This is a genomic window from Streptomyces sp. NPDC107517, from assembly GCF_055582645.1.
Window position 1 is genome coordinate 1 of record NZ_JBVJPM010000019.1, and the last position, 56,104, is coordinate 56,104.

The following is a 56,104-nucleotide window of genomic DNA, read 5'->3' on the forward strand; positions in this document are numbered from 1 at the left end:
GTCGGGGCGGCTGACCTGGCCGGAAAGCCTTTCCTGTACGTAGTCCCGCAACCGGTCGTGAGCCGCCAGTTTCGCGGTCTTCGGGCGCCGGGCCACCAGATCGGCCTTCCACTGGGCAACCGAAGCCCGGTAGTCCAGTCGGCCGCCACGAGTCGCGGCGTTGCGCCGCAGTTCCCGGGACACCGTCGAAGGATCACGGCCTAGACGACGCGCGGTCTCCCGGACCCCGATGCCCTGCGCTTTGAGGATCGCGATCTCTTCACGCTCGTGAAAGGACAGGTACCGGCCGGACTGCGGGCCAAGATCCATGGGTGGCATGCCGCCACCGTGGCGGAACCATCTTCCCCCCGCCGCTTGGGATACGCCGACCGAAGCTGCCGCCTCCTCCGGGAGCAGTCCGTTCGCGATCTCCCGCCAGAACTGACGTTCCACTTCCCGCCGTAGCGCCGGCGCACCTGGCGACTTCATCGGCGAACGCCCGGTCAACGCCGCCATCCACCCTGCTGGCCTGCCCATCAACACCTCCGAGGACGAGGTGTTGCAACGACCGGTTGAATCCGCCGTTACTTCCACGATCCGAGTGGAATATCGCGTCGGCCGAGAGGTTCTTGTTCCGAGCCGCGTTACGGATTGCCCTGGATATCAGTGAGGTTTGGTAGTGGTCGTCCATCGCGTAACCGATGACTTCCTTCGTACAGCAGTCGATGACCGTTGCGAGGTACAGCCAGCCTTCCCCGGTCGCGATATAGGTAATGTCACCGACAAGCTTCTTGCCAGGTGCATCCGCGGTGAAGTCGCGGCCGACGAGGTCCGGTACCTGGCCGGCCGCAGCCTGAGTGAGGCTGAACCTCTTCGGCCGTGGCAGGCAGGGCACCAGGCCCAGTTCGCGCATGAGGCGGCGGACCAACTCCACGCCCGCGGCGACGCCCCAGCGGTGCAGCTGGGCCTGGATGCGCCGGTGCCCGTAGGTGCTGTCGGACATGTCGAACGCTTTTTTGATGAGCAATTTCAGTTCTTCGCGCCGCTGAGCTGTCGCGGATTCCGGGCGGGATCGCCAGTCGTAGTAGCCGGATCTGGAGACGCCGAGTCGGCCGCACATGAACTCGACGCTGTACGCGTACTTCTCGTTGTCGAGCCGCATCTCGTCGATGAACTCGTACTTGCTTGCTACCGAGTATCCTTCGCGAAGTACGCTGCGGCTTTTTTCAGGAAGGTGACTTCCATCTCCAGCTCGCGATTGCGTCGTTCGAGTTCCTTCAGGCGCGCCCGCTCGTTCACCGTCAGTTCCGCATCGAGGGCTGGTTCCTGCTGCTTCTGGTACTTCTTCACCCAGCCGCGTAGCGTCTCCGAGTTCAGCTCAAGCTCCCGGGCGACTTCGGAGATCGTCTTGCTTGACCTCAACGCGAGCTGGACGGCTTCCTCGCGGAACTCCGGCGAGTACTTACTGGGTGGCGCCACTTCTTCCTCGTTTCCTTGTTCAGGACAACCCTATTGGGTGCCTGTCCGGAAACTTCGTGGCCCCTCAGGTGCCGGGGTATCTTCCGGGCCTTGAGGATCCTGAGCGACACAGTCCGAGATCCTTTCCGGCGCGCGTTACTGAAGCCGGCTATGGCGCAATACCCAAGATGGACACCCTCCCGGACCGTCAAACCTTCGGCAGCATCGATTGCTGGGAACGAGTCTGGCGCGGCGAGAGCCTCTACTCGCATGTCCGTCGCACGGGAACAGCAACCCCGCCTCGGGCGCTGCTCGTCACAGCCGCGTCGGCGCGAGCGATCGAGCCGGTTGGCCGGGCTGCGACGGCGATGACCGTCGCCGCAATCGTGAACGACCACAATATGCAACCGGACTGATCGACGATCAGCCCGGCCATCGCACCGCCGGCCGAGTTGGCCGCCATCGGAAGGGTCACCAGCAAGGTACCGGCCTCGTTTCGCATACCGGCCGGCACGATACGCCCGACGATGGCGGTGTAGACGGTCAGCGTCGGGGCTACGGTGATGCCGCCGACCGCGAGCGCAATGCCCAGCGCCAGTGGGCCCGGCATGACCGCCAGTACCGCCGTACTCAAGCAGACGGCGCCGAGCAACCATGTGAACTGCCGCGGCAGCGGGACGTGCGGCCGTGCAAGGCCATACCCGAAACCGCCCAGTGCAGAACCCAGTCCCCATACCGCGAGCAGGACACCGGCCAGCTGATCGGCGCCGGTCCCCGCGTGGTGGGACGTGAACGCCGGCACGGTCACGCTGATCGCGCCGAAAGCCATCCCGAGACTGCCCACGCAGACCAGCACCACTGCGAAGCCGGGCACCACAAGTGGACCCAGCCCACGAGTTCTGTCGTCCGGCGAGGCCGGACGCTGGTCGCATACGACCGGGCTGCGGGCCAGCAGCAGCGTGCCGACCAGCGTCGCGACCGCCGATCCCGCGATCGCCGCAGCCGGGGAGGCGATCAGCACCGCGACGGCCACCAGCAGCGGGCCTGCCACGAACACCAGCTCGAACAGCGAGGTCTCCACGGCCAGCGCCGCGCCACGCAGGTGATGCCCGGCAGTACCGTCCTCGGTAAGACCGATCCACGCGCTGCGGATCGCCGAGGTCAGCGGTGGATAGGTCGCGCCTGCGGACACAGTAGCCGCGCAGATCAGTGGCAGCGCCCCGCCGCGGACGGCGAACAGGAACGCGACCAGGCCGAGCGGATGGGCGACCGCGGACACACGCAGCACCCGTGTCGCGCCCAGCCGATCCGCAAGCCGTCCGGCGATCGGGCTGACAACCGCGCCCGACAGTGCGTAGCTGCCGGCGGCGACGCCTGCTGATGCGTAACGACCGGTCGCCGCTGCGACCGACAGCAGCAGGGCCAAGGGCGTCACCCCTGTGCCCAGACGGGCGACCACACCGGCCACGAGCAGCAACGGCGCACCCGGCATCCGCCACACCGCAACGTAGTGTCGCAAGAGTCATCCTTCCGACTCCGGTGGGTGAGGTGCCCTGCTGAGCACGAGCGGTTTCCCGGGCGAACGCATCCGCGTTGTCCAGCGTGATGTTGTGTCCGCAGCTTCGGGATGTGCATGAGAGCGACCCTGCGTCGACGAGCTACGTCTCTGCGGCGAACGGCTCGTCGTCGTCTTCGGATCGCATGCAGGTCCGGGGAATCGTCACGTTCCGCAGCAGCTCACGGATGGTGGGCTCGGTGCCAGGGGCGAGGTGTACCCCGCTGCGACGGAGCGCCTCAAACCCGGCAAGCCGCATCGTGAACCACCAGTGCGCTCCGGCGGCTTCGCGGACCTCCTCCATCCTCCGTCGAGGAACACTTCTTCGGTGTAGGCGGCGATGCCACGTGAGCCCGTCATTCCGCGTGCGGGGACATTGGGGTCGAGATTGGGGTCGACGTGGACCAGGCCGGAGAGCAGGTTGGGGGTGGCGATGGGCCAGCAGGACGGTAACCGGCCCGCCCATGCTGTGCCCAACGACTTCAGCTCCATGGACGCCCGCCGCATCAAGGGCCGTAGCGAGAGTGTCGGCGTCGTCTTCCAGGGCGTAGCCGTAGTTCGTCGGGCGGTCGCTGATGCCGAAGCCGGGCATGTCGATCAGGAGAGAGCGAGCGGCGACAGTGGGGTGGACGGCGACGGCCGCGAAGTACGGACTGGAGCAGGCGCCGAACCCGTGCAGGTGGACCCGGGGTCGCTGGAGTCCACCCCGTATCTCCACCCAAGGGAGTTGTGCCCCACCGGGTGTCACCTGGGCACTGCGCATATTCCCTTCCTCGCTCCATTCGATATACCGCAGCGCTATACATCGCTGGCGGTTTTTGGCGAAGCGGCCGCAGTCGCCGCAGTCAGTCGATCGGCGATCTTCTCGGCGGTCAGCACGAGCGCGAAACCCTTGCGCAGTACGGCGAGTTCCGGTTCCTGCCGGGACTGGTCGTCGGTGGCCGTGACGTCGGATCCGAAGACGACCTTGTAGCCGCGCTCGTATGCCTGCCGGGCCGTGGTCCCACAGCAGTAGTTGGTGAGGGTTCCCGTGACGATGACCGTGTCCCGGCCGAGGTTGCGCAGCATCGTGTCGAGAGGTGTGTCGTAGAACGCCCCGTAGGACGGCTTGCGGATCAGGATCTCGTCGGGACGGTGGCCCATCGGGCCCCACACCGCGGCAGGGCCCGGTCGGCGCCAGTCGCTCTCCGCGTGCGGCAGGAAACGCAGGGCGTGCGGCCGGTCCAGTCCCAGATGGGTGTCGTCGAAGATGGTCCAGATCACCGGGACCGAGGCGCTTCGGCAGTGTTCGACCAACTCCCGCAGCCGGGGCGCCATCCGGGTCGCCGCGGGCACCCAGTAGGGGCTCGAACCGGGCTCGACGAATTCGTCCTGCATGTCGATGACCAGGAGTGCTGTCCGTTCGGGCCGTATGTCGAACGATGCCTGGCCGCTCTCATAGGCGTCGCGCGCCCGTGACGTCACCCAATCCTCGCTGTACGTCATCCCATCTGCTCCCTCGTTCCGACGTACCTCGTTCCGACATCCCTCGATCCGAAATACCTCGATTCGATGTGCGAGAGTAGCAGCATGCTCGAACTCGCGATACTGGGATTTCTGGCCGAAGGGCCGCTGCACGGCTACCAACTGCGCCACCGGATAGCTCACCTGTCCGGCCATGCCAGGCCGGTCAGCGACGGCAGCCTCTACCCCGCGATCAACCGGATGGTCAAGGCCGAACTGCTCGACCGGCGGACCGAACCGGGCGACTCTGCCGCTCAGCGGCACGTCCTGAGCCTGACCGACGCCGGCCACCGTGAGCTACTGCGCAGACTGCGGGATGCCGACGGCGTGGAAATCACGGACAGCACCCGGTTCTTCACGGTTCTGGCCTTCCTCTCCCACCTGCCCGACACTGCTGACCAGCACGCGGTACTGCGCCGCCGGCTGGACTTCCTGGAGCAGCCCGCGAGCTTCTTCCACGACGATGACCGCATGCAAAGGGCCGAGGACACAGACGACCCCTACCGGCGAGGCATGCTCACCATCGCCCGCGCGACCAGCCGCGCGGAAAGGTCCTGGCTTCGGGAGATACTGGCCTGACGCGGCACACCGAGCACATCGCCGCGCAGAACGCCCCGCGGAGTACAGCGGCCAAGCGCGACGCGCGGGTTCCCTGCCGAGGAAGTCGACAACCAGAGCAACCAGTTCGCCTTAGCGCTCGACGCGGGTGACATGCCCGCAGCCCAGCTCGGCGAACTCGCTGCCAGGGAGCGCCGCGTGGACGCCGCGGGCGTTTACGACCGGGATCAGCGCGTCGTCCGTGCAGCCGATCACCAGCGTCGGCGCCCGGATCACCGGGCGCCGGTCGTGCACGTACACCCGCCGGGTCAGGTCGAACTGGCGGATCCTGGCGACCGTCGGCGACAACGCCGAGTGCCTGCGGTCCGAGACACCTTCGCCCACGTGTGCGGCGCCGCGCCTCTGCCCGCCTCCTCCGGCCGAGGCGACCGCCACCTCCTCATGAGGTTGTCAAGCCGCCGCAGTGACTGGGAGATCCTGGTGGTAGCACCGTCCGTCACGAATCAAGGCCCACAGAACGCTGACCCTTCGTCGGGCCAGCGCAAAGACGGGCTGGCTGTGTCGCTTGCCTTCGGCGCGCTTGCGTTCGTAGAAGCGCCGCGATGCGTCGCAACTGCGGATGCTGATCAGCGCGGAGGTGTAGAAGACGCGTTGCAGGTCATGGTGGTAGCGCCGGGGCCGGTGCAAGTTGCCGCTGACGTTGCCGGAGTCGCGTGGACCAGCCATCGTCGTCCCGGTTGCGGTCCTACTCTCGGCGTTCAGTCAGCAGATCCCAGACCTGCTCCAGGGCTTGGTCGGCGGTGTCAGGCAGTCTGCCTCCGCTTCCGAGTCGCTGTGCGACGGCACGGGCAAGTCTCGTGCGGTGCGGTGCCGTTGACTCCATTGCTCGAACCAGGGTGCCGTTCGTATTCAGGCACGGGAGTACCGCGAGCCACTCGCCGAGTGGTCCGGTCAGCGGGCCTGTGACTTCCGGCCATCGACGCCGCACCTCGTCGTTGTGCTGGCGCAACTGCTCGATCCCTTGCCAGGTCGGGTCGAACGCGCCGAAATGAAGCCGGCCGACGCGTGCCACGATGATGGCGCCGAGGCACATGGGACACGGATGCAAGGTCGTGTAGAGCACGCTGCCGCGTGCACGGTCCTTCTGTGCTGGAACGACGCTTAACGCCTCCATCTCCGCATGAGCGAGAAGGCCACGCGGTGACTTCGTCCCGAAGCGCTGGTTGCGTCCGCGACCGACAATGTTCTCCGTTCCGTCAGTCAGAACGGCACCGACGGCGATGCCGCCTTGGCGGTAGGAATCCCAGGCCATCTCCATGGCTGCCCGCCACGGCACGTCGAGCATCGACCACGACTCGTCAGCTGATTTCTGTATCGGCATGCAGCGATTCTTTCGCGTCACCGCCGCCGAAGGTGAGGCTGTGCACGATGGCCCTGCAGAGCCGGGGATCGGTCGGGCTGCAGGATCGGCTTCTTGAGCGCCGCCGTGGCCGGCGGCCGTCCTGTGAGGGTGCGCCGGACGTCGTAGTCCCACCTGCCCAGGAGCACTGCATTCTCACGGCGGAGATCAAGCAACTCGGGGTCCTGGTGCTGTCGCGGCGCAACAAAACCGGGAGACGGACAGTAGCCCGCGGGCGACATTCTTCCGCCGCTGTAGCTGTGCGGGAAGTGCGAGCCACACGGGGGCATCTCCTGTTCGCGCGCGGACCCCATCGGTCCGGGTGCGAGTACAAATCAGTCCGAGGAGTCGACCACTGTCGGGGGTCGAGATGCGTGGGCGGCGGTCTGGCGACCGGTTCGGTAGCGGCCCGGGGTCGTTCCGATGATGTTGGTGAACGCTGCGATGAAGCTGCTGGGGTTGGCCCATCCGCAGGCGAAGGCGGTTTGGGTGGTGTCGTGGCCGTCAGCGAGGAGCACGAGCGCGTGGTAGACGCGTAGTTGCGTGCGCCACTCGTAGAAGGTCATGCCGAGTTCGTCGCGGAACAGTCGGCTGAGGGTGCGGGTGCTGGCTCCGATCGTCTTCCCGAGTTCGACCAGCGTGGTGCTGTCTGCCGGCGTCTCGTACAGCATCCGGGCAATGGCTTGCAGCCGGTCGTCCTGTGGCTCCGGCAGATGCAGTGGCCGTTCGCGTGCTTCGCGGAGTTCATCGACGAGTACTCGAAGGAGACGAGACCGCGCGGAGCGGCTGTAACCAGGCGCGGTGTCATCGTAGTTGCGGGCGCCCGTCACGGCGAGCAGGACCTCGCGGGCGAGGTCGGAGGCCAGGAACACCGCGGGGCGGTCCGGCATGAGCCGGGCGAGAGACGGCACGAGAAAGACGATCCGCATGTCGGTGTCGCCGTGAGCGCGGTGGTAGTGCGTGAACAGGGCGGGGGTCCAGGCGACCCGGTTGGCGGGAACGATCGACGTGCCGCGCTCGGTATGAACTGCCAGGACGCCGCTGGCCGCGTAGACCAGGTGTCCCCGTGCGTGCGACTGCACCGTGCTCGTTTCGCCGGATGGCCACAGGTGGCGCCCGCCGGACGGCCACATATGTGAGGTCACACCGGTGGTCTGGCGAGGTTGGCGGCGAGCAGGCATCAGTTGGCAGCGTAGCGGTAGCAAGCCACACCGTGAACTGGCGAGACTTCCTCCATGTGGACTGGTCTTCGGTCGCGCGGAGTGCCCGGCCGAACCACATGTCGTCGAGGCAGCGTGCCTCGATGCCGCGGCTTGAGGGAGAAGGAGAAGCGCATGGCGACGTTCGTCCTCGTACCTGGCGGTTGGAAGGGCTCCTGGTCGTACGAGGCGGTGATTCCGCTGCTGGAGCGTGCCGGTCATGCCGTTCACGCCCTGACTTTGACCGGCCTGCGGCCGGACGACGACGAGGCGACGGTCGCGACCGCCAACCTCGACACGCACGCCGACGACGTAATACGGCACCTCGACCGCAACCACATCACCAGCGCGACGCTGGTCGGCCACAGCTACGCCGGGATGGTGATCGCCGCCGCCGCCGATCGCGCAGACGGCCGGATCTCACGACTGGTGCATCTCGACGCCTTCGTACCGCGCAACGGCGAGTCGTGGTGGTCGTCAACAAACGAGTACTTCCGGGAACTGGCTGCTGCTGGCGCTGCGGCCACCGGCTACGCCATCCGACCACCGGACGGCGGCGATCCGCGCCGCCGCCCCCATCCCCTCGCCTCGTTCCTGCAAACGATCCGGCTCACCGGCACGCTCGCCCAGGTCCCTCGCCGGGAGTTCATCTACTGCTCGGGGTGGGAGGACCGGACGCCGTTCGCCGAACTCCGCACCCGCCTCCAAGCCGATCCCGAGTGGCAGGTCCACGACCTCCCAACCGGCCACGACGCCATGCACGAGGCACCCGAGGCGGTCGCCACGCTACTGCTCGGCGCATGAACCGCGGATGCATCGACAGTCGCCAGGGTCTGTCATGGGGACGGGAAGACGACGAGCAGGACTGCGTCCGAGGCCTGCTGGGGCCTGTGGCTCGGGAGAACAGCCGGCTGTGCCGCGAGGCGCCATGTGACCGAGTGGATGTGGCGGGCGGCGTCGACGCGGTTGTTGATGGCGGAGTCGGCTCTGACGCGACGGTGACCGACTGGGTGGGGTGATACGTCGCTATGAACTCGCCGATCAGGAGTGGGAGTTACTCGCTCCACTCATACCGCATGCCGCGACGGGTCGGCCGTGTGTGGAGGATCGGCAGGTCGTCAACGGGGTGGCCTACAAGATCCGGACCGGGATCTCCTGGCGTGACCTGCCAGATCGCTACGAACCGTGGAAGACGGTCTCACCGCTTCCGCCGCTATGCGCTGGACGGCGTGTTCACACGGGCTCTCCAGCAGATCCAGGCTCATGCGGACGCGGTCAGCGACATCGACTGGCTCGTCCAGATCGACTCCACCATCGTCCGCGCCCACCAGCACGCTGCCGCCACCGGCCGAAGAGGGGGATCCACCGGCCGGACGAACCAGGCGATCGCGCCCTCGGCCGATCCCGAGGAGGCCTGACCACCAAAATCCATCTCGCCTGCGACGGCATGGGACGCCCGCTCGCGATCCTGCTGACACCCGGCCAACGCCACGGCAGTATCTGCGCGCGTGATGCCGCCAGGCTCGAACCGGCCGACGGGCCCGGACAGCCGCCGAGAGCGGCCCGAGCACGAGACCCTCACTTGCCGATCGCGGCCACCCCGGCCTGAGGCTGCTGGCGGTTCGGCCTCGCGAACGCCTACCGTGGAGGCATGAGCGAGATCGTCGTTGTCTACGAACTCGACCAGCCGGTGGCCACGCGCTCCTCCCCGGATGCACCGAGCGGTGAGGACCGGCACATCCGCAAGGTGCACGCGGCGCCCGCCACGCCAGGGGCGCCCATCCCGGTGGGACCGAGGACCTTGTGCGGCAAGGACACCTTCGCGATGGAGGCGAGCCGGAAGCCCTCCGAGCACCCTGGAGCGCCCTGGTATCCCGCGGAATACGCATCCGTGGTCTGCCCCGACTGCGATGCCGTGATCGAGACCTGACCGGCACACCGACTGCCTGAACGTCGCCGCACCCACCGCTTTCCTGCCCTCTCACCGCGCTTGTGCCACGTACTGGCAGGGCCCCTGTCAACAGTCAGTTCGTTCTACTCGTTCTACTGGCCGCTGTCCGGCGTCGCGGTGGGTGCGGGGCAGGCAGCCCGGCCTCAGGGGACCTGGCGGGACGCCGACGAATGCCTCGAGCTGCGGGCAGTGGGCGAGGGTGGTGCGGGCGTGGTTGAGAAAGGTGTGCGGTGCCCTCGGGTGCTGCCGGGTCGGGTGGGGACCCGGCAGATCACGCTGGTGGGCGGATCGGTCCACGACAGGGACGCAATGACACGACCGCATCGCGCCGCGGCCAGCTTCTCCGGGGGCGTGACGGCTACGGATCGATACCGGGGCGGCTGCCCTCACCGCCGCCGGGAGGTGCAGCTCGGCCCTGCCCCTCCGGATTCCGCTGGTAGAGCCGTTGTATGTCGTGCGCGGTGACGATACCGCCGAGGCGGCCGCCGTCCATGACCAGGATGGGCAGTCCGCCACCGGAACCGAGGCGCTCCAGGACGGCTGTCAGCAACTCGTCCGATGCGGCGACCGTGCACTTGGACAGCGGGATCGCCAGGTCTCGTACCCGCAGCGCCTGCTGCCGCCCGGAGGGCACGGCGGTCAGCCTGCGTAGCTGCACGACCCCGCTGGGGTGGCCCTCGAAGTCCACCAGCGCCAACACCGAATGTCGCGTCTGAGCCGCCACGTCGGCTAGGAAGCGGTCCACGGTCAGCCACTCGGGACCGGTGACCACCGGGCTGGTCATCGCCTGAGTCACCCGCAGGCCGCGCACGGCCATGGACAGCTGGGCCCACCGCCGTTCGGCCGTGGCGGTGACCGCCACGAACACGCCGATGACTATCAGCCACAGTCCGCCCGACGCCCCGCGTACGAACGCCAACCAGCCCAGCACGGCCAGCGTCATGCCGATGACCTGTCCGCTGCGCCCCGCCGCCAGCTGCGCCCGCTCCCGGTCCCGCGTACGCCACCACAACACGGCCTGGAGCACCCGGCCCCCGTCCAGGGGCGTGGCGGGCAAGAGGTTGAAGACGCCCAGCAGCACGTTCATGCCTCCCAGCCAGCCCAGCAGGGCGACCGGCATCCGCCAGCCCAGCACCGCATGTACCCCCACCGCGCCTGCGATGGCGGCCCCGCCGAGCACGAGGCTGGCCAGCGGACCGCTGACGGCGACTGTGAACGCCGCCCGCGCCGTCGTCGGCCGGTCCATCCGGGTCATTCCACCGAGTGCCCACAGCGTCACGTCCCGCACCGATATCCCGGCTCGGCGGGCCGTCAGCGCATGCGCCGCCTCATGCACGACCAGACTCGCCAGCAACAGCAGAGCCCCGACCACTCCGGCGACCGCGTACGCCACCGGCGCCCAGCCCGGCGCGTACGCGGGCAGGGTCCGGCCGGCCAGACCGTACGCGAAGAGCAGCATGATCAACGGCACGCTCCAGTGCGCCCGCAGCGCCACTCCCCGCACGCTCCCGATCCGGAACAAACCCTTCATCGCCATCACCCCCGACAGGAGACAGGTGGCGCGCCCGACCGCAGTCCGGGCTCCCTTCTATGGTCCGTCTGGCACCTCGCGGCCGGAAGCCTGCCGGCGATCACTCGTTCCGTGATCGCTCTCAGAACTGACGAATCACCCTGCAACCAGATCAGTTGCCCTTTGAGGGAGTCGCCCTTCGTGGGCGTGATCGTGGCCCGTGGGTCGGACTGGGCGCGTGACGTGGGTAACGTCGGCGGGCCTGGGGCTGTGAGGCGGCCCATAGGGGCCAGATCACATACTAGGGGCGGTAGTGGTCCGCGGGGTCGTCTGGCGGCTCAAGGAAGCCACCCTAAGCCACTCTATTCGGTCATTTCGGACATTTCTCCGATGTGGGGTAGTACGTCACATCCTTGCGCCCCCGTTCCGCCGTCGCTAACTATGGCTGTCGTCCCGGTGAGCGGGTCGGAGCACGAGCCAGACGCTCGCTTCGAACCCCCCAGGGACAGGGCGCGGAACTCGATTCCGCTCCCAGCGCCACCGCACCGGCCGGCGCCGCACGATGTCCCCGAGCATGAAGAGGTAATCCCGTATGACCTTCTCCGCCCCGATCACCGCTGCTGCCCGCCCCACCGTCTTCAAGCGCGCCACCGTCACGGTCCTGGCCGCCGCCGGTCTCGCGGGCGCTGCGCTGACGTTCGCCGGGTCGCCGGCGCAGGCCGCCGAGCCGACCGCGGCGGTGAAGGCCGCTTCTTCGGTCTCCACGAAGAAGGCCACGGACGGGAACAACGTGGATGCCTGGATCAATGAGGCGCTCAAGGTCATGAAGGCCAAGGGCATCCCCGGCTCCTACGAGGGTCTGCACCGCAACATCATGCGTGAGTCCTCCGGTAACCCGAACGCGGTGAACGGCTATGACGTGAACGCGGCCAAGGGCACCCCGTCCAAGGGCCTGCTGCAGGTGATCCAGCCGACCTTCGACGCCTACCACGTCGACGGCACCTCCAAGAGCCTGACGGACCCGGTCGCCAACATCACCGCGGCCGCGAACTACGCCGCCGACCGCTACGGCTCGATCGACAACGTCAACTCCGCGTACTGAGACGCCGTCACCACACGCCATCACTGCTCCACGGCACGCCGTACCCAGCGAACGGAGGGCAGTCCTTGATGTCGCACCACAGTGCAGACGACGGGCGCGCGTCCTCGGCAGACGCCCTTGACCAGATCGGCTACGGGTGGGCGAGCCTGCACGGCTCGCGCGGCAGGTCCCGCACGAAGCGACTGCGCGTGATCACTTTCACCGCGCTCGGCGCCGTCCTCGTCGGCGCCGGTGGTGTCGCCTGTGCGTGGTCGCACCTGAACGGGAACCTCAAGGGCACGGACATCAACGCCGTGCTGGGCAGCGACCGCCCGGCCGCGGGCCACGACGGGGCGATGAACATCCTGCTCCTGGGCTCCGACTCGCGCGCCGGCACACACGGCGCCTACGGCACGGGTGTCACCGGCGCCCGCTCGGACACCGCCATGGTGCTGCACGTCGACAAGAGCCACACCATGGCCTCCGTCGTGAGCATCCCCCGCGACACGCTGGTCGACCGGCCGCAGTGCGCGAAGCCGTCGGGCGGCACGACGCCGGGCGAGCGGCAGTCGATGTTCAACGCCGCCTACCAGGTGGGCGGTCCGGCCTGCGCCGTGAAGACGGTGGAGAAGATGTCGGGTGTGCGCATGGACCACTATCTCGAGGTCGACTTCACGGGCTTTGAGAAGTTCGTCGACGAGCTCGGTGGTGTCGACATCCACACCCAGCGGGCCATCAAGGACCCCGGCAGCCACCTGTCGCTGAGCGCCGGGAAGCACACCCTCAAGGGTGAACAGGCCCTCGCGCTCGTGCGGACCCGGCACGCCGTCGGTGACGGCAGCGACCTGGGGCGCATCCAGCTCCAGCAGACGTTCATCAAGGCACTGATCCACCGCGCCGAATCGATCGACGTGCTGTCCCACCCCGCCCGGGCCTATGTGCTCGCCGACACCGCGACCAAGACCGTGAGCGCCGACACCGCTCTGGCCTCCGCGGACAAACTCCTCGGCCTGGCCAAGGACCTCAAGGGCATCAGCCCCGACCACATGAACATGATCACCCTGCCCGTCCGCTACGACGCCCGAGACGCCGGCCGCGTCCTGCCACTGCCCACAGCAGCCCACCAGGTCTGGCAGGCCCTGCACGACGACCGCCCCATCCCCACATCCGCGACCCACGACTCGGTCGCCACACGAACCGACTCACCGGTCTCCGCCGACACCTAAGGGGCGTCGGGCCGCAGCCAGTTGCTCGCATCGACCGCGAGGACGAATCGCCCGCCGGTGGCTCTCGGCAGCAGGGTGGAGGCAAGCAGCCACCGCAGACGGCGCCGGCCCCAACCAGCCAAGGTTGACCGCGTCGTACATCGCTCTGTGCCCGCGCCGGTGCTCGGCCGTCAGCGTTGGCTCGGCCGGCGACCTGACTGCACCGTGCGGGGCTCAGAAGGCCGTCGCTGCAGGTCAAGCGGCATGGCAGTTTTAGCGGTACTCGTTAATGACGCTGTCAGGGACGCGGGCGCGCAGGAGGCTGCGGCCTTCGAGTGCGTGCACGGCGATGGGCTGTTGGTCGGCGCCCGCGGTAGTGGTGCGCAGCAGGGGCACGGCGAGCGGTCAGGTAGGCGGGCACGGAGCAGTACGAGTGACCATCCCGCCGCGCCGTGCGATGGACGCCATGACTACGGTGACCTGCTCGGGCGTAATCATCGGCACACACAACGCTTTGAAGCCCGTTGGCACGATGCGGTGGCGCGCGCGGCCTGACCGGATGTGCTTGGTGGGAGCACCACGAAGGCGGCTGACACCCGAGGCAGGTAGCTGTCTGAGGTGAGCCGGTGGGGCGACCACGACCGGTAACACAAGGGATGGGGCGCGTTTCGGGTTCACCACGGCGGACAACACTGGCTGTGGAATTCAGTGACGTCGATGACCTTGACTTCGACTACGTCTGCCCGGAATACCGGCCGCCGCCGCTGTCGCAGGAATCCAGGAGCCCGCCGTTGCACCTTGGTTCGGTGCAACGGCGGGCTGCGTCGGCGGGGTGTTACTACACCTCACGCTCGATCTGGTTCTCGCTTACCTTGTCCTCGCGCAGCGTCGCCTCGTTCTGGACGGCGTAGCGCGCCTGCGCCCCGCTGCCCTCGGTGCTGCGGATCTCGCCCCGCTGAAGCTCGTCCTGCTGGTCGCGGTACTCAACGTGCTGTCCCTTGCGGTAAGGCATGGGGATCTCCAAATCTCGTGTGGTCGATGAGGGCTGGCCCCGGCCGTTCGGCAGCGGGCGCCCCGCCCTCTTGGCGCCAGCGACTGTCGCCCGGCGCACTCACAGCTCACCCCGAACTCCGTCCAACGGCAATCACTGCGGGCCGAATGGATGACGCCTCGCCCGCCCCCGCGCCAACGTCCCCTGTGACGGACGGTGCCACGGGCCGTGTGGGGTTCCAGAACGCGGCCACTGGCGATGACCTGCATCTTTACGTCGCTCCTTCGTACTCGTTGGCGAGGCTTCCGAGGATCGGCCGGCGCTTGATCCGCTCGTGAGAGAGGTCGGCGATGGGGCGGTCGATCGGCGGACGGCCCGTCCGGTTCGGGTACGTCCACTTCTTCGTCACCAGCCGGCGGCACCGCGAATTCGTGTCGGGCGTGACGAGACGGTGCCGTCGCAGTTGCCGGGGCAGCTGTCGGATCTGTACGCCAACCAGGCGGATCCCGGCGGGAGTTCGGCGACTGCGTCGACGTGCCGCTCGATGGCGGGAACCGCCGCGCCGAGCCCGTACAGCAGCGGATCGTCGGCGGCTGCTGCACGTGGCCACAGCCGACCACCTCCTCGACGTGCTCGTCCCGTGCGCGACCTCGGGCGGCGCCCCATATCGGCTGCCGGGACGCTCAGCAGCAGGTCGGGGGTGGTGTCCGATGGCCTTGAGAGGTAAGCGCGTTCGTTCCTGATCGCGGCCTGCCGGATCGCCGGGGCACAGGGCGCGGCGCCACAGGGAGTGATCGAGCGGTACGTCGACGGGCTCACGGCCGGCGCGGAATCCGCGAGCCCAGACGCGTGGCCCGCCGTTACGGTCCTGTCCCATCTCATGGTCGATGCCGCCTCGATCGCCATCGGGTTGCATGAGACGTGCAGTTGGCTGTGGGGCAGGCTGGACTCCCGTGTCCAGGAGCGGGTGGTGGACTGGTTCTCTGGCTTTGTCGGGGCCCAATCCCCTGACAGCAACTGAAAGTTGTTCCAGGTGGTGTCTGGACCGTCCTCGCCTCAGTGGGCGGCCCGTTCTCCCAGGACGATAACGACTCCCCTGGAGCGGATCGAGGACTGGTGGGTCGGTGACGGCTGGTACGCCGACGGCCGGTGCACCGACGGCGACGGCAAGAACTTCGACTATTGCTGCGGTTGGACGATGCAGGTGCGTCCTCTGCTGTGGGCGCGGATGGCCGAGACCACGCCCGGCGCGGACTCTTCCGCCCGCGCCGACGTCTACCGGGAGCGTCTGCGCCAGTACCTGACGACGTATCCGCAGTTCTTCGGCGGCGATGGCGCACCGATGCATCAACGGCGGTCGCCGACCTGCCGGTTCGCCTGCCTCGCCCCGGTCTGGATGGGTGAACTGGCTGACTGCTCGCCGCTGCCGCCGGGGCAGGCGCGGCGGTTTGCCTCGCCGACAAGTCCCTCGCCTCGGCACTCACGCCGGGAGACCTGATGGCCCGCGCCGGCCTGGATGTCCTGGTGCTGCTGGCGCTGGTCGGCTGGCTGTACCGGCGCCGCCGGTCCGTGCCGGAGATGCCGCTGGCCCTGGCCGCGCTCAACCTCGGTCTGTTCGCCGCGACGACCGCGATCAGCGCGGGCAAGTTCCCCTCCGGTGTCGGGTTCGGTCTGTTCGGCATCCTCTTCTCTGGTCCGGCTGCGCAGCGCCGCCTTCGCGGTCCGCGACGTCGCGTACGCGTTCATCGCGCTGGTGATTGCGCTGAGCAACGGGCTGCCGCAGCGCGAGACCTGGATGATCACCGGCATCGGGTTCCCCTGATCATCGCGGTCCTGGTGATCGACGCCCCGGCCTCGTATCAGCCCACTCGCGTCAACGGACGGCCGCGGCGCCACCGTCAAGCACGCGCACACCGTCGAAGCGGACGCCTACGGGCGCCTGGAGGCCGGCACCGAGGCCGCCGCCTTCGTCGACCGTGTCCTCGGCGACAGCGGGATAGAGGTCACCGCCGCCGAACTCGCCCCGGCCGGAGAGATCCGCTATCTCCGCGCCGCCTTCGCCGACCTCGAAGCCGGCACCCGTCTCACCCTGGACGGCGCTCTCTCCTGCCACCGCGATGGCCGCAGCGCCGAGCTGGACCCCGGCTACTTCCTTGTCGAGACCAAGGGCACGGCCCGGCCTGCCGCCGCCGACCGGCTCCTGCTCGGCCTGGGCGCCAGGCCGGTGTCCATCAGCAAGTACATCGTCGGCTTGTCTCTGCTCGCACCGGGACTGCCCGACAACAACGTCCGTCGCCTCGCCCGCGCCCGCTTCCACACCGTCCCGCGCACCAAAGCGCCCCGCGCCGGAAGGAACACCCCCGCATGAACAGCCCCCGCCGCCTGCAGTGGCAGTACCCCCTGACCGCCGTCGTCGCCGCCGACGCCGCCACCTTCGGTCTGGCCCACACCACCGACGCCTCCCCGGCCGCTTCCTCCGCCTCGGCGAAGAAGAAGCCCGGCGCGACCGACCAGATCAAGCCGACCCGCCGCCCGTGCTCTTCACCGACGCCCAGGTCGCCGACGTCGCCGAGCAGCAGGGGGGGCGCAGAAGCACACCGCGGACGCCCTGTTCGCCAAGTGGAAGGCCGCGCACGGCTCCACCCGCGACGACAAGGCCTTCCTGACCTGGGCCGCGCAGCAGGTCCCGGCCCCGCCGAGCAAGGTCGCCCGCACCGTCGAACTGCACCAGGTGCAGAGCCTCGCCAAGACCCGCACCGCCGCCGGGAAGAAGGCCGCCACCTGGCTCGAAGCCCACGGTAAGAGCGACATCTGGAAGCTCTACGGCCACGACCAGCGCGAACTCCTCCCCAAGGAGCAAGGGGCCGTGGAGAAGACGGAGCTGAAGACAGCTCTCAAGCTCGCCAAGGCGATCACCGAGAAGGTCGCCGCCCGCGACCAGCAGCCCGCGCCATACGTCCTCGACCCGTCCCTGCGCCCCGAAAAGCACGTCACGCCCGGGCAGAAGGGCCCCTACTCCTACCCCTCGCGGCACGCCGCCAAGTCCGCCGCCGTCACCCTCCTTGGCGGCTGGGCCCCGCACCGCGCCGAGGACTACAAGGAGATGGCCGCCCAGGTCCTCTACTCCCGCCTCTACATGGCCGGTCACGTGAACAGCGACATCACCGCCGGCACCCTGGTCGGCGACCTCGTCGGCGACTACTTCGAGAACGCCGCCACGTCCGCCGCCGGGAAGTAGCCCCCGCCGTCCACCCGCCGCCCTGGCCGCCTCATGTGAGCCCGAAACTTCGGTGGCGCGTACGGTAGTTGAGGGCACGCCTACTGGGCGCAGGGGTGCGACTGCCCGGGTCGCCTGCCCTCGTGCCACCGGGGCCCGGGCCTGACCGTTGTCGAGCACGTCACGTGTGAGGTCGGCCCGGATGCTGCACGGCCGCGGACTGCCCCCCGGCGCGATCGCATGGTGGTCAACACTGCGAGCACGCTCCTGCAGCCCAGCCCAGCCCAGCCCAGCCCAGCCCAGCCCAGCCCAGCCCAGCCCAGTCCAGCCCCGCCCGGACCAGTCCAGCCCCGCCCGGCCCGTCCCAGAACGCGGAGCGCAGCGGTGGCGGGCAACGCGACCTGCTGCCCTACGCTCCCCACCCCTCATCGGCGCAATGACTCGGCGCTCGGGTGCGGGGCCGGACTCAGGCGGCGAGGCGGTTTCGTCGTGCTGGGCTTCCGACCGCGTAGTGAACGTATTCGCGTACCAGACGGAAGCCGGCTGTCCAGGCCAGGAGACGGCTGGCGCGGTTGAGGACGGAGCAGTTCCAGGCGGGGGTGTGGCCGCGTGCGGTGATGTCCGTGACGAGGGCGGTGACGCAGGCCAGGGCGAGGCGGTGGCGACGGTGGTCAGGGGCGGTGAAGACCGCTACGTCCTCGTAGTGGGTGCCGCGGAAGTACGTGCAGGCGATGGCCAGTACCTGTCCGCCACGGTCCACGGCGGCCCAGCCGTGACCGGAGCCGGCGAGGCCTTCGGCGCCACCCCAACTGGCGTGAATCCAGGCCGAGTCGGCACCAAGGGTATGCAGGGTGTCGGTGTCGGCGGGTTCGAGGCGGCGGACGTTCACGCCGCGCGGAGTCGGGCAGGGTTGCGGCTCGGCCTGCAGGGTCCACACCATGCGTTCCCACGGGGTGAGGCGGTCAAAGGCCGCGCCGAGGGCCGGCAGGAAACGGGCGGGCGCGTCGATGCGGCTGCCCGCCAGGGATGCCAGGTCCTCGGGTGTGCCGGGGGAGCCGCGCAGCAGGACATGGTCGGCACAGGAAACGGCGATGATGCGCGGCTGGTCCGCTCGGTCCGCCCACCAGCGGCCGACGCCGGTGGTGAGGACGTGTTCGCCGATCGTGGCCGGCCCGGGGGCGCCGGCCGGGAACCAGCGGGTGAGTGGCGGCAGTTGGCGGGGTTCGAGTTCGATCACCGACTTTCTCCGTGGGGCAGTGAGGGGGAGGGGCGGGCGGGGCGAAGGGCGGCGCGTGTCACCGGTCCGGTCGCCCCGCCCGCCCCTCCGGTCGGGTCAGCGCTGGCCGGCCTTGCGGCCGTGGTTCGCCTTCTTCTTGCGGCGCGCCTTCTTCTTGCGGGATCGCTTCGACATGGGTGGTGACTCCGTTATGGGGTGGGCGTGTTCAAGCGGTGCGGCCGACGAGGAGGTCGGCCAGTTTGTTGAGGCGCTTGACCGTGCGGTCCTCGGTGGCGGCGGGCGCCGGGTCGACGCGCTCGGAGCGGTCGTAGTAGGCGCCGTTGACGATCTCGACCGACGGGTCGCAGAGGCGGACCACGTGCGCGGCACCCTCGGTGGGTGTGACGCCGTCGTGGGCGTAGAGGGGGAGCAGCGCGGTGTCGCACACACCCGGGTGGACCGATACCGCGGTGACGCGCGGATCCGCAGCGAAGACGGTCAGCGCCAGCTGCGACTGGGCGTAGGCGGCGAGCCGGGAGTAGCGGCGGGCGCGGTTGGGATCGTTCCACTGGATGGAGCCGGTGCGGTGCAGGGAGGAGGAGACGTTCACGACGCGACCGCCCGGATTGCTGGTGAGAGCCGGTTCCAGCAGGCAGGTCAGCAGGTAGTGGGCGAGGAAGTTGACCTGGAAGGCGATCTCGTTGCCGTCGGCGGTGATGGTGTGCCGTTCGGGCGCCGCCATGCCCGCGTTGTTGACCAGGACGTCCAGGTGCGGGTGCTCGGCGACGACACGGGCCGCCATGGTCTCGACCTGGTCCAGGCGGGTGAAGTCGGCGCCCACGGTGCACAGTCGGTCGGCGTCGATGCCGGCCGTCGTGATCAGGCGGTCGGCGGCGGCGCGCGCTTCCTCGGCTGTGCGGCCGTGCAGCAGCACGGTGGCGCCGCGTTCCGCGAGCCGCCGGGCGGTCTCCAGGCCGATGCCGGAAGTGGCGCCCGTGACGAGGACGGTACGGGACGAAAGGGTGGTGTCAGACATGATCCATCCGGGGTTGCGCGTACGGCTTCGCGTACGGCTCGGGCCTGCGTACGACGGTTGCGTACGGGCAAGGGAAAGGGGCGCCGGACACGGGTCGCGGCGCCCCTGGGGCAGCGGAAGACGCGTCAGCGGACGACGGACGCGGGCGTTTCCGCACAGCGGGGCACACGGCGGGACGCCTGATGAGGCGGCCGGTCGATGAGGAGCCACTCGCTGTTCACGGTGTCCATGGAAGCCGGGGGAGACCTCCCGTACAAGGTCCGGCCCCACTCCCTGACGACCCTTTGACGTGCTGGGACGCCTTCTTGACGCGGGCCGTCCACCCGAGCCCCGGCACCGCCGGGATCAGCAGGTCGATGGCCCAGTACCCGTGGCCCGTCCCTGTCGTGCACGGCAACCAGGAGCGGCGTGCCCCGGAGGCCGCGACCGATTCGGCGAACCAACGCGCCTCGGCGGGGATCTGGCCCTCGTACATCTGCACCCACTCGATCACCTGCTGAGCAGTGCCCTCGCGGATCGCGCACAGCGCGCCGCTGTCCCAGCGCAGATCGACACCGCTCATGCAGGTCTGCGCGGTGAACCTCACCCACCGTGCTCAGCTCAACTCGCCCTCGGTGGGAGCCCGTAGCCCGTACCGGTACTGGTCGCGCCAGTCGCCCGCTCATTCGTCCCATTGGCCGAGGAGGATGTCGGCCAGGTCGGTGCCGGGTTCTGCGGCTCCGTCGTGCAGGGCTTGTTCTGCCCAGATGATCTTGCCGTGGGCGGTGTACCGGGTGCCCCAGCGCCCAGCCAACTGGGCGATCAGGAACAGCCCTCGGCCGCCTTCGTCGGTGGCCGCCGCCCGGCGCAGATGCGGCGAGGTGCTGGAGTCGTCGGCGACCTCGCAGATCAGATTGCTGCTGTCGTACAGCAGGCGCAGTCGTATGGGCTGGGCGCCGTACCGGATGGCGTTCGTGACCAGCTCGCTGACGATCAGTTCGAAGGTGAACGCCAGCTGGTCCAGGCCCCAGGTCTCCAGCTGATGGGTGACACCGGCGCGGACGCGCGAGACGGCCTCTGGATCGGAGGGTATGTCCCAGTCGGCGACTTGGTCGGGGTTCAGCAGCCGGGTGCGGGCGATGAGCAGGACGACGTCGTCGCGGGGGCGCTCGGGCAGCAGTGCGTCGATGACTGCCTGGCAGGTCTGTTCCAGGGTGCGGTCGTGAGGGGACAGGGCGCCCCGCAGGAGGTCCAGGCCGGTGTCCAGATCGCGGTCGTGGTCCTCGAGCAGCCCGTCGGTGAACAGGGCCAGTCGGCTGCCCTCGGGCAGCCGCAGTGCGGCGGTTTCGAACGGGAGAGCGCCACCGAGGCCGAGGGGTGGTGCGACGGGGGTGTCGGGGAAGGTGACGGTGCCGTCGGGCTGGACCAGGGCGGGACCGAAGTGGCCGGCGCGCGCGATGGTGCACATACCCGAGACCGGGTCGTAGATCGCGTACAGGCAGGTGGCACCGGTGATCTGCTGCCCCTTCTCCTCGGCGGCCTCGTCGGCGTCGATTCGGGCGACCAGCTCGTCCAGGTGGGCCAGCAGTTCGTCAGGGGCCATGTCCAGGGCGGAGAAGTTGTGCACGGCGGTGCGCAGGCGGCCCATGGTGGCCACCGCGTGCACTCCGTGACCGACGACGTCGCCGACGACCAGGGCCACCCGGGCGCCGGGCAGCGGGATGACGTCGAACCAATCCCCGCCCACCCCCGCCTGCGCGGGCAGATAGCGATGGGAGACCTCCAGGGCGCTCAGATCCGGCAGCCTCCGCGGCAGCAGGCTGCGCTGCAGAGCGACGGCCATGGTGCGCTCGCGGGTGTAGCGACGGGCGTTGTCGATGGCCACCGCCGCCCGGGCGGCCAGCTCCTCGGCAAAGGAACGGTCCTCCTCCCCGAAGGCCTCGAGGGTCTCGGCGCGCCAGAAGTCGGCCACCCCCAGGACCATGCCGCGGGCCCGCAGCGGCACGCTGATCAGCGAGTGGGCGCCATAGTCCAGGATCTGCCGGGCCTGTTCGGGATGCTGGGTCCGCCAACGGTCCGCCGTGCGCAAGTCGGCCTCGAGGACTGCCTGGCCGCTCGCCACGTCCGACGCCATCGGAGCGATGAGCGCGAGTGTGATGAGTTCGCCCACCGGGTGGAACGGCGAGTTCTGCCGGACGCCACTGACGGCTGCGCGCCGCATGGCGGTGCTCCCCTCGGGGGGCTCGTCGCCCCGCAGAACCGGCTCCAGCAGCTCGACGGTGACGACGTCGGCGAAGCGCGGGACCGCCACCTCGGCGAGCTCCTGGGCGGTGCGCGCCACATCCAGTGTGGTGCCTATCCGCACGCCCGCGTCGTAGAGCAGTTTCAAACGCTCCCGCGCCGCCTCCGCCTTGCCCGCAAGCGCCCGCAGCTCGGTGGTGTCCCGCAGTGTTACCGCGCTCCCGGCGATCCCTCCGTAGGGGCCGGTCGGCCGCACATTCACCGCCAGCAGACGGTCGCCCGCCAGATGCACTTCATCGGTCGCCCCTCGCCCGGAGACCAGCAATTCGGCCATCGGCGACTCCAGACCGAGGGCCGTGACATGGTGCCCCTCCGCGTCCGCGGGCAGGTCGAGCAGTCGCCGTGCCTCGTCGTTGGCCAGCAGCAGCTGCCCGTCGCCACCGATGATCAGCACGCCCTCCCGCACCGAGTGCAGTACCGCGTCGTTGTGCTCGTACATGCGTGTGATCTCGGCCGGGCCGAGGCCGCGGGTCTGACGCAGCAGCCGTCGACTGAGAACCGCCGCTCCGCCCGTGGTGACGGCCACCGCGCCGGCCGCAGCGCCCACCACGGCCGGCAACTGCTCTGTGACCCTGTTGCCGACATGCTCGAGCGTGATCCCGGCGCCGACCGCGCCGACCACCGACCCAGACGGATCTTTGACGGGGATGAAGACCCGAACCTGAGGGCCGAGAGAGCCAACGCCTTGCTCGCGTACGGTTCGGCCGGCCAACAAAGGAGCCATGTCGGTAGCGGTGTGGCGGCCGGGGCGACCCGTACGGGAGGAAAGGGCGTAGTAGATCCCGTCCCGGTTCACAACGCCCAGAAAGTCCACGCCGGAGCCCTTCCAGGCATCCTCGACCCGTGGCTTCAGCACTGCGGTGGGGTCGGGCGATTTCAGGGCTTCCAGGAGCCCCGGAGAGCTGGCAAAGCCCTGCGCGACAGCGAGTGATTGATTGCCGGCCGCGTGGGTGCTCTCGCGCTGGGCCGTCACTGTGAGCATCACGACGGCTCCGACGGCAAGTAGCAGCACGACCGCCACTTGCAGCACGAACATCTGGCCGACGACGCTGCGGACACTCAGCACCGAAGGCGGCCCCTTCCGCCGGCTGCTGGTGCCACTGCCCGTGATTCGAGCGTCCGGGGCAGAACCGGGGCGGATGCGGAATCCGCGCATACGTCAATTGTGCGCTTGCCTTCAATTTCCTGGAGTGCTCGCATGCGCACGGTCACAGACCGATGCAGGAAGTGAGATACGGGAGCGGGGCCCGGGTGGTACGGCAGTGTGTGCCTTGCCTGCCTTCCACTGGTGTCCGCGGTGACCGACTCGGTTGACCGGCGGGAGGGAGGTCTGCTGCAGCAGCTCACGAAGCGGCTTCTGGAGTCGGCTCGGACGCCGGTCTGTGCGACCTCGATACCTTTCCCGGTCCCGGATCGTGAACTTCACCTTGGTGCCCGGGCCCTGAAGGTCCATGACCGCGGCTCGGGCGAGTTGCGTCCCCCTGGCCGCGTTCGGGTGCGCGTTCGCGCCGAGGATTCGCACGCGCCGGGTGGCGTGCTCGATCACCGCGAGGACGTACAGGGGCGTTCCGGCCAGGGGCATGGTCTGGAAGAAGTTGCGGCGAGCATTGCCTGTGCTTGAGAACGCAGGAATGCCGCTGAGGTCGTGCTCTTACGCTCGGGCGCGGGGGCGATGCCGTGTTCTTTGGCGATGTTCCACACAGTGGAGGCGGCCATCTTGATGCCGAGAGCGGCGAGTTCGCCGGGGATGCTCCGGTACCTCCAGATCGAGTTCTCCCTTGCGAGCCGGAGCACCAAGACGCGGAGAACGCACGGTCCGCGGTCGACCGGGATGCTTGGGGCGTGAGGCCATGGCGTGGCGGCGGCGCAGCACGTCGCGGTGCCAACACAGCAGCGTGTCGGGGGAGACGCACCGACCTGGTGTCAGTCGGTCACCCCTGGGGCCGACCCAGACAGGGCCTGTTCGGCCCAGATGGTCTTGCCGCGGTGGCCGGGGCGGGCGCCCCAGCGGTCGGTGAGTTGCGCCGTGATGTACAGGCCGCGTCCGCCCTCGTCGGTGTCCAGGGCACGGCGCAGGTGCGGGGCCGTGCTGCTGTCGTCGGTGACCTCGCAGGTCAGTGCCCGGTCGCGGATGAGTCTCAGTTCGATGGGGCCGTCGGCATACCGCACGGCGTTGGTGACGAGCTCGCTGACGATCAGTGAGGTGGTGTCCTCCAGCTCGGCCAGGCCCCACCGCCCGAGCTGGGCGGCGGTGAGTTTCCGGGCCTCGGCGACGATTTCGGGGGTGTTGGCCAGCGACCAGGAGGCGGTGTGTCCGGAGTCGAGTGCGCGGGTGCGGGCCAGCAGGAGGAGGGCGTCCTGCTGAGGGTGTCCCGCGGACACCGCGTCGAAGATCGATTCGCACGTCTTCTGGAGCGACTGCGAGGGTGTCGCGGAACGGAGGGCGTGGCGGACGGGTTCCAGTGGCAGGTGGGCGTGTTCCTGGCCGGCCGGGAGCATGGCGGCGTTGTGGACGATCAGGATGCTGCCTTCCGGGAGCGTGTGCTCCGCGACGGCGTACTCGGCGAGCCCCTGGCCCAGGGGCGGACCTTCGGGTGTGTCGGCGAGTACCTTCACGTCGCCGTCGGGGCGGAGGACCGCCGGTGGCGGATGTCCGGCGCGGGCCACCGTGCAACGACGGGTCGCGGGATCGTAGATCGCGTACAGGCAGCTGACGTTCCGGACCCGCGCGTCGAAATCCGGGTGGGGAGCGTCCCGCGGTTCCCGCGTCGGCCTGCTCGCCAGGTCGTGCAGCCGCCGCAGTAGCTCGTCCGGCGGCAGGTCCAGGTCGGACAGAGCGGTGATCACGGCGCGGAGCTCTGACATCGCCGCGACGGCCGCGATGCTGTGGTCGGCGGTGTCGCCCGCGGCCAGTGCGACGCGGGCTCCGGACAGCGGGATCACATCGGCCCAACTGGTGCCCGCCCCGGCAGGCAGGGAGTTCTGCGCCGTCTCCACAGCGGTGTACGCCCGGGGCTCGGACGGCCGCTGACCTCGTTGGAGGAACCCCGCGACCGAGCGTTCACGGCCGTAGAGGCGGGCGTTGTCCAGGCGCAGAGCGGTGTCGGCGGCCAGCTGCCGTGCGAGCGACAGGTCCTGCTCGTCGAACGGGGTCGTGTTGCGCCATCGGTAGAAGCAGGCGAGCCCGAGCACCAGCCCGCGGGCGCACATCGGCACCACCATCATCGAGTGGGCCTGCGCCGAGAGCAGGCGAGCGTCGCGGTCGCACGCCGGATCGAGCCATTTCGCCTCGTCCTCCAGACGGCGGACCAACTGCGGCTCCAGATTCGACAAGGCGTCGCGGAACGGGCTGCCGGAGGAGTAGGCGCTCACTTCACCGACCCGGGGGACTCCGTGCCGGACGCCGGCGGCGCTGGAGCGGAATCCCGCCCGTCGCAGAGTGAAATTCCCTGACGCCGTTTCGAGAGTCGGGGCCTGGCCGTGCAGCACGGAGTCCAGCACGTCCACGGCCACCGTGTCGGCCAGCTCCGGCACGGTCACCTTGCACAGTTCCGTCGCGGTGCGGAAGACGTCCAAGCTGGTCCCGACCGAGGCGCGGGCTCGGTTCAGGAGCCGCAGCCGTTCTTCGGCCCTGGTCCGCTCGGTGATGTCGCTGACGGCGCTGGCCAGACCGAGCACGGTTCCGTCGGCGCCCTGGAGGCGGAAACAGTCCGCGGAGACCACGTGCTCGACCGACGGGTCCATGGGGTTGCGCACGCCGTACCGCACATCGAGCACGGGCTTCCCGGTTTCGAGCACGCTGCGGGCCAGGCTCTCAAGGTGCTGGGGGCGCTCGACGCCGAAGGCGCGCAGCACATCCAGCAGCGGCCGGCCGAGCATCCGCTCGAGGGGGAATTGCCTGATGAACCGTGCGGCGGAATTGACCCGCACCAGCCGCAGTTCCGTGTCCATGACCTGCAGGCCGATCGGCGACTGTGAGAACAACGCCGCCAGCACGGCGTCGTCCAGGCGCGGCCCCGTGAGGCCGGATGGGTGTTGCGGAGTGCTCACGAGGTAAGCCTGCTCTCCGTACGGATGCCGGAATCCGTCTCGATCACCACGAGCAAACCATCCTGTGCAGGTCAACCGCCACCGGCGTCGACCGTCAGGATGAGCCCCAGCCAGACCGCGAGCCGCGAGTCGGGCACGGCGTCCTGCGCGAGGGCGAGTGCTCCACTGCTGAGAGGACCGCCGGTTCCGTCGGGACGCGATCGTTCATGGCATCGCGCATGACGGCCCGACCGTGGTCATGGCCTCACCCGAGTGGCCCATCGCAGCGCGTGTGCGAGTGCGTCCGCACCTGGTGTCGGAAGCAGGGCCTGTCCGAGGGAGGTGCCCGGCGATGTCGCCCGAGCTCGCGCCCGAAGAATCGGCGCGGTGCGACGGAGGCCGCGGAGTGTGGCAGCAACGACATGAAGGCCGGGCTTTCGACGGGTACCAGTACGCCTGGCCGCTGGTCCCGTACTTCGCGGCTCACCGTTTCAGGTCTGTGGCCGGCGGCTTTGTGTGCTTTCGATCCCGAGTGGTTCGAGGAGGTCGAGTTGGACACCACGGGTGATCTGGGTGGAGGGCGGTCGAACCTGCTGCGGGTCCGCGGGGTGAGTTCGCCGAGGTGGTAGAGGTTCACGCGACCAGTGGGTCGCACTCGCACCTGGTGGTTGTCCGGGTCGAGGCCGACCATGGTCTGCTCCGGCCCGAGGGCCCGTCTGACCCGGAGTTCGATCAGGCAGGCCCTCGGGCCGGAGCATGCAGGGCCTTGATGAGGGGATCGGTGCGGTCAGCCGAGGCTGTGTGAGGGAATCGGTTCGGGATCAGCAGCGGCCCCGCGCCGGGTCCGCTGGTGGATCAGTCCGGCGATTACGGCGACGGCTGTGACGGCGAGCGTCAGGATGAGAGATCGCCTGCTGTCGGGGGTGATGGCCATGCCCGCCATGATCGTCAGGAGTACGGCCAGGACGAGCAGGCTCAGCCAGGGGTGGGCCCACATACGGACGGTCAGGGTCTCTGGCCGCTCCCGCACCAGCCGGGCCCGCCCGCGCAGTTGGGTCACCGTGATGCACACGTAGACCACGACGGCGACGGCGCCGGAGGAGTCCAGCAGGAACTGGTAGACGGCCGTGGTCGGCAGGAAGAAGTTGGCGACCACGGTGAGCAGACCGGCGCTGGAGGCGGCCAGCACCGCGGCCGCGGGGACGCCCTGCCGGGTCGTACGGGCGAACAGCCGTGGCGCCTCACCCCGTTCGGCCAGGGAGTGCAGCATCCGGGAGGAGGAGTAAATCCCGGAGTTCAGGCAGGACAGGACGGCGGTGATGACGATGAAGCTCATCACGGTGCCGGCGAAGGGAACACCGAGGTGGCTGAGGACCGCGACGTAGGGGCTCTCGGTGACGGCGGTGGAGTTCGACGGCAGCAGGGTCACCACGAGGGCGATCGAGCCGACGTAGAAGAGCAGGATCCGCCAGACCACGGTGTTGATACCGCGCCGCACGGCGTGCACGGGGTCCTTGGCCTCGCCGGCGGCGATGGTGACCACTTCGGTGCCGAAGAAGGAGAAGAAGACCACCAGCGACGCCTGCAGCACCGAGAGCCAGCCGTTCGGCGCGAAGCCGCCGTGGCCGGTCAGGTTGGCGGTGCCCGGGGCGTCGGTGCCGGGGGCCGCTCCCAGTACCGCGGCGAGCCCGACGAACAGGAAGGCGACGATCGCGGCGACCTTGATCATGGCGAACCAGAACTCGAACGCGCCGAAGGACTCGACACGGGCGAAGTTGACGGCTATCAGAGCGACCATCAGTACCAGCGCGGCCAGCCAGGTGGGTACGGCGGGCAGCAGAGAGTGGGTGATGGCGGCGCCGGCGATGGCCTCGAAGCCGACGGTGATGCACCACTGGTAGGCGTAGAGCCACCCGACCGACAGCCCTGCCCAGGAGCCGAGTTCGCGGCTGGCGTAGCTGGAGAACGAGCCGGTCTCGGGTTGGGCGACGGCCATCTCGGCCAGCATCCGCATGACCAGTACGACCACGACACCGACGGCGGCGTAGGCCAACAGGACGGCGGGGCCCGCCTGATGGATGGCGCTGCCGCTTCCGACGAAGAGCCCGGCACCGATAACACCGCCTATCGCGATCATCGACATCTGCCGGTTGCCCAGCGCACCGCGCAGCTGGGCCGGGCCGTTTCCGTGGACAGAAGATTTCACAGGCGATTCCTGACCGTGACAGGAGCGGGGGAGGGGACGATCGCAGTCATGCAACCTAAGTTGCATCATGTAGTAACCTTGCAATTGGAGTTACGTCAAGGGGTTGTGGCAGTGAGCGGCCGGTGGGAAACCTGACCGGTCATGTCGTCCAGGAGGTCGTGAATGGGTGCTCAAGTCCGTGAGCAGGAGCTCGCCGGGCTGCGCTGGCTGGTCGTCTCCGGGGAACGCGACGACGCCTTCCGCACTCTCGGCCAGGTGGCCCGTGCCGACGTCCACGCGGTTCAGGAAGCCATGCCCGAGCGCCACGCGCTGCGCAGCTGGGCCGCCACCGAACGCGGCCGGATGCGGGTCGAGCGACTGCTCGACGCCACCCGCACGGCGTGCGGCCCCCAGCTCGGCGAACTTCACTCCCTGGCAGCCGGCGCCGGCGCCGACTTCGAGGACCTGCTCCTGGCCAACTTCCGCGGCGACCTGGGCGCCGACGACGGCACCGGCTGCACGGACCTGGGCTGGCACGGCACAAACTCCTACGTCGCGCACAACGAGGACGGGGCACCCGCCCTCGACGGCCACCTCATGCTGCTCACCCTGCTCGTCGAGGGCGATACGCCGGTGACGGTCCAGTGGTATCCGGGCTTCCTGCCCGCCAACACGTTCACGGCCACCGGCCACGGACTGGTCTGGGGCATCAACCACGTCCAGGTGGCGCGCCCGGCCGAAGCCCCGGGACGGCACTTCGTCGCCCGCGCCATGCAGCAGGCGCCCACCCTGGACGCCGCAGTGGACCATCTGCGCCGTCGGCCCAGCGCCGGCGGCTTCGCCTACACGATCGGCGACCGGGCCGACGGGCGAGTGGTCGTGGTGGAGAGCGCCGCGGGGCGGACCGCCGTCGTGGAGGCGGACACGGATCACCCGCTGCACTGGCACACCAACCACCTGCGCCATCTGCCCGATCCGCCGGACGCGCCCACGGCGGTCCCAGCGGCGGACGACGGCGCGCGAGCGGCCCGCAGCCTGGGCCAGTACGAGGAGAGCGTCGCGCGGGGCCGGTTCCTCACCGGCCTGCAGCTTCCGGCCGACGACCCCGACGCGCGGTGGTTCCTCGACATCCTCACCTCGGCTCCGCTGCCCAACGGCGTGCACCGCACGGCCGCGGGTACCGACCCGCTGATGACGCTCTGCTCGGTGGCCGCCGACCTCACCGATGACCGGATCACGGTGCGCGGAACGGCCGGCAAGACCGCCGCCCTGCTGCTGTCCGACTTCGCCCGCGGGGAAGCCGGCGCCGTCAGCTCATAGCCGCCGGCCACACCAGGGTCGGTCCGTAGCCCGCGGGCCACACCAGGGCCGGTCCACAGCCCGCGGGTTACGCCATGGCCGGTAGGTAACCCGCGAGCTACGCCATGGCCGGTGTGCAGCTCCGCCTGCTACACCTGGGCGGGCGCGCAACCGCCTGGCCGCACCGCGTCTGGTCCGCTACCGCCTGGTCGCACCACGGCCGGTCCGCGGCCTCTGGCCGCACCACGGCCTTTTCGAGAGAGAATTCGCTCCATGGCCACAGCACCGCGGCGCCCTCCGCAGACCTACGACGAGCTCGTCGCCGAACTTCAGGACCCCGAAGCGGCACTGACCCGCTCCCAACGGCTCCTGGCCGAGCGCGTCATGGCTGACCCGGAAGGCGTGGCGTTCATGACCATCTCGGAGCTGGCGTCGGCCGTCGGCGTCAATGAGGCCACCGTGGTGCGGTTCGCCGGCAGCCTCGGCCTCGACGGCTACCCGGGACTGATCAGGCTCTGCCGTGAACGGCTGCGCGAGCAGGCCCAGTTGCTCCGCCGCTACGACAACCTGGAGCAGCTGAGCGCCGACAGCGGGACCCTGCTGGAGCGTACGGTCGCGCTGGACCGGGCCAACATCGCCCGTACCTTCGCGCGGATCGACCCCGAGACCTGGGATGCCGCGGTCCAGGCGCTGGCCGAGGCCCCCCGTGTGCATGTCATGGGCCTGCGCAAGTGCCACGCGCCGGCCTATCTGCTCGGATACCTGCTGCAGATGCTGCGCGAGGAGGTCGAGACCGTCACGCTGGGCGCGGGCACGCTCACCGATGACCTGCGCCGGGTGCGGGAGGGCGACTGCTTCGTCGCCTTCTCGGTCCGCCGGTACAGCGCGCAGACCGTCCGGGCCGCGGCCTGGGCCCACTCCCGTGGTGCACGCTGCGTGGCGCTGACCGACAACCCGTCCTCACCGCTGGTGGCCTCGGCCGAGCAGGTCTTCTACGTCGACGCCTCGGGCCCCTCTGTACTGCGGTCGTTGACCGCGTTCACCTCGCTGGTGCAGGCGCTCGCCGCCGGCGTCGCCCAGCAGCGCGGCCACGAGGTGCGCTCGACGCTCCTGCAGGAGGAGGAGCTCCTTGAGGAGTTCGGCGTCTACACCAGCGACTCGCAGCCCTGATCCACGGGATCACGGCAGCGAGGCTCAACCTTGATCCACGGGATCACGGCAGTGAAGCGCAGCCCTGATCCACGGGTTCACGCTGGTGGCGAGCAGCTCGACGCAGACCCACGCCTGACACTGCAGACGGCCGCCGGGTCCACCGCACGACGCTGTGCGGTGGACCCGGCGGCCGTCGCGCGACAGACCGAAGTCTCGGCGGCCTGCCATGTACTTCAGCCTTGAGCGGTCAGCGTGCCGAGTGCGGTGCGCAGGTGGCCGAGGGACGCCGCGATCCACGGCAGTGCGAGCGGGTCGTCGCTGCGCAGCGCCTCCCAGCGCTCGGTCTCGGACTCCCCGTACAGCAGGCTGGTCGCCACCCGGGCCCGCAGTGCGCTCGCGACGTCTCCGAAGGCCTCACCGGCCAGCACCCCGACGCCGTGCTCTTCCAGCAGGGTCGCGGCCAGCGCCGCGCCGGTGTCGATACCCCGGCCGGCGAGGACCGGGCGCACCGGTTCGAAGTCGGGGTAGAGATAGAAGCCCGCCTCGGGGCGCCGGCAGACCGCTCCGGCCGCCGTGAACTCGGCGTGCACCGCCGTGGCGACGGTCGCGTGGAGCCGGCGGGCGGCGTGGATGTGCGCCAGCACTTCGGGCGGGTCCTGCAGGATGTACGTCGCGGCGGCCTGCATCGGCGCGGCCAGGCTGGACCACACCTCGCTGGCCACCCCGATGAGGTCCTGCATCAGACGGTCCCCCCAGGGTCCCGACGGCACACGGGCGAACCCGATGCGCCAACCGCCCAGGGCCATGGACTTGCTCAACCCGCTGGTGACGATGGTGCGTTCGGGCAGGTGAGCCAGCGCGCTGGGGGCCTTCCCGGAGTGACAGACCTCGGCATAGATCTCGTCTGAGATCACTGCCAGTCCGTGGCGGTCGGCGATAGCGCAGACCTCGCGGAGGTGCTCGTCGCGGGCGATCGTCCCGGTGGGGTTGTCCGGCACCGTCAGTACCAGGATCCCGGGGTTCGCACCGGCCGCGCGCGCGTCCCGAAGAGCCTGTTCCAGCAGGTCCGGGTCGGGAACGCCGCCCGCCTCTGCGGGGATGGGCACGCCGATGGTCTTCTTCCCCACCAGCGCGGTCTGAGCCGCGTAGCTGACCCACGCCGGGCACGGCAGCACGACGTCGCCGGGGAGAGCGGCGAGCAGCGCGAACAGCAGCGCCTTGCTGCCGGGCGCGAACAGCACCTGCTCCGCTCGAGTTTCCACACCCCGCCTGGCGAACCACCCGGCGGCGGCCTCACGGGCCTCCTGAGATCCGACGACAGCTCCGTACCCGTTGCGCCCGGCCGCCGCCGACAGTTCCGCCGCGACCGGGTCGGGCACCGGCAGCCCGGCCTCCCCGAATCCCAGGTGCAACACCTTCTCACCTGCCGCTCGGCGGGCCTGGAGGGTCTCATTGATGGCCAAGGTCGCCGAATGCATGGTCACGGCGCCCCACACTCCTCACACGGATCAGTATGACGACACAAGCAAATGCGCCTGCATCAGAAAGCATATATGCAAATTCATTTGCATGCACTGGAGGAGTGCTCACGGCGGTGCTAGCCAACGGGCTGCGGCGGGGCCGACGCGAGCTGTGCCTCAGGTGGTGGGGCGGTGGTGGGTGACGATGCGCGGGAGGCCTTGGGGCAAGGCCCCTCCGGTAGTTCACCCCCACCCCGTCCGGCCTCAGACGGTGAACTCCCGGATCACCGTGTTGCGGAACACCGCCACACCCCCGGTGGTGAACAGCGTGACTCCGGTGTCGACCAGGTACGGGAACGCCTCCATCGAGTGCACGTACCGACCGTCGTCGAAGAAGACCTCGACGGTCGTCCGGTCCACCAGCGCGCGCAGCCGCACCGACCGTGTAGTCGCGTCGAAGGGCGTGTGGCTCTCCTGGTACTTCCCGGAGGCGTCCGGGTTCGGCACGCCACGGCGGTTGACGAAGGCGAAGTCGTCGTAGACGCCCACGTCGATGTGCCGCCCGCCGTCGACGGACCTGCGCAGCTGGACACCCGCTCCGGTGAGCGCGCCGTCCCAGGTGATCTCGCAGGTCAGCTCGTACGAGATACCGGTGTAGGAGAGCGCGAGCTGCCCGTCGACCGTGAGATCGCCGAGGTCGACGTTCTTCGAGACGTGGTCGTCGAGCGCGGTGACCGGGCTGGTTGCGAGAAACAGCGTGCCGGACGCGTCCTTGCGCAGGGTCACCTCGCGGACGATCGAGTCGGTGCCGTTGAAGCCGTCGGAGTCGATGGTGGGTGTCGTGTTGGGGTAGTCCCAGTTGTTCATCCAGCCGATCGCGTACCGCATGGCGGGGTCGAGCGTGCCGTCTGCGCGATGCTTGTCGAAGGTGACGGCGCCGTAGAAGTCGAAACCGTGGTCGAGCCACTGAGGGTCGGCGTCGTCCGGCGTGAAGGTGGTGCCGTCGAAGGAACCGGTCCAGTACGCATACGTGTTGGGCAGGCCGGCCGCCTTGCCGTTGGCACTCACGCCGAGCACCCAGGTGGCCGCGCCGTCGGCGCCGGTGAGGTGGAACAGGTCCGGGCACTCCAGCGTGCCGAGGCCGTCGTGAGTGAAGCCGCTCGCGTACGTCCAGGACTTGAGGTCGTCGGAGTGGTAGATGCCGACCTTGGTCTTCTCGGCCAGAGCCATCACCCAGCGGCCGCGCTCCTCGTCACGGATCACCTTCGGGTCGCGGAAGTCCTTGACGCCGGGGTTGGGGAGGACCGGATCGGTGCCGTGAGGAGTGAAGGTGCGGCCGCCGTCGGTGGAGTAATAGAGGTACTGCGCCTGGGTGTTGGCGGTGCTGTCCGGCTCCATGGTGACGACGACGATGACGGCGCCGGCACCGAACCCCGCCGTGTTGTCGGTGTCGATCACCGCACACCCCGACCACACATCCCCGTTCGGGGTCGTGTCCTTGGGTACGGCCACACCTCGGTCGCGGAACGACACCAGATCGTGGCTGGTGGCCAGGCGCCAGGTGGTCCCGGCCTCCGTCCCGCCCGTGAGGTAGTCCGGGTTGTAGAGGTAGTAGTAGTGGTACTCGCCGTCGATCCAGATCGGCCGCTGCGGGTCGTTCTTCCACTGGTCGGGGACCGTGAAGTGGTACGTGTCGCGGTAGCCGGCGCCCGTCGGCTTGCTCTTGCGCGCTTCTGGGGCGGTGGCCTGCGCGGGCGCGGCGGCCGGCAGCAGCGCCGCACTGGAGCCGAGGGTGATGGCCGTGCGGAAAAGGGTCCTGCGGTTCATCGGGGGCGTCATCGGTCCTGGTTCTCCCAGCTTCACTGACGGGCGGGGGGGTGACGAGGACTGTAGACCTAACTCGTTAAAGGTTGGAAGGGTCCGAGTCCACTTTCCTGACACGATTTAGGTCGCAGTCCGAAACAGGCCGTTCCCGGCATCCGGATCTCCGGGGCCCGGTCAGCGTCCGACGCCCGGCCCGCCCCCCACCGACTCCCGCACGACCACCGGGCACTCCAGTTTCCGCACCTCCGCCTCGGGCGCGCGCCGCGCGCCGATGGCGTCGAGCAGCAGCCGCACCGCCTCCTCGCCCATGGCGCGATGCGGCAGCGCGACGCTGGTCAACGGCGGTTCGAGGAATGCGGCCATGTGCTCCTGGTCGTCGTATCCCACCAGCGACACCTCGCCGGGTACGTCGACACCGAGCTTGGCGGCGGCATGCAACACCCCCGCCGCGACCCGGTCGTTGTAGCAGACGATGCCCGTCGGACGGTCCGGGCGCGGCCGGTCGAGGACGCGCCGGGCGCCCTCGTGCCCTGCCGAGATCTCGCCGCCCGTGCGCACCACGTCCTCGGCCGCCGCGCGCAGCCCGGCCCCGCGCAGCGCATCACGGAAGCCGCGCAGCCGCTCGGCGGTCGCGATGTCGTCGAGCCCGCCGACGAACGCGAGCCGCCGGTGCCCGGCGTCGAGCAGCAGCCTTGCCGCGGCCCGTCCGCCGGCCCGCTCGGCGGGCACCACGGCGGCGTACGGACTCCCTTCCGGCGGAAGACAGTTGGCAAGCACGACCGGTGTACGGCCGAGCCCCTTCGGCAGCCGTTCCGCTCGGCGCAGCGACATCGCCGCGTACACGATGCCGTCGACCCGCCGGTCGACCAGCTCGGCGACGGCGGCGTCCTCCTTCGCCGCGTCGCCCGAGGAGTCGACGGTCAGCAGCAGATGCTCGTGCTCCCAGGCCGTCTCCATCGCTCCGCGCAGGAGCGCGCCCGCGAATGGCGACGACGCGATGTGGTCGGTGACCAGACCGATCACGGCGGTACGGCGATTGCGCAGGCCGCGTGCCACGGCGTTCGGCCGGTAGTCGAGCTGCGCGGCGGCCTCGCGGATGCGGCGCTGGGTCTCGGCGGAGAGATTGCCTTCGGCGCGGCCGTTGAACACGAACGACACGGCGGTGTGCGAGACGCCCGCGAGCCGCGCCACGTCACGGGAGGTCGGCCGCGCGGAGACGCCCGGAAGAGCCACCCCTTCATCGCCACCGGAACCGGCGCCCGAAGCGCCGCTGGCACCGGCAGCGTTCCGCTCCCGTCCGTCGACGCCCTTGCCGCCCGCCCCACCCCTGTCCGCCATGCGGGCACCCTATCGACGACGCCCGTGACCTGTAGGGAGATACTGGACGTACGCACGGGCCGCGCACCGGAAGGGGCGCGACCCAGGGCCCCACGAATCGAGGACGACACCGTGAACCGCCGCCCCACCGCCCGCGACGTCGCCGAACTCGCCGGGGTGTCACGGGCCGCCGTCTCCTTCGTCTTCAGTGGCCGCGCGGCGGGCAACCTCTCCGCCGCAACCCAGGAGCGGATCAAGAAGGCGGCGGACGAACTCGGCTACCGCCCCGACGAGGTGGCCCGTTCCCTGCGACGCAAGCGCAGCGCGGTCATCGGGCTGCTCAGTGACGAGATCGCGACGAGCCCGTTCGCCGGGCGCATGGTGCTCGGCGCGATGGACGCGGCCCGCGAACGCGGCCACCAGGTCCTCCTCCTGGAGTCGCGCAACGACCCGGCCGCCGAAGCGGAGGCCATCGCCGAACTGCGGGCCCGCCGGGTCGACGGCGTCGTCTACGCGGCCATGTCGATGCGCCGCGCCCAGGTCCCGGACGGCCTGGACCCGGCCGGCACGGTGCTCGCCAACTGCATCCCGAGCAAGCAGAGTTCGTACGCGTACGTGGTGGCGAACGAGCGGGGCGGCGGCCGTTCGGCCGTGGAAGCGCTGATCGCGGCGGGCCACCGCGACATCGCGCTGCTCGCGGGCGAGACCGGCAACATCGCGGCATCCGACCGCGCCCGCGGATTCGCTGATGGCCTGCGCGCCGCAGGCCTCACGGCGCGCGAGGGGTGGACGATGCGGGTGGGCTGGCAGATCGACGAGGGCTACGCGGCGGCCATGCGGATGCTCGACCGGCCTGGTGAGCCCCGCCCGACGGGCATCGTCTGCGCCAACGACCGCGTCGCGGCGGGTGTGATGCTGGCGGCCGCCCGGCTCGGCATCGACGTGCCGCGCGAGCTGTCCCTCGTCGGCTACGACGACCAGGACCAAATGGCGGCCCACCTGGTCCCGGCCCTCACCACGGTCGCGCTGCCGCACTACGAGATGGGCGCGGAGGCGGTCCGCGTGCTGCTCGACGCGGCGGACGCGGGGCAGGAGGTCGACCGATCGGCGGGCCTGCGCCTCAACTGCCCGGTGGTGGAGCGGGAGTCGGTACACAGCCCGAGCTAACCTGGAGCCGTCGGTGGCCGGGGCGGGCCGGACCTGGGACCGTTGGCGGCGGGGGCGGGCTGAACCTGGAACCGTCGGTGGCGGAGGCGGTCCGAGCGGAAGTGGCCTGGGCTCCCGGGGGAAGTGCACTGGGTTCCGGCGGAAGTGCCCTGGGCTCCGGTCGCGGGGACCCTGTCGTGAGGAGCTGCGGTGAGCCGGGGAGTGACGTCCCGGGGCCCTGCCCCGGGACCACCTCTGCGTCGCCGGAGGGGATCGGTCCTCACCGGCAGATGTCCTGGGCGGGCGGATCGATACCGAGCCACGCGGTGGACGCGGCAGCGAACGGGATTCCGTGACCCCGTGACCCGCCCGCAGATTCAGCGCTCGGCCAGCTCCCAGGCCGCCATCCGCACCTCGGCCGCGCCGCGCACGACCTCGACACCGAGCGTCCCTTCGGGCGCGGGGTAGACCTTCTCCGTCAGCATGGCTCGCTCGTCGACGAACACCTCGACGAGGGGACCGTCGACCAGAATCCGCAGCCGTGCCCGGGCCGCGCCCGGCACGACGGCGGTGGCCTGGGCGGTCCTGGGCAGCGGATGGCGCGAGGTGGCGGGAGCGCCGGTCCGGTCGAGGGTGGCCAGCCCGCGCGTCGGGTTCAGGCGCAGCGTCACCGCGTCCGCGAGGCGCAGCTCGACCTCGGAGTCGGGGTGACCGACGGCCACGTCCAGCTCGATCTCGTACGCGGCGGGCAGCGAGTCCCCTACCCCTAGTTCGGTGCCCCGCAGCCCCGTCAACTCCCGTGCGGGTGCGAGCCGCAGGGTGCCGTCCTCGTGGACGCCGATCTCGCGCGGGTGCGTCAGACAGCCCGCCCAGCCGGCGGTCACGGACTCCTCCTCGGTACGCGACTCCCAGCTCCAGCCCCACAGCAGGGACCGGTCGCCCTCGACGAGGGCGGTGGGGGCGTAGAAGTCGCGGCCGTGGTCGAGCATGCCGCCCGATGCCGGTACGAAGGTCAACCCGGCCCCGGACGGGGCGAGGTGACCGATCAGATACGCGGTCGCGTACGTGATGTCGGCGGCCCACAGTGACAGGAGCAGGATCCAGCGGCCGTCTCCGGTGGGCAGCAGCGCGGGGCACTCCCAGGCGTCGGCGGGTGCGGCGTGACGGGCCGCGAGCGGGCCGGCCGCGTCCAGGAGCGAGCCGGCGTAGGTCCACTCGGTGAGCGAGTCGACGCGGTAGAGAAGCACGTCCGGGCGGCCGCCGTCCGGTGTGCGGTGCCCTGCGCCGATCACGGCCCAGCGTCGGCCCTCGTAGGAGAAGAGGAACGGATCGCGGAAGGCGAGCAGGTCCAGGCCGGGGGGCGGGCCGGGGACAACGGGCTCCGGCTCGGCCTTGAGCGTCGTGATGGCCTCGTCGGTGGCGCGGGCGAGCATGACCGAGCCGATGCCGTCGGTGCGGTCCATGCCGGTGTAGACGGCGGTGGGTATGCCGTCCTCGACGACCGCGCAGCCGGACCAGGCGCCGAGCGCGTCGCGGCTGCCGGGGGTCGGGGTGAGCGCGATGCCGTGGTCGGTCCAGGTCACGAGGTCAGGACTGGAGGCGTGGCCCCAGTGGATGTCGCCCCAGACGGGCCGGGCCGGATTGTGCTGGAAGAAGAGGTGGTAGCGGCCGTCGTGGAACAGCGGGCCGTTGGGGTCGTTGCACCACTGGCCGGCGGCGGGCCGTACGTGGAGGCGGGGTGTGTTCCGGTCGGCCATGGCGGCGTCACTTCCTGTCGTAGGGCGCGCTCTGCTTGATCGCTGTGCTGATCGCTCTGCTGATCGCTGTGGTGATCTCGCTGCGCTGATCGTTCTGTGTCGGGCGCATTGCCGGTGCGTGTCCGGCCTCTTGTCAAACGGAACCTAACACGTAATAGTTGTGCCGCCCTAGCACGTGTTAGGGGCTGGATTCGGAACACTCCATTCCGGCATGATGAGGCGGCCCGCGCGCTCGACGCGGTGCCCGGCGCGAGGGAGCGCACACATGACCACGCAGCAGGAAGCGGCGACATCGTCCGCCGCCGGCGGCCACACCCAGCAGGACACAGGGGCAGCCGCCAGGCACAGTCGCCGCAAGGTGAACTTCACCCTGGCCAGTGCCGCGCTCTTCATGTTCTTCGTGACGTGGTCGCTGTCCTGGTCGCTGTTCTCGATCTGGCTGACCCAGGACATCGGCCTGAGCGCCGGCCGCAGCTCGCTCGTGATCAGCGCCAACGCCATCGGCTGTCTGATCACGATGCCGATCTACGGATACCTCCAGGACCGCCTCGGCCTGCGCAAGAACCTCCTGTACTGGATCGGCGGCCTGATGCTGCTGGTCGGCCCCATGTACATCTATGTGTACGGGCCGCTGCTCAAGCACCAGTTCGTCCTCGGCCTCGTCGTCGGCTCCGCCTACCTCGCCATGGCCTTCGCCGTCGCCGTCGCGACCCTGGAGAGCTACACCGAACGTCTCGGCCGCTTCCACGGCTTCGAGTTCGGCCGGGCCCGGATGTTCGGCTCGCTCGGCTGGGCCGCCGCGACGTTCTTCGCGGGCCGCCTGTTCAACATCGACCCGAACCTGAACTTCTGGGCCGCGTCCGTCGCGGCCGCCGTGTTCGTCGGCCTGATCGTCGCGATCAGGGTCACGGACGGCCGCCGCGCCGCGGCTGTCGACGAAGCGGCTTCCTCCGTCTCTCTCGCGGACGTGAAGTCCCTCTTCGCCTACCCCGCGTTCTGGGGCCTGCTGCTCTTCGTGGTCGCGGTGACAGCGACGTACAACACGTACGACGCGATGTTCCCCTCTTACTTCACCTCGCTCTTCTCCACCGAGGCCGAGGGCAACCAGATGTTCTCCGACCTGAACTCCGTGCAGGTCTTCCTCGAAGCGGGCGGCATGGCGCTCGCACCGTTCCTGGTCAACCGCATCGGGCCGAAGAAGTCGCTGCTCATCTCCGGCTGCATCATGGCGGCCCGGATCCTGCTCTCCGGTCTGGTCACCGGCGCTATCGCGATCTCCGCGGTGAAGCTGCTGCACTCCGCCGAGCTGCCGATCATGCTGATCGCGATCTTCAAGTACATCAACCGCCACTTCGAGCCGCGGCTGTCGTCCACGATCTACCTGGTCGGCTTCCAGCTGGCCACGCAGCTCGGCGCCGCCGTCATCTCCCCGCTCGCCGGCCTCGGCTACGACAGCATCGGCTACCGCGGCACGTACGCGATCATGGGCTGCTGCGTCGCCGCCGTCACCGCCGTCTCCGTGCTCACCCTGCGCCCCGACTCCAAGGGGATCGCCCTGACCGGAAAGGAAGCCCTGGCGTGATCGTCGTCGCCGGTGAAGCCCTGATCGACCTGGTGCCGCGGGGCGGCGCCGGTGACCCGCTCGCTCCCTTGCTGCCGGCACTCGGCGGCGGTCCGTACAACACGGCCGTTGCGCTCGGGCGGCTGGGCGCGGACGTCGCGTTCTGCTCCCGCGTCTCAACCGATGCCTTCGGTAAGGCGCTTGTGTCCCGTCTGGAGAAGGAAGGAGTGGCGGTCGGCCTCGTCCAGCGCGGCCCCGAGCCGACCACGCTCGCGGTCGCCTGCGTCGCAGAGGGCGGCTCGGCGACATACACCTTCTACACGGAAGGCAGCGCCGACCGCCTGTTCACCGCCCCCGCTCAACTGCCCACCGGGGTACGGGCGCTGTCCGTCGGCACCTGCTCGCTCGTTCTCGAACCGGGCGCGAGCTCGTACGAGGAACTGATGCGGCGCGAGTCCGCGCGGGGCGTCTTCGTCGCCCTCGACCCGAACATCCGCGCCGATCTGATCCCGGACGCGGACGCCTACCGGGCACGCTTCAAGAGCTGGCTGCCGTACGTCTCCTTGCTCAAGCTCAGCGAGGAGGACGCGCAGTGGCTCGGCGGCGACATCGACGGCTGGCTCACGGCCGGACCCTCGGCTGTCGTCATGACCCGTGGCGGTGAAGGCCTGACGGCCTTCACCGCCGGGGGTGGCGCCTGCTCGGTGCCTGGCGTGGAGGTCGGTGTCGTCGACACGATCGGGGCCGGCGACACGGTGAACGCGGCGCTGCTGCACGCCTTCGCCGCCCGCGACTGCCTGTCCCGTGAGGGACTCGCGGGGCTCGGACCCGCGGAATGGAACGAGGTCCTGCGGTTCGCGGCGCGGGCGGCGGCCGTCACCTGCTCACGGGCCGGGGCGGAGCCGCCGTACGCCGTGGAGCTGTAAGGAGACACGCGGTCACGGGCGTGCCCGCGTAGTCGCTCGGGTGCCGCATCGTGCTCTTGACCTCGCCGCTTGACGAGACCCTCCACCCCTGAGCGTGCCCCCGAGGGCGTGGAGGGTCTCATCGCCTGTACCGCTCAAAAATACGACTTGGCGCTGTGGCCTGCGGCGTTGCTGTTCAGCGTGCCTTGTCTCCGGCGGCGTCCCAGGTGCAGTTCCCTCTGGCTGGTCGCAGGGCGAGTTGCCTTGCCCCTGGGCGCGGCTGAGGGACTGCCGAGGTGGTGGTGTCGGGTGAACGTCCGCTTGCAGAGGCGGAGTTGCTGTCGTCGGGCCAGCAGCAACGTGGTCGGGGTCACCGCGAAGACCTGCCGTCAACGCTCACGTGCGACCGGTCGGGACAGGATGGCGAACAAGATCCGGTCGGCGGGTTCATAGGGCATTGGGAACTCGACGGATCTGACGGCGCAGCACCACCGTTCTCATGCCGCAACGCCAGCACTTCCGCGTCCTTGGCCACCCGGCTGTGCAGCACGGCACCGGGCAGCGCCATCAGGTTGCGGACCAGCGCGGTGATTGCTGCCACGTCTGTCGGTTATGACACGGAGGTTGTCGATGGCTTCGGTCATGGGCTTGTTGGAAGCGCGCGAGATGGCCGCGCAAGTTCGGGTCGAAGAGCTCCGCGAGGAGGCGGGGCGGGTGCTGGCCGAGCTTGCGAAGGCGGAGGCGGTGCTGGAGCGGCGGGCCATCGCCCGCGTGGAGCTGGCCGAGGCCCTGGCCGGGAGGGAGCCGGAGCCGGAGGCCGACCACCCGCAGGAGTCGGCGCCGGCCGTTGCCGAGGCCCCGGTGGCGGGGTCGGTGGTGCCGCACTGGCGGGTGGGCCCGACGATGGAGGTGCTCGCGCCGGACTACCAGCGGCTGGTGGGCGAGCTGGAGGCCGAGGCGGGCGGGTCCGGGCTGCGGGCGCGGGAGTTGGCCGGGCGGCTGGGCCTGGAAGCGGTGCCGGCGAAGGTCGAGGGGGTGCGGTCGAAGGTGAAGCGGCTGGTGGAGCGGGGCTGGCTGGCCGAGGAGCGTCCCGGGGTGGTCACGCCGAGGCGGCGGGCTGCCAGGTGACGTTTCGGCTCCGGTGGCGGGCGAGGCGGCGTCCCATGAGCATAGTCATCGACCACAGGAGGGCGGCTTCGCTGCTTTCGGGCCGGTCTCGCAGTCCCGGGCAAGGCGCCGCGAGCGCATCAGCCAGCTCAGCATCCTCTCCACCACCCACCTGCATGGAAGCACCACGAACCCGCTCATGTCGTCGGTGCGTTTGACGATCTGAAGGGTGAGCCGCCCTGGACGTCCCCTTGCCCCACACTTCCTTTCGTACGACCGTCTCCCACGGTGCAACGCGAGGGGAGAAGGCCGGATTCCGGGGCCAGGTGGACGTCGGGGTCGGTCAGACGAGGCGGATCGTGAAGCGCCTCACGATCGTGTTGGGCCTCGTGGGGTCCGGGCGGAGCGTGACGGAGTGGACCGAGCCGCGAGCCTTCTCGTACTTCCCGGTGCCGCCGGTGATCGCGTTGTCGAAGGGGCCCTGGTCGAGGTAGTTGAAGTACAGCCCCTGCACGGTGAGCTGGCCGCCCGGGAGGATGTAGGTCACGACGCACTGCTCCGCTTCATTGTCGCCGCCCCGGGTGGTGGTGCAGGTGCCGTGGGTCTCGCCGACCTCGTTGCCGTGCTCGTCTTTGAGGACCGAGCGGACGACGACTCGATCGCCCTGCTTGGGGTCGCCGGGGTCGCCGGGGGTGACGGGGGGGACGGGGAAGCGGGTCAGCTGCTGCACCTCGGCCAGGACAGTGATGATCCGGGCCTTATCCCTGTCCTGGGCGGAACCGGTGTCCGTCGCGGCGGCCGCGACGGGGGTGCAGGCGAGGAGGGTGACCAGCGTGGCCGTGCCGAGGCCGGCCGTTCTGATGGGGCGCATCATGCGACTCCTGAGGTTGACGTTCGGGAATGACCGGATGGTGAACTTCCATCCGATTTCGTTCGAAGCACTTCATAACCTCGACTCCGCCGCGCCGCGGAGCACCCCGGCACGAACCACCGGCACATCCAGCCGGTCGGACCAAAGTCAGGCGGCGGAGCTCGGCACGAAGGCGAACGGCAGCTCCAGGCGACGCTGGGCCATGGGCTCCTCGTCGGCGACGATCCCGCCCGTCGGCCCGTCGGCCCGTCGGCCCGTCGGCCCGTCGGCCCGTCGGCCCGTCGGCGGCGATGACGCCCTCGCTGAGGACGACCGAGCGCGGGCAGAGCTCCGGGGCGTACTGCTGGTCGTGGGTACCATCAGGGCGGTGACGTCCAGGGAGCGCAGGATGTCGACGAGTTCGCGGCGCGAGGCCGGGTCCAGGTTGGAGGACGGCTCGTCGAGGACGAGGCTCTCCGGCTCCATGGCAAGGGCCGTGGCGACGGCGACCCGGCGGCGCTGCCCGAGGGAGAGGTGGTGCGGGGCCGGTCGGCGAAGCCCGCCATCCCGACCTTCTCCAGAGCGCGCAGGGGCACCGCCTCCAGGTCAGCACCCCGGACGCCCGCCGCGGCCGGGCCGAAGGCCACGTCCTGGCGGACGCGCGGCCCCCCCCATATCCGGAACCGACGGTATGGGGCCATGCGAACCGTTGCCCCCTATGGACGCCCCTGCCGGGTATCTGGCTGAGGGCTGAGGCTGGGCGTGCTTGCTCTGATCTATACCTCACACAGCGCGACAACCACGGTGTGGGCCTTCGTGGGAGCCATTCTCATCGTGCTGGCGGTGGGTTGGTGTATGCCGATGTCGAGAACGTGCCACCGGCTCCGTCCCAGGGGCATCAGCGGCCACCACCGGTCGCACGAGGAAGAAGGAGAAGACAGCATGGCGATTCAGCGCATGGACAACGTCGGCATCGTGGTTGAGGACATGGATGCCGCCATCGCGTTCTTCGTGGAACTCGGTATGGAGCTGGAGGGCAGGGCGGAGGTCGAGGGCCTCTTCGCCGACCAGTGCACCGGACTCGACGGCGTCCGCTGTGACATCGCGATGGTCCGGACCCCGGACGGTCACAGCCGGCTCGAGCTGGCGAAGTACCGCAGGCCCGAGGTCATCAGCGCTGGGCCGCGCAACCGGCCGCACAACATTCTGGGCACGCACCGCGTCATGTTCGCCGTCGACGACCTCAAGGACACCGTTGCCCGCCTGCGCCCGCACGGCGCCGAACTCGTCGGCGACATCGCCCGGTTCGAGGACAGCTATCTGCTCTGCTACGTCCGCGGCCCGGAGGGCACCATCGTCGGACTGGCACAGCAACTGCGCTGAGAAGCTGGAACCGAATCATGCAGCTGAACGGAAGCCATGAGATGGACCTCGGAGAGAGAGGTGGCTAGCCACCTCTGAAGGCGTCCTTTTGTGTGGCGGTAACTTCGTAATTCTTGCCATAGTGGGCGTGTTGACTGTGAGAGTGCTGGCTCAAAATCAGCGGGGAGAGGCCTCGACTCCGATCTCCCGCAGCCTCTCCAAGGGCCGCGCTTCCAGTCCGGCGAAACTGGTTGGCATCAGGGCAGGTCACGAACGTTGCCTGATGCCAACTATCGATCCTGGTCGCGCGCGACGGGTTTTGAACACGTTCAAGTAGGGCGTAGGCTCCTGCCATGAGCGACAGTGGTGACAGAGTCGCCCTTCTCAAGGGCATCCGTGCGTGGCTGGTCTTCTTCGTCGTCTGCCTCGTGCTGAGCGGGGCGACGGCATTCCCTTTGGTGCACGAACTGCACTGGGCCGAGGATCTGTTGAGGTCCTCGTCCGTGCCGGAGCACCTGCCCGCGCTCATGGACTGGATCGAGCGCGTACGGCAGGGGCTCGACGCAGCCGACGAGGACTACCCCTTCCTGCTGTACGGCACGGACTGGCTGGCGTTCGCGCACCTCGTGATCGCCGTAGCCTTCTACGGGCCCTACCGCGAGCCGGTCCGCAACATCTGGGTCGTCGAGTTCGCGATGATCGCCTGCGCCGGCATCGTCCCGCTCGCCCTGATCTGCGGACCGCTCCGCGGCATCCCCTTCTGGTGGTCGGTCATCGACATGTCCTTCGGGGTCTTCGGGGTGATCCCGCTGTACGTCGTCCGCAGGAAGATCAAGCGGCTGGAGGCACTCACCTCGCCTGTGCCGCTCGCCGTGGCTACTTGAGCGACGCCTGCGCGATCCGCTTGGCCATCAGGTTCGGCGACTCACCCTTCTGGTCCGTGGAGTTGACCGAGTGGCCGAGGGCGCGGGAGGTCGCGGGTGGACACGACGACTGCGCTTTGACCGCCCACACGTGCCTCGTAAGTTCGATCACGTCCCGGGCGCGGCCCGGCCTACCTCTTCTGTGCCTTGACCAAGCGGATCGCGGCGATGGCCAGTCCGACGACAGCGATGATCGTGAGAGCCGTAGCGATCTTGGCGCCCAAGGGCATTGCTCCGAACATGTGCGTCTCCCTCGTGAGTGGCTGCAACAGCCTGCAGATACGCGCTCGGGTTCTCGCGTGGGATGACCATGGCACGCCGTTCGGCGCTCGTAGCATCCAAGGTGAAAGTCTTGAGGATCTTCTGAGCTCGGCCCCTGAACATGCGGAGCCGTGCAACCGGCATCGCCGGGCGGCCAGACGCAATATTTCCCCGAAGTGCCGAGCCAGGGCCGAAGCTCAGCGCACCGGGAAGCCGAAGGAGTAGCCCTGTTCCTTGAGCTGGGGGAGAGTGCGGCGCAGGGCCTCGACAGTCTGGGTGCGATCGCCGCCCGCGTCGTGGAAGAGGACCGTCGGTCCGTTGGGCAGCTCCCGCTCGACCGTGGCGACGATCGTGTCCGTACCTGGACGCTCGAAGTCCTTGCTGTCCACGTTCCAGCCCAGCGGACGCATGCCCCGGGAAGCGGCGAGCTTGCGGCTGTAGGGGGTGAAGGCTCCACCGGGTGCCCGGTAGTACATCGGCCGTACGCCCCCGGAGGCCTTGGTGATCATGCGTTCGGCGTCGAGTATCTGCTGCGACTGGTAGGTCTCGGACTTCTTGTCCATGGCGGTGTCATGTGACACCGAGTGGTCACACAACCGGTGCCCGGCCGCGACGACCTTCTTCACGAGGTCCGGGTGCGCCTGGGCCTGCGGGCCCACCATGCAGAATGTGGCCTTCACGCCGTACTCCCGCAGCACGTCCAGCACTTGAGGGGTCCACTGGGGGTCGGGACCATCGTCGATGGTGATGTTGATGCCACGGGTCCCCGCGTCCGAGGCGTGTGCGATGGTCACCGCAGTCGGCCTCACGTCACTGCCTGGTGTGGCCGGGGCTGCCGCCTCCGGTGACGAGCCGTCCGCCTCACCGGCCTGTGCGGTCCACACCGAGGCACCGGTGGCGAGCAACGTCACCCCGAGCGCGGCCCCGACCATTTTGCTGTTCCAGCCTCGCCCGTTGCTCCGCCGCCCCATGTCCGTCCCCTTCACGCAGTGCCCCACCGGCCCCGATCACCTTGCGATCACTGGGCAGGACGAGACGCGAGGACCTACGGATGCATCCGTTACCGATCACGGACAAGTCCGGGAAGGTTCGCGGACAACTCCTGCGGCCGGCAGTAGACGGGAAGCCACAGCATCGGCGGCGTCGGTATGTCGGTTGTGTTGTGTTCTTTGGGGAGGCACTGGCTCAACAGGCGTCCTGCTGACCCTGGGGTGAGTTTGTCCCAGGGTCGCAGTTGGCTCACGGGCGAGGAAGTACAGAGCCGACGTGGGCGATCGACGCCCGGCTGGGCAGACCACCACGCGGAACCTCCTGGTGGACAGGCGCTCTTGGTCGTGACGTGACCTCGTCTCCAAGAGCGTCTTCATGTCCGAATGACACACCACTCACCCCAACTATCTGCCAGACCAGCCAGGTTGTTGAGGCCCACTGGCACTGTTCGGGCCGAGAATGCCTATTCTTCGACCTGCCGCGGATCGATCGGAATCTCTCGTGCCGTGTTCTCGGCGCGCTGCTCCGCGCTCTGCTGCCGCGCCGCGGTCCCGCAGCAGCGGTCGTACTGGTTCTGCCAGTCCGTCATGAACGTGTCGTAGTTCGACTGGCCGACGAGCTTCAGGTCCGACTCGTCGTTGTGCCAGACGCCGTTGCTCGTCCAGTTCGAGGAGCCGACGAACACGACCCTGGAGTTGGTCGCACCCGCGTAACCGCCGCTGACCATCATGTACTTGTCGTGCGTGTAGTGCAGGGCGTTGCCGTTCGCGTCGGTGCCGGTACTGGTGTCGTGCACGTCGATATTCGTCCGGTTCTTCAGATAGCTCTGCACGCTGTTATCGACCTGGCCGGCGGTGATGAGAATGTGGATCTTGACGCCGGTGTTCGCCAGGCTTACCAGCTTCTTCGGCAGCTCCAGGTAGTTCTTGTCGCCCGGCTCGCCGTGAGAGGTCCACTGGAACATGGCGACGTTGATCGTGGCAGGCGCCTTGACGTTGTTCAGGAAGTCGACCCAGGTGTCGCTTCTGGTGCGCGCCTTGGGCCACTGGTAGGAGGGCGGAGACAGTGTTCTGGCGGCCGTGCCGCTGGTGGAGTCGTAGTAGTCGGGTGACAGCGGGCCCGGGCCGTTGTTCGCCCCCTTGGCCATGGCGGTGAAGTAGCGGACGTAGGAGTTGTACAGGTCGACGTTGCCCTTGACGGTGGCGCTGCTGTTCCACGCGGTGTTGGCCTGGGCGGAGGTGGGGTTGGCGCTGCTGACGGTCACGGTCCTGTTCGCATCGAGCCCGCCGCTGAGCATGTAGTACTTCGCGTGCAGGGCGGAGCCGCCGAAGTGGGTCAGGCAGCCGCCCGGGCACAGCGCGGCGAAGCTGGAGGCTTGCGGGTCGTTGCCCAACTCGGTGACCATCGACTGCCAGATCGCATTGTCGCTGTGAGCGTCCATCAGCGCCTTGACGATGACCCCGCGCTGGTGCGCGGCTATCAGGGCGTTGGCGAAGTCCGGGCCCGGCTGTGCGCCGCTGATCGAGTACATGGCGACGCGTATGGTCTGCCCGCAGCTGGCGCTGTTGATCGATTCGATGATCGGGCCCATGATCTCCATCTGGGCGGCAGGATCCTCCGGGTCGTTGAAGCGCGCGCCCGGGCTGGAGGTGAACGTCCGGGACTCGCAACTGAGCGGAGGCTTGGCCTTCTTGACCGCGGCGTGCGCCGGTGTCAGCGACAGCACGGTGACGACCAGTGCGGTGGCTATCGTGAACGTTCGCTTCATGAGCTGCCTTTCGATGGGCTGTTGATGATGAAGAGCCGGGTTGCCGCACGAGGCCCGCAGGAGCGATGCCGTCGTCACCGGAATTTCCTACTGTCCCACCGATTGTTCCGATAATCACTTGATTCCCTGTACTGTGCACCGAGAGATTTCTTGAGCGGAGAGCGCCCGCGGGGTGTTGCTCTGCTGGTCGGCCAATGAGCGGTCACCGTGGGCAGCGACAACCGACTGGCGTAGCGCCCCGTCCATGCCGTCGGACTGGTGCTCGCGCCCCTGCACCACCTGCATCTGACGCGTCCGCTGCCACAACTGCGACGAACTCCTTCACCTCGGGCAAGTTGGGTAGGCAAGGGCAGCAGACAGACCGGCCATCCCGGAAGCGCGTTCGCTGGCCCCTTGACGGAATCCCAACGGGCGCTTCATGTAGGGGTGTTCAAACACCACCAAGGCCTCGTGACCGCCGTTCGTCAGGAACCGGTCCGGCATGGCCTCGATGCGCCTTCGACACGGCTACCGCGTTCCTCGGTCCGAGCGCCGGCGCACCAGCGTTTCCGGGCGCACGCACCAGCAGCAGGACGTGGCGCAACTTCTCGCCCGGGGGGCGGCGGTGGGGTACGCCAGTTGGGACGCTCGCACGCGCGCACCTCACCCGGGCCGGCCCTGCCCTCAGCCGGTGCCGAGCTCGCGAGTCTTGAGGAAGTAGGCGCGTTTCCCGGACAGCCCGTCCTTGCTGCCGGGGAAGACCCAATAGCCTTGATCCTCACGGGGCTTGTGGTAGCCCACGTAACTCGCTATCAGGTCGTCGAATCCGTCCGCGTCGAGATCCACCAGGGCAACGCTCCGCCCGAAGTGGTCGCTGTCGACCTCGAAGCCGGGTTCGCCCTTCAGGCCCACGGAGTCGCGGTTCACGGTGGTGGACAGCGAAAAACCCTCGGGTTCGCCCGCCTGCAAGGTGACCTGGCCGGCGGGGTGGTAGCGGCCCGTGTCCACCTGCAGAGCGTCGGCCAGACCGTCGCCGTTCACATCACCGATCGCCGCCGGAAACCACCCCCTGGACAGGGGAACGCTGCGAGGACCGCTCAGAAGCGCAGTGGGGCCGCCGTAGTAGAGGGCCGTCGGGCCGTCCTCGGGGTTCAGATACAGATCGTCCGCACCATCCCCGTCGAAGTCGGCCACGAGAGACGAAGTCAGCTGGGTCGGAATCTTCTTGGTGCGGCCCGCATACGCCAGGCCCTGCTCGGTCCCGGTGTAGAGATCGACGCGGTCGGACGGTTCCGGGTAGTCGCCCTCCATGCTGTCCTCGCCGGTCAGGCTCTCCACCAGCAGATCCATGCGTCCGTCGCCGGTGAAGTCGCCGCTCACGGTGGTGCGCACCGTCAGTGTGCCGTTGTGGTCGAGATCGAGCCCGGACAGTCCGGCGGGCCGGCCGTCGCGGCCGAGCGGGCCCCGCAAGAGGACGACCGTGCAGCCGGTGGCCTTCGGCCGGTCGGGGATGCCGACCATATCGGCATGGCCGTCGCCGTCGACATCTCCCAGGGGATACGAGTTGAGCTGCGGGATCGCCGAGTCCAGACGGGTGGCCCGCTGCTTGCCGTCGCGATGGCCCCACACCACGTACTGGCGCCCCTTGGCATCGTTGAAGACCAGATCGCCGAGCCCGTCCCCGTCCAGGTCGCGCGGCGTCCGTATCGTCGCACCCCAGATGCGGGGGTTGCCATTCTTGTCCTGCATCCCGGGGAAGACACGGCTCAGTGATACGGCATCGGCCGCCCTGACCGGATTTTTCGAGCCGAGGACATACGCCCGATTCTGCCGCCAACTGCCGCCGTCTACCGGGCGATACCAGCCCTCCAGGGCGAAGTCTCCGAGCTTGTCGCCATTGAAGTCGGCGACGGGAGCGGACTTCATGCGCACAGGCGGGGCGGCAACAGTGGGTGCCGCGGGAGGTGTGGCACAGCCCGACGGCGTCACCTCCACACCGGTGCGTAGGGATCCGTGGGCCGGCCCATCCGTTTCGGCCGTGCATCCGGCGGTCAGCAGCGCGGCCGTGCAGAGGAGGGCGGCCAGAGGCTGGAGCCGGGCAGGTCCCCGAACCTGCCGGGGCCGAGCGTGCAGTTGACCCTGTTCGGCTATGGACATACGGGTCCAGGCCCCCTCCCCGTGGCCGTACCCGGCCGCCTGTGCGGCCCGGACACGTGTTCCCGATCTTGGGGGCGGATTCTATACACGACCCGGCGTCACCGGGCGGTCGTTCGCGGGGCCGGAGGGTTCGTGGGGCCGGAATGATCGACGAACGCGGTCACCGCTTCCTCGGCGTGAGGTCCTCGACCACGTCCTCGTCGTGGGACAAGCGCAGACGCGACAGGTCCTGGCCGCCTACCAGTTCCACCACCACCTGCACGGCCCCCCGTCAGGCCCGTGACCAACCCCGCCCCACGCTCAGTAACGGCGCCCGCCGCAGTGCACAGCCCTGGTACCCCCAGACTGCTGCGCCCCCGGAACCCCGGTGGCCTCATCAATGGGTACAGCTGCGCGGCCTGACCTCCGCCGACCACTTTCGAGCGGCACACGGTTCGAAAGGGGACTGACAGATCGTCTTCGGTGTGGTTACCATGCCCGCGATGAACACCTTCTCCTCTTTGAGATCGGGGGAATCGTCCGCGCAAGGTGAGTGCTGATGGCACTTCACTTCACGCAGGAGATTCCGTCCCACCTGTTGATGTGGCAGCGCGTACGCGAGTACGCCGTGCCACTGTCCATGATCGAGACCGCGACCGCGCGCCGTGCGGCCGGTGACTGGGCGGGGGCCTGTGCCGCCGCCCGGATCGACGTCGACCTCGATCTGCGCGCCGTGCGCGACCGCCACGGCACCGATATCGCCACCCGTATCCGTGCGGATCTGCGCAGGCTCGCGCCCGATCTGCTCCGCTGGCACATGCCCAGGACCGCCCCCGACGGGCGCCTGAGGTCCGGCCTCACCATCTCCTTGGCCCGTTACGAGAGGTGCGGCGGAACACCGCCGCACCTCGTGGTGCGGACACCGCCCGCCCAAGCCGACGCCGGACAGCGGATGTCGCTGGACGTGTGGGAGGGGCCGGCGGACGACCGTCCCGCGAACCGTGCGCACCTCCATCCGCATCCGCATCCCGACCGGCGTTTCCGGCTCGATCTGCACCGGCATCTCTGGGATTCGGGAAGGAGTGGCGAACTGGCGTGGCGCGGAGGCGTGGCGTCCGTGGCGCCCACCGGCCCGCCCGCCGCTCACGACTCCCCCTGGGCGGTGAGCAGTTGGGCCGCCGAGGCGGAGTTGCTGTTGCGGGCCGAGGGGCGTTCTCGTGGCGCCTTCACCGTACGGCTCGGGGCGCGCAGTCGGGCCGTACTCGAACTCGTCGCCCCCGACGACAGCCATGCGCCGACGTTCCGGACGCTGCGGGAGCCACCGCCCCCGCAGGAAGTGGCGGTGCTGCCCGTGCTGCCTGAGGCGGCTGCCCGGGTTCTTCCGGATCTGGAACTGCTGCGGGCCGGCCTGATCGAGGTCGGACAACTGCATCCGCTCGTGGCCCCGGCGCTGGCGGGAGTCGCCCCGTTCGTGGCCGGCCGAGCCCCCGAGCCCGGTGACCCGCACCGGGTGGAGTGCCGGGGAGAGGTCCACCGCATCGCGCTGCGCGACGGGGTGCTGAGCGCGGTCGATCACGACCCGGACCAACTCCGCCGAGAGGACCTGCTGGTGGCGCTCGGGGGTCCGGGGCTGCCCTGCCTGCGGGCGATCGACGCGGTGCACCGCAACCCTGAGGCGCTTCCCGCCGTACGGGAGCGGCTCCGCCACGGTGACGTCACCGGTGCGCTCGCCGTGGTCGAGGGGCTGCTGGGTCCCGGTGCGGTGCTGCGCGACGGGCCGCTCAGGGAGGAACTGGAGTCGGCCGCGGTCCGCCGCATCGACCACGGGCTCTTCCGCGCAGGGCTGGCCGACGTACCCAGCGGCCCCGGCGAACCACGGGGCGGGCACGCGCCGCAAGCGCGGCACACGAAAGCGGGCCACCGACCCCGGCTCGGCCGCGACACGTCCCTTGTGGTGCGCCGCAAGCGCGGCAGCCGGGGCCGGCCTCGTACTGGTCAGATCTGACCCGCCCGCACTCACTCATCGGCTGACTCGCCGAAGTCCCCTTCACGTTCACGCATGGTGCGTTGCGCACCGCAGGCCCTCACGCCCTCAGGAACGGCACGCTCCGTTCCCCTCTCCCACCCCAGGTGATGCCCCATGACTTCCAGCACCGTCTTGCCCGTCCTTACTCTCGCCCCCGCCCCCGACCCTGCCACCGCAGCCTCCGAGACCTCTACGGACCTGGCCCTCGCCGACCATCTCCTGTCCCTCCTGCGGACGACCACCACCGAGCCGCGCCCCGACGAACAGCTCGAAGCGCTCACCCTGGCCGTCGCCGCCGACCTGCCCGTGCTGCTCTGGGGCGAGCCGGGCATCGGCAAGACCGCTGCCCTGACGCAGCTCGCCACCTCGCTCGACCTTCCGCTCACGACGGTGATCGCCAGCGTCCACGAGCCGTCCGACTTCTCCGGGCTGCCCATCGTCGGCGACGACCCGGCCGTACAGGGTGTGCCGATGGCGCCGCCGCAGTGGGCCGTCGAACTCGTACGCGCCGGTCGGGGGCTGCTCTTCCTGGACGAACTCTCCACCGCCACCCCGGCCGTCCAGGCCGCGCTGCTCCGCGTAGTCCTGGAGCGGCGGGTCGGAGCGCTCCAACTCCCGCCGGACGTAAGGATCGTGGCCGCCGCCAACCCGCGCGCCTCGGCAGCGGACGGGTGGGAGCTGAGCCCGCCGCTCGCCAACCGCTTCGTGCACCTGTACTGGGTGCACGACCGCGACGTGGTGGTACGCGGCCTCGGCGGGGTCTGGCCGCGGGCGGAGCTGCCCCGGCTCGCTCCGGAACGGCTGGCGGAGGCGGTGACGTTCGCCCGGCACGCGGTCTGCGGATTCCTGAAGGCCCGGCCGACGCTGATCCACCGGCTGCCGACCAGTGAGACGCGGCGCGGCGGTGCGTGGCCGTCGCCCCGGAGCTGGGAGGCCGCGCTGACCCTGCTCGCCTTCGGTACGGCGGCCTCCGTCTCGCGGGACGTCCTCGCGCTGCTGGTGCGGGGCGCGGTGGGGGACGGGCCGGGGCTCGAACTCCTCGCCCACCTCGACCGGATGGACCTGCCGGACCCGGAGTCGCTGCTCGCCGATCCGGCCGCCGCCGAGCTGCCGGAGCGGGGCGATCTGCGGCAGGCGGCGCTGGAGGCGGTGGTGGCCGCCGTCGGTGCACGGCCGGAGCGGCACCGATGGGAGGCGGGCTGGGCCGTGCTGGTCAGGGCCATGGAGACCGGAGCCCCGGACCTTGTTCTCCGCACGGCTGCACGCGGTGAAGGTCCGCCCCTACCTTGCCGATGCGCTCTTCGCGCTGCATGTGGTGGAGGACCGTACGGTGCCGACGATGGCGGTCGACGCGCACTGGCGCTGCTACGTGTCGCCCGGATTCGTGGCCCGCACACCGCTGGAGGAACTGGCGGGCGTCTGGGTGCACGAGGTCTCCCATCTGCTCCGTGACCACCACGGACGAGGCGAGCGTTACGCGCGGGAGCTCGAGGAGTCCGGGCCGGGTGAGCGGCTGCGTCGGAACATCGCCGCCGACTTCGAGATCAACGACGACATCTACGGTGACGGACTGCCCCGGCCCTTCGGGGCGGTCGTGCCGTCGCTGTTGCGACTGCCCGATGGCCTGCTGATGGAGGAGTACCTGCGGACGGCGTCGATGTCCGGGCTCGCCGCGGAACTGGCCTGGCTGGACTGCGGCAGTGGTGCCGACGGGCACGACCGGTCATGGGAGCTGGGGCCCGGCGGGGCGAACGGACTCACCCGGCAGCAGCGGGACGCGGTTCGCTTCCGGGTCGCGGAGGGCATCAAGGGCAGACCGGGCCACGCGCCGGAAGGGTGGCGGCGGTGGGCCGACGAGGCGTTCCAACCACCGCAGCCGTGGCGGCAGTTGCTGAGCGCGGCGGTCCGCTCGGCGGCGGGTGCGCCCGGAGTGGGGGAGAACCACAGCTACCGACGTCCGTCCCGCCGCTCGTCGAGCGTCCCCGGAGTGGTGCTGCCGAGCCTTCGCCGTACGCCGCCCCGCGTCTGCGTCGTCATCGACACCTCCGGCTCGGTGAGCGACGCCGAGCTGGGCAGCGCACTCCTCGAGGTCGCAGCGATCTCGCGGGCCGTCGGCGGGCGGCGCGACCTGGTCTCGGTGATCTCCTGCGACGCGGCGGCAGGCGTTGCCGTCCCTCTGTGCCGTGCCGAGAGCCTGGAGCTGCTCGGCGGCGGCGGAACCGATCTGCGCTCCGGTTTCGCCCGGGCGCTCCGTTCCCGGCCCCGCCCCGACGTGATCGTCGCCCTGACCGACGGGCAGACGCCATGGCCATCCGGGCAGCCGCCCTGCCGCACAGTCGTCGGCCTGTTCCCGCGACCTGCCCGCGCCACGGACGAGGACGACGCCGACTACGTCCCGGACACCCCGCCGTCCTGGGCACGCGTCGTCACCATCGGTTGAGAAGGGCACCAGGTGTGAGGCCCAGGTGTACCTGAGCAAGCTCATCAAGCGCTTCATCCCAGACCGTGAGTTCGTCACGGCTCGGCGCGATGCCGGCTGTGCGCCCTCGGGTGCAGGGGCAGCGGCCTGGTCAGGAGGCCGAAGTCGTGAGTGCCGTCTGACCGGTCACGGCGTCGGCGCCCTGGGCGACCGGGTTCCGACGCTGTCAGGCCGGTTCTGACGCCTGATGGGCGTGCAGCTCCTCGGGGATGGGGTTGCCGTCCTCGTCCGTCGGGGCGCCGGCCCACACCCGCAAGGCATCCATCGCCGGGCCAAGCCGCTCCCCATGGGGGGTGAGCCGGTAGGTGACCGCGACCGGAGGGCCCGCGTCCACGACGCGTTCCACCAGGCCTACTTCCTGCAGTTCCGACAGCCGGTCACTGAGGACGCGCTTGGACAGGGCCGGCACCGCCGCATGCAGCTCGTTGAAGCGGGCCGGGCGCTGGAGGAGCAGGTCGATCAGGAGGCCCATCCAGCGCTTGCCGAGGAGGTTGAAGACCTTCTCGGTGTACGAGCAGATGTGCAGCGGCAGGCGGGTCTCAGGCATGCCCCCAGGATACGAGACCTAGGGCACGTCACAGCATCAAGTAATTTTATGTAACCTGGTTACTCGGCGACGAACTTTCGGCTTCGTCTCTCCCCCCACGTATTCAGGAGGCGTCATCATGAGTGCCCACCCCTCGAACCTGCCCCTGGACGGCAAGGTCGCGGTCGTGCCCGGCGGCACCGGGAATGTCGGCGAAGGAATCGTCCGCGGCTTCTTGAAGGCGGGAGCGACCGTCGTCGTGCCCAGCCGCAGCCACGAGCGCCTCGCCACCCTGCGTGACCTGGTCGGTCCCGAACTCTCCACCCGGCTCAAGGGGACGCAGGGCGCCTACGGCGGCTTCGACGAAGCGGCGAAGCTGGCCGAGAGCATCGCGTCCGAGCACGGCCACATCGACCATGTCGTCCCCTCGCTCGGCGGCTGGTGGATGGGCGCGCCGCTGTGGAACACCGGTGGGGCGGACTGGCAGAAGTACTTCGTCGACACCACGACCGCGCACGTGGCCGTCGCCCGGGCCTTCGTGCCGCGCCTGGCGGTGGACGGCAGCTACACCCTCATCACCGGCTTCTCCGCCCACACCCCCTATCCGGGCGCCGGCATCATCAGCATGCACGGAGCCGCCCTGCTGATGATGCGGGAAGCACTCAGCACCGAGCTGCGGGGCGAGCGCAGGGCCAACACCCTCATCCTCGGCCCCGTGGTCAACCGCAGCCGCCCGCACGGGAACCCTTCCTGGCTCACGGCCGACCAGGTCGGCGAAGCCGCGGTGGCCATCGCCCTCACTCCGAAGGTGGCGGACCAACATCGAGCTGAACACCGTCGAGGACCTGCACAAGGAGCTCGGCCGCCGCCCGGCCGCCTGAAGGACCGACCACGCAACCCATGAGTGGTCCACCCCAGCGGACC

At 69.5% G+C, this 56,104-nt stretch carries 48 protein-coding genes and 9 pseudogenes; 24 read left to right on the forward strand and 33 right to left on the reverse strand.

The window, feature by feature from the left end; translation table 11 throughout:
* From ACZ67T_RS33005 to ACZ67T_RS33030, 6 genes and pseudogenes are all read right to left on the reverse strand, one after another.
* A partial coding sequence (locus ACZ67T_RS33005; RefSeq protein ID WP_469988890.1) for a transposase occupies window positions 1–495 on the reverse strand: 495 nt, incomplete at its 3' end.
* A 79-nt stretch (window positions 496–574) separates the two neighbouring features.
* Window positions 575–1,150: pseudogene (locus ACZ67T_RS33010) on the reverse strand (IS3 family transposase); the annotation flags it as partial.
* A gap of 17 nt (window positions 1,151–1,167) precedes the next feature.
* Window positions 1,168–1,458, reverse strand: a complete 291-nt coding sequence (locus ACZ67T_RS33015; protein WP_469988892.1) for a transposase — start codon at window positions 1,456–1,458, stop codon at window positions 1,168–1,170.
* A 241-nt stretch (window positions 1,459–1,699) separates the two neighbouring features.
* On the reverse strand, window positions 1,700–2,956 hold the full coding sequence (locus tag ACZ67T_RS33020; RefSeq protein WP_469988893.1) for an MFS transporter: 1,257 nt from the start codon (window positions 2,954–2,956) through the stop codon (window positions 1,700–1,702).
* Window positions 2,957–3,095: 139 nt separating this feature from the next.
* Window positions 3,096–3,755, reverse strand: coding sequence for an alpha/beta hydrolase (locus tag ACZ67T_RS33025; RefSeq protein ID WP_469988895.1), 660 nt, complete (start codon window positions 3,753–3,755; stop codon window positions 3,096–3,098).
* 35 nt (window positions 3,756–3,790) lie between these two features.
* Entirely contained in the window at window positions 3,791–4,477 is a 687-nt protein-coding gene (locus ACZ67T_RS33030) for a cysteine hydrolase family protein (RefSeq protein ID WP_469988897.1), read from the reverse strand.
* Window positions 4,478–4,561: 84 nt separating this feature from the next.
* On the opposite strand from ACZ67T_RS33030, the gene ACZ67T_RS33035 reads away from it, so the two are divergent.
* The gene (locus tag ACZ67T_RS33035) at window positions 4,562–5,074 is read left to right on the forward strand and encodes a PadR family transcriptional regulator (protein WP_469988898.1); all 513 of its coding nucleotides are present in this window, start codon (window positions 4,562–4,564) and stop codon (window positions 5,072–5,074) included.
* A gap of 111 nt (window positions 5,075–5,185) precedes the next feature.
* Here ACZ67T_RS33035 and ACZ67T_RS33040 read toward each other — a convergent pair whose 3' ends face one another.
* The 4 genes and pseudogenes from ACZ67T_RS33040 to ACZ67T_RS33055 all read right to left on the reverse strand — a co-directional run bounded on the left by ACZ67T_RS33040 (window position 5,186) and on the right by ACZ67T_RS33055 (window position 7,534).
* A complete protein-coding gene (locus ACZ67T_RS33040; protein WP_469988900.1) occupies window positions 5,186–5,488 on the reverse strand; it encodes an alpha/beta fold hydrolase in 303 nt (100 codons plus the stop codon).
* Window positions 5,489–5,503: 15 nt separating this feature from the next.
* Window positions 5,504–5,782, reverse strand: a pseudogene (locus tag ACZ67T_RS33045) (IS110 family transposase); the annotation flags it as partial.
* A gap of 16 nt (window positions 5,783–5,798) precedes the next feature.
* On the reverse strand, window positions 5,799–6,434 hold the full coding sequence (locus tag ACZ67T_RS33050; RefSeq protein ID WP_469988902.1) for a nucleoside deaminase: 636 nt from the start codon (window positions 6,432–6,434) through the stop codon (window positions 5,799–5,801).
* Window positions 6,435–6,787: 353 nt separating this feature from the next.
* A complete protein-coding gene (locus ACZ67T_RS33055; protein WP_469988904.1) occupies window positions 6,788–7,534 on the reverse strand; it encodes a helix-turn-helix domain-containing protein in 747 nt (248 codons plus the stop codon).
* A 252-nt stretch (window positions 7,535–7,786) separates the two neighbouring features.
* Here ACZ67T_RS33055 and ACZ67T_RS33060 point away from each other — a divergent pair, with 252 nt between their 5' ends.
* From ACZ67T_RS33060 to ACZ67T_RS33075, 4 genes and pseudogenes are all read left to right on the forward strand, one after another.
* Window positions 7,787–8,455, forward strand: coding sequence for an alpha/beta fold hydrolase (locus ACZ67T_RS33060; protein ID WP_469988905.1), 669 nt, complete (start codon window positions 7,787–7,789; stop codon window positions 8,453–8,455).
* Between the two features lie 211 nt (window positions 8,456–8,666).
* A pseudogene (locus ACZ67T_RS33065) lies at window positions 8,667–8,837 on the forward strand (transposase); the annotation flags it as partial.
* Between the two features lie 115 nt (window positions 8,838–8,952).
* Window positions 8,953–9,137: pseudogene (locus tag ACZ67T_RS33070) on the forward strand (IS5/IS1182 family transposase); the annotation flags it as partial.
* A gap of 165 nt (window positions 9,138–9,302) precedes the next feature.
* The gene (locus ACZ67T_RS33075) at window positions 9,303–9,581 is read left to right on the forward strand and encodes a hypothetical protein (RefSeq protein WP_469988907.1); all 279 of its coding nucleotides are present in this window, start codon (window positions 9,303–9,305) and stop codon (window positions 9,579–9,581) included.
* A gap of 379 nt (window positions 9,582–9,960) precedes the next feature.
* Here ACZ67T_RS33075 and ACZ67T_RS33080 read toward each other — a convergent pair whose 3' ends face one another.
* Entirely contained in the window at window positions 9,961–11,133 is a 1,173-nt protein-coding gene (locus tag ACZ67T_RS33080; protein ID WP_469988909.1) for a site-2 protease family protein, read from the reverse strand.
* A gap of 571 nt (window positions 11,134–11,704) precedes the next feature.
* Here ACZ67T_RS33080 and ACZ67T_RS33085 point away from each other — a divergent pair.
* On the forward strand, window positions 11,705–12,214 hold the full coding sequence (locus tag ACZ67T_RS33085; RefSeq protein WP_469988911.1) for a transglycosylase SLT domain-containing protein: 510 nt from the start codon (window positions 11,705–11,707) through the stop codon (window positions 12,212–12,214).
* A 68-nt stretch (window positions 12,215–12,282) separates the two neighbouring features.
* Window positions 12,283–13,419 (forward strand): LCP family protein, encoded by a 1,137-nt coding sequence (locus ACZ67T_RS33090; protein WP_469988913.1) that lies wholly within the window; start codon window positions 12,283–12,285, stop codon window positions 13,417–13,419.
* Window positions 13,420–14,236: 817 nt separating this feature from the next.
* Here ACZ67T_RS33090 and ACZ67T_RS33095 read toward each other — a convergent pair.
* Both ACZ67T_RS33095 and ACZ67T_RS33100 read right to left on the reverse strand, forming a co-directional pair.
* Window positions 14,237–14,410: a hypothetical protein gene (locus tag ACZ67T_RS33095; RefSeq protein ID WP_469988915.1), complete on the reverse strand. Its 174-nt coding sequence runs from the start codon at window positions 14,408–14,410 to the stop codon at window positions 14,237–14,239.
* Between the two features lie 250 nt (window positions 14,411–14,660).
* Window positions 14,661–14,798, reverse strand: coding sequence for a hypothetical protein (locus ACZ67T_RS33100; protein ID WP_469988917.1), 138 nt, complete (start codon window positions 14,796–14,798; stop codon window positions 14,661–14,663).
* Window positions 14,799–15,146: 348 nt separating this feature from the next.
* Here ACZ67T_RS33100 and ACZ67T_RS33105 point away from each other — a divergent pair.
* The 3 genes and pseudogenes from ACZ67T_RS33105 to ACZ67T_RS33115 all read left to right on the forward strand — a co-directional run bounded on the left by ACZ67T_RS33105 (window position 15,147) and on the right by ACZ67T_RS33115 (window position 16,211).
* Window positions 15,147–15,887, forward strand: a pseudogene (locus ACZ67T_RS33105) (DUF2264 domain-containing protein).
* A pseudogene (locus tag ACZ67T_RS33110) lies at window positions 15,887–16,015 on the forward strand (DUF4956 domain-containing protein); the annotation flags it as partial. The pseudogenes ACZ67T_RS33105 and ACZ67T_RS33110, both read left to right, overlap by 1 nt.
* Before the next feature lie 31 nt (window positions 16,016–16,046).
* Entirely contained in the window at window positions 16,047–16,211 is a 165-nt protein-coding gene (locus ACZ67T_RS33115; RefSeq protein WP_469988919.1) for a DUF4956 domain-containing protein, read from the forward strand.
* A 51-nt stretch (window positions 16,212–16,262) separates the two neighbouring features.
* Here ACZ67T_RS33115 and ACZ67T_RS33120 read toward each other — a convergent pair whose 3' ends face one another.
* Complete coding sequence (locus tag ACZ67T_RS33120; RefSeq protein WP_469988921.1) at window positions 16,263–16,502, reverse strand: hypothetical protein; 240 nt, start codon at window positions 16,500–16,502, stop codon at window positions 16,263–16,265.
* A 111-nt stretch (window positions 16,503–16,613) separates the two neighbouring features.
* Here ACZ67T_RS33120 and ACZ67T_RS33125 point away from each other — a divergent pair, with 111 nt between their 5' ends.
* On the forward strand, window positions 16,614–16,757 hold the full coding sequence (locus ACZ67T_RS33125) for a hypothetical protein (protein WP_469988922.1): 144 nt from the start codon (window positions 16,614–16,616) through the stop codon (window positions 16,755–16,757).
* A 363-nt stretch (window positions 16,758–17,120) separates the two neighbouring features.
* The gene (locus ACZ67T_RS33130) at window positions 17,121–17,627 is read left to right on the forward strand and encodes a phosphatase PAP2 family protein (protein WP_469988923.1); all 507 of its coding nucleotides are present in this window, start codon (window positions 17,121–17,123) and stop codon (window positions 17,625–17,627) included.
* A 445-nt stretch (window positions 17,628–18,072) separates the two neighbouring features.
* Here ACZ67T_RS33130 and ACZ67T_RS33135 read toward each other — a convergent pair whose 3' ends face one another.
* The 8 genes and pseudogenes from ACZ67T_RS33135 to ACZ67T_RS33170 form a co-directional block, all read right to left on the reverse strand.
* Window positions 18,073–18,843 carry a GNAT family N-acetyltransferase gene (locus ACZ67T_RS33135; RefSeq protein WP_469988925.1) on the reverse strand — a complete coding sequence of 257 codons (771 nt, stop codon included), beginning with the start codon at window positions 18,841–18,843 and terminating at the stop codon, window positions 18,073–18,075.
* 96 nt (window positions 18,844–18,939) lie between these two features.
* The gene (locus ACZ67T_RS33140) at window positions 18,940–19,017 is read right to left on the reverse strand and encodes a 50S ribosomal protein bL37 (RefSeq protein ID WP_469989107.1); all 78 of its coding nucleotides are present in this window, start codon (window positions 19,015–19,017) and stop codon (window positions 18,940–18,942) included.
* A 31-nt stretch (window positions 19,018–19,048) separates the two neighbouring features.
* The gene (locus ACZ67T_RS33145) at window positions 19,049–19,858 is read right to left on the reverse strand and encodes an SDR family NAD(P)-dependent oxidoreductase (protein ID WP_469988927.1); all 810 of its coding nucleotides are present in this window, start codon (window positions 19,856–19,858) and stop codon (window positions 19,049–19,051) included.
* Window positions 19,859–20,075: 217 nt separating this feature from the next.
* On the reverse strand, window positions 20,076–20,420 hold the full coding sequence (locus tag ACZ67T_RS33150; protein WP_469988929.1) for a hypothetical protein: 345 nt from the start codon (window positions 20,418–20,420) through the stop codon (window positions 20,076–20,078).
* 99 nt (window positions 20,421–20,519) lie between these two features.
* The gene (locus ACZ67T_RS33155) at window positions 20,520–23,174 is read right to left on the reverse strand and encodes a SpoIIE family protein phosphatase (protein ID WP_469989109.1); all 2,655 of its coding nucleotides are present in this window, start codon (window positions 23,172–23,174) and stop codon (window positions 20,520–20,522) included.
* Window positions 23,175–23,537: 363 nt separating this feature from the next.
* Window positions 23,538–24,065 (reverse strand): annotated as a pseudogene (locus tag ACZ67T_RS33160) (integrase); the annotation flags it as partial.
* Window positions 24,062–26,188, reverse strand: a complete 2,127-nt coding sequence (locus ACZ67T_RS33165; protein WP_469988931.1) for an ATP-binding SpoIIE family protein phosphatase — start codon at window positions 26,186–26,188, stop codon at window positions 24,062–24,064. The gene ACZ67T_RS33165 and the pseudogene ACZ67T_RS33160, both read right to left, overlap by 4 nt.
* Window positions 26,189–26,954: 766 nt before the next feature.
* Window positions 26,955–28,373: an amino acid permease gene (locus tag ACZ67T_RS33170; RefSeq protein ID WP_469988933.1), complete on the reverse strand. Its 1,419-nt coding sequence runs from the start codon at window positions 28,371–28,373 to the stop codon at window positions 26,955–26,957.
* 162 nt (window positions 28,374–28,535) lie between these two features.
* Between ACZ67T_RS33170 and ACZ67T_RS33175 the strand changes: the two genes are divergently transcribed.
* Together ACZ67T_RS33175 and ACZ67T_RS33180 are read left to right on the forward strand one after the other, a co-directional pair.
* Window positions 28,536–29,672, forward strand: a complete 1,137-nt coding sequence (locus ACZ67T_RS33175; protein ID WP_469988935.1) for a C45 family autoproteolytic acyltransferase/hydolase — start codon at window positions 28,536–28,538, stop codon at window positions 29,670–29,672.
* A gap of 252 nt (window positions 29,673–29,924) precedes the next feature.
* The gene (locus tag ACZ67T_RS33180; protein WP_469988937.1) at window positions 29,925–30,821 is read left to right on the forward strand and encodes a MurR/RpiR family transcriptional regulator; all 897 of its coding nucleotides are present in this window, start codon (window positions 29,925–29,927) and stop codon (window positions 30,819–30,821) included.
* Window positions 30,822–31,036: 215 nt separating this feature from the next.
* On the opposite strand, the gene ACZ67T_RS33185 is transcribed toward ACZ67T_RS33180, so the two are convergent.
* From ACZ67T_RS33185 to ACZ67T_RS33195, 3 genes are all read right to left on the reverse strand, one after another.
* Window positions 31,037–32,281, reverse strand: coding sequence for a pyridoxal phosphate-dependent aminotransferase (locus ACZ67T_RS33185; RefSeq protein ID WP_469989111.1), 1,245 nt, complete (start codon window positions 32,279–32,281; stop codon window positions 31,037–31,039).
* Window positions 32,282–32,527: 246 nt separating this feature from the next.
* Window positions 32,528–34,102, reverse strand: a complete 1,575-nt coding sequence (locus ACZ67T_RS33190) for a glycoside hydrolase family 32 protein (protein WP_469988938.1) — start codon at window positions 34,100–34,102, stop codon at window positions 32,528–32,530.
* Window positions 34,103–34,261: 159 nt separating this feature from the next.
* Window positions 34,262–35,425, reverse strand: coding sequence for a LacI family DNA-binding transcriptional regulator (locus tag ACZ67T_RS33195; RefSeq protein WP_469988940.1), 1,164 nt, complete (start codon window positions 35,423–35,425; stop codon window positions 34,262–34,264).
* A gap of 111 nt (window positions 35,426–35,536) precedes the next feature.
* Here ACZ67T_RS33195 and ACZ67T_RS33200 point away from each other — a divergent pair, with 111 nt between their 5' ends.
* Complete coding sequence (locus tag ACZ67T_RS33200) at window positions 35,537–36,571, forward strand: LacI family DNA-binding transcriptional regulator (RefSeq protein ID WP_469988942.1); 1,035 nt, start codon at window positions 35,537–35,539, stop codon at window positions 36,569–36,571.
* Window positions 36,572–36,927: 356 nt separating this feature from the next.
* Here the strand turns inward: ACZ67T_RS33200 and ACZ67T_RS33205 are convergent, their stop codons facing one another.
* Complete coding sequence (locus ACZ67T_RS33205) at window positions 36,928–38,307, reverse strand: glycoside hydrolase family 32 protein (protein ID WP_469988944.1); 1,380 nt, start codon at window positions 38,305–38,307, stop codon at window positions 36,928–36,930.
* Window positions 38,308–38,572: 265 nt separating this feature from the next.
* Here ACZ67T_RS33205 and ACZ67T_RS33210 point away from each other — a divergent pair, with 265 nt between their 5' ends.
* The 3 genes from ACZ67T_RS33210 (at window position 38,573) to ACZ67T_RS33220 (ending at window position 41,901) form a co-directional block, all read left to right on the forward strand.
* Window positions 38,573–39,889: an oligosaccharide MFS transporter gene (locus ACZ67T_RS33210; protein ID WP_469988945.1), complete on the forward strand. Its 1,317-nt coding sequence runs from the start codon at window positions 38,573–38,575 to the stop codon at window positions 39,887–39,889.
* Window positions 39,886–40,794 (forward strand): carbohydrate kinase family protein, encoded by a 909-nt coding sequence (locus tag ACZ67T_RS33215; protein ID WP_469988946.1) that lies wholly within the window; start codon window positions 39,886–39,888, stop codon window positions 40,792–40,794. Before ACZ67T_RS33210 ends, ACZ67T_RS33215 begins: the two co-directional genes overlap by 4 nt.
* 609 nt (window positions 40,795–41,403) lie before the next feature.
* Window positions 41,404–41,901 (forward strand): hypothetical protein, encoded by a 498-nt coding sequence (locus tag ACZ67T_RS33220; RefSeq protein ID WP_469988948.1) that lies wholly within the window; start codon window positions 41,404–41,406, stop codon window positions 41,899–41,901.
* 45 nt (window positions 41,902–41,946) lie between these two features.
* Here ACZ67T_RS33220 and ACZ67T_RS33225 read toward each other — a convergent pair whose 3' ends face one another.
* From ACZ67T_RS33225 to ACZ67T_RS33235, 3 genes and pseudogenes are all read right to left on the reverse strand, one after another.
* Window positions 41,947–42,081, reverse strand: a complete 135-nt coding sequence (locus ACZ67T_RS33225) for a hypothetical protein (protein ID WP_469988950.1) — start codon at window positions 42,079–42,081, stop codon at window positions 41,947–41,949.
* Window positions 42,082–42,223: 142 nt separating this feature from the next.
* The gene (locus tag ACZ67T_RS33230) at window positions 42,224–42,751 is read right to left on the reverse strand and encodes an allene oxide cyclase barrel-like domain-containing protein (RefSeq protein ID WP_469988952.1); all 528 of its coding nucleotides are present in this window, start codon (window positions 42,749–42,751) and stop codon (window positions 42,224–42,226) included.
* Between the two features lie 147 nt (window positions 42,752–42,898).
* A pseudogene (locus tag ACZ67T_RS33235) lies at window positions 42,899–43,395 on the reverse strand (energy-coupling factor ABC transporter ATP-binding protein); the annotation flags it as partial.
* 277 nt (window positions 43,396–43,672) lie between these two features.
* Here ACZ67T_RS33235 and ACZ67T_RS33240 point away from each other — a divergent pair.
* Both ACZ67T_RS33240 and ACZ67T_RS33245 read left to right on the forward strand, forming a co-directional pair.
* Window positions 43,673–44,113 (forward strand): VOC family protein, encoded by a 441-nt coding sequence (locus tag ACZ67T_RS33240; RefSeq protein ID WP_469988953.1) that lies wholly within the window; start codon window positions 43,673–43,675, stop codon window positions 44,111–44,113.
* Window positions 44,114–44,445: 332 nt separating this feature from the next.
* Complete coding sequence (locus ACZ67T_RS33245) at window positions 44,446–44,976, forward strand: hypothetical protein (RefSeq protein WP_469988955.1); 531 nt, start codon at window positions 44,446–44,448, stop codon at window positions 44,974–44,976.
* 497 nt (window positions 44,977–45,473) lie between these two features.
* On the opposite strand, the gene ACZ67T_RS33250 is transcribed toward ACZ67T_RS33245, so the two are convergent.
* From ACZ67T_RS33250 to ACZ67T_RS33260, 3 genes are all read right to left on the reverse strand, one after another.
* Window positions 45,474–46,247, reverse strand: a complete 774-nt coding sequence (locus tag ACZ67T_RS33250; protein WP_469988956.1) for a polysaccharide deacetylase family protein — start codon at window positions 46,245–46,247, stop codon at window positions 45,474–45,476.
* 482 nt (window positions 46,248–46,729) lie between these two features.
* A complete protein-coding gene (locus tag ACZ67T_RS33255; RefSeq protein ID WP_469988958.1) occupies window positions 46,730–48,034 on the reverse strand; it encodes a phospholipase D-like domain-containing protein in 1,305 nt (434 codons plus the stop codon).
* Window positions 48,035–48,697: 663 nt separating this feature from the next.
* Window positions 48,698–49,939: an FG-GAP repeat domain-containing protein gene (locus ACZ67T_RS33260; RefSeq protein WP_469989113.1), complete on the reverse strand. Its 1,242-nt coding sequence runs from the start codon at window positions 49,937–49,939 to the stop codon at window positions 48,698–48,700.
* 769 nt (window positions 49,940–50,708) lie between these two features.
* On the opposite strand from ACZ67T_RS33260, the gene ACZ67T_RS33265 reads away from it, so the two are divergent.
* The 3 genes and pseudogenes from ACZ67T_RS33265 (at window position 50,709) to ACZ67T_RS33275 (ending at window position 54,615) form a co-directional block, all read left to right on the forward strand.
* Window positions 50,709–52,154 carry a hypothetical protein gene (locus ACZ67T_RS33265; protein WP_469988960.1) on the forward strand — a complete coding sequence of 482 codons (1,446 nt, stop codon included), beginning with the start codon at window positions 50,709–50,711 and terminating at the stop codon, window positions 52,152–52,154.
* Between the two features lie 135 nt (window positions 52,155–52,289).
* Window positions 52,290–53,435, forward strand: a pseudogene (locus ACZ67T_RS33270) (AAA family ATPase); the annotation flags it as partial.
* Window positions 53,419–54,615: a vWA domain-containing protein gene (locus ACZ67T_RS33275; protein WP_469988962.1), complete on the forward strand. Its 1,197-nt coding sequence runs from the start codon at window positions 53,419–53,421 to the stop codon at window positions 54,613–54,615. The pseudogene ACZ67T_RS33270 and the gene ACZ67T_RS33275, both read left to right, overlap by 17 nt.
* Before the next feature lie 205 nt (window positions 54,616–54,820).
* Here the strand turns inward: ACZ67T_RS33275 and ACZ67T_RS33280 are convergent, their stop codons facing one another.
* Window positions 54,821–55,201 carry a winged helix-turn-helix transcriptional regulator gene (locus tag ACZ67T_RS33280; protein WP_469988964.1) on the reverse strand — a complete coding sequence of 127 codons (381 nt, stop codon included), beginning with the start codon at window positions 55,199–55,201 and terminating at the stop codon, window positions 54,821–54,823.
* Between the two features lie 118 nt (window positions 55,202–55,319).
* Between ACZ67T_RS33280 and ACZ67T_RS33285 the strand changes: the two genes are divergently transcribed.
* On the forward strand, window positions 55,320–56,084 hold the full coding sequence (locus tag ACZ67T_RS33285; protein WP_469988966.1) for an SDR family NAD(P)-dependent oxidoreductase: 765 nt from the start codon (window positions 55,320–55,322) through the stop codon (window positions 56,082–56,084).
* The last annotated feature ends 20 nt before the right edge of the window (window positions 56,085–56,104 follow it).

Coding starts and splice junctions, on each gene's coding strand:
- ACZ67T_RS33195 (WP_469988940.1), bottom strand. CDS start 35,425: ATGGCGGACAGGGGTGGGGCGGGCGGCAAGGGCGTCGACGGACGGGAG.
- ACZ67T_RS33255 (WP_469988958.1), bottom strand. CDS start 48,034: ATGAAGCGAACGTTCACGATAGCCACCGCACTGGTCGTCACCGTGCTG.
- ACZ67T_RS33225 (WP_469988950.1), bottom strand. CDS start 42,081: ATGAGCGGGTTCGTGGTGCTTCCATGCAGGTGGGTGGTGGAGAGGATG.
- ACZ67T_RS33240 (WP_469988953.1), top strand. CDS start 43,673: ATGGCGATTCAGCGCATGGACAACGTCGGCATCGTGGTTGAGGACATG.
- ACZ67T_RS33205 (WP_469988944.1), bottom strand. CDS start 38,307: ATGGCCGACCGGAACACACCCCGCCTCCACGTACGGCCCGCCGCCGGC.
- ACZ67T_RS33075 (WP_469988907.1), top strand. CDS start 9,303: ATGAGCGAGATCGTCGTTGTCTACGAACTCGACCAGCCGGTGGCCACG.
- ACZ67T_RS33090 (WP_469988913.1), top strand. CDS start 12,283: ATGTCGCACCACAGTGCAGACGACGGGCGCGCGTCCTCGGCAGACGCC.
- ACZ67T_RS33210 (WP_469988945.1), top strand. CDS start 38,573: ATGACCACGCAGCAGGAAGCGGCGACATCGTCCGCCGCCGGCGGCCAC.
- ACZ67T_RS33230 (WP_469988952.1), bottom strand. CDS start 42,751: ATGCGCCCCATCAGAACGGCCGGCCTCGGCACGGCCACGCTGGTCACC.
- ACZ67T_RS33025 (WP_469988895.1), bottom strand. CDS start 3,755: ATGCGCAGTGCCCAGGTGACACCCGGTGGGGCACAACTCCCTTGGGTG.
- ACZ67T_RS33080 (WP_469988909.1), bottom strand. CDS start 11,133: ATGAAGGGTTTGTTCCGGATCGGGAGCGTGCGGGGAGTGGCGCTGCGG.
- ACZ67T_RS33220 (WP_469988948.1), top strand. CDS start 41,404: ATGGCTTCGGTCATGGGCTTGTTGGAAGCGCGCGAGATGGCCGCGCAA.
- ACZ67T_RS33245 (WP_469988955.1), top strand. CDS start 44,446: ATGAGCGACAGTGGTGACAGAGTCGCCCTTCTCAAGGGCATCCGTGCG.
- ACZ67T_RS33030 (WP_469988897.1), bottom strand. CDS start 4,477: ATGACGTACAGCGAGGATTGGGTGACGTCACGGGCGCGCGACGCCTAT.
- ACZ67T_RS33140 (WP_469989107.1), bottom strand. CDS start 19,017: ATGTCGAAGCGATCCCGCAAGAAGAAGGCGCGCCGCAAGAAGAAGGCG.
- ACZ67T_RS33145 (WP_469988927.1), bottom strand. CDS start 19,858: ATGTCTGACACCACCCTTTCGTCCCGTACCGTCCTCGTCACGGGCGCC.
- ACZ67T_RS33095 (WP_469988915.1), bottom strand. CDS start 14,410: ATGCCTTACCGCAAGGGACAGCACGTTGAGTACCGCGACCAGCAGGAC.
- ACZ67T_RS33260 (WP_469989113.1), bottom strand. CDS start 49,939: ATGAAGTCCGCTCCCGTCGCCGACTTCAATGGCGACAAGCTCGGAGAC.
- ACZ67T_RS33155 (WP_469989109.1), bottom strand. CDS start 23,174: ATGTTCGTGCTGCAAGTGGCGGTCGTGCTGCTACTTGCCGTCGGAGCC.
- ACZ67T_RS33250 (WP_469988956.1), bottom strand. CDS start 46,247: ATGGGGCGGCGGAGCAACGGGCGAGGCTGGAACAGCAAAATGGTCGGG.
- ACZ67T_RS33085 (WP_469988911.1), top strand. CDS start 11,705: ATGACCTTCTCCGCCCCGATCACCGCTGCTGCCCGCCCCACCGTCTTC.
- ACZ67T_RS33190 (WP_469988938.1), bottom strand. CDS start 34,102: ATGACGCCCCCGATGAACCGCAGGACCCTTTTCCGCACGGCCATCACC.
- ACZ67T_RS33060 (WP_469988905.1), top strand. CDS start 7,787: ATGGCGACGTTCGTCCTCGTACCTGGCGGTTGGAAGGGCTCCTGGTCG.
- ACZ67T_RS33285 (WP_469988966.1), top strand. CDS start 55,320: ATGAGTGCCCACCCCTCGAACCTGCCCCTGGACGGCAAGGTCGCGGTC.
- ACZ67T_RS33035 (WP_469988898.1), top strand. CDS start 4,562: ATGCTCGAACTCGCGATACTGGGATTTCTGGCCGAAGGGCCGCTGCAC.
- ACZ67T_RS33180 (WP_469988937.1), top strand. CDS start 29,925: ATGGCCACAGCACCGCGGCGCCCTCCGCAGACCTACGACGAGCTCGTC.
- ACZ67T_RS33280 (WP_469988964.1), bottom strand. CDS start 55,201: ATGCCTGAGACCCGCCTGCCGCTGCACATCTGCTCGTACACCGAGAAG.
- ACZ67T_RS33185 (WP_469989111.1), bottom strand. CDS start 32,281: ATGCATTCGGCGACCTTGGCCATCAATGAGACCCTCCAGGCCCGCCGA.
- ACZ67T_RS33265 (WP_469988960.1), top strand. CDS start 50,709: ATGGCACTTCACTTCACGCAGGAGATTCCGTCCCACCTGTTGATGTGG.
- ACZ67T_RS33050 (WP_469988902.1), bottom strand. CDS start 6,434: ATGCCGATACAGAAATCAGCTGACGAGTCGTGGTCGATGCTCGACGTG.
- ACZ67T_RS33150 (WP_469988929.1), bottom strand. CDS start 20,420: ATGAGCGGTGTCGATCTGCGCTGGGACAGCGGCGCGCTGTGCGCGATC.
- ACZ67T_RS33175 (WP_469988935.1), top strand. CDS start 28,536: ATGGGTGCTCAAGTCCGTGAGCAGGAGCTCGCCGGGCTGCGCTGGCTG.